The organism is Paenirhizobium cremeum, from assembly GCF_022884085.1.
Classification (GTDB): domain Bacteria; phylum Pseudomonadota; class Alphaproteobacteria; order Rhizobiales; family Rhizobiaceae; genus Allorhizobium; species Allorhizobium cremeum.
On record NZ_JAGGCS010000010.1, the window covers coordinates 1 to 55,644 of the forward strand.

Genomic DNA, 55,644 nt, shown 5'->3' on the forward strand with positions numbered 1-55,644 from the left:
TTGGTCTGGAAGGCGATCTCGTCGATCACGCCGATGATCTTCGAAATCTCCGAGGAGGAGTGTTCGATGCCGCTCATGGCGGAAATCGCCTGGGCGACGACCGCGTCCGAGCGGGACGCTTCGGTCGAGACCGCATTGACGCGCTTTGCCGCTTCCTGGGCGCCCTCGGCAGTCTGGCGAACCGCGACCGTCAGCTCGTCGAGTGCTGCCGAGGTTTCCTCGAGGTTTGCCGCCTGCCGTTCGGTGCGCTGGGAAAGCTCGTTGGAGGCGCGCCGGATCTCCTCCTTGGAGCCCCCGATGTCCACGCCCTTGGCGTTGACCTTGGCCATGGCTGCCTCGAGATGCGAGAGCGCCTCGTTGAAATTGTCCCGCAGGCCGGAATATTTCACGCCGAGATCGCCGCAGCGGACGGTGAGATCCCCCTGCGCAAGCTGTTCCAGCGCCTGGCCGATGGTCGAGACGACACGGGCCTGCTGCTCGGCTTCGGAACGCTGCATGTCGGCATTCTGCTGGCGTTCGCTGTCGAGCTGCATCTGCTGCTCTTCCTGGCGGGCGGAAAGCGCATGCCGCTCGCGCACCTTTTCCTGCAGTTCCTCGGTGGCCTTGGCCATCATGCCGACTTCATTGCCCATGTCGGTATGCGGAATGGCGATATCGACATTCTCGTTGGCGACTTCCTCCAGCGCGTTGTGGATCGCCTTCAGCGGCAGCGTGATGCCGCGGATGACGAACCATGCAGCCGCAAGGCCGATCACTGCGACGCTGCCGCCGATCATCAGGGCCTTCCAGATCATCGCATTGATCTTGACCTGGAGGTCATCGATATAGACGCCCGTTCCGATCACGATCTTCCAGGGTTCGAAGGCGCGGCTGTAGGCGGCCTTCAAGTGAACCTCGCCGCTGGTGTCTCCTGGCTTCTCCCAGTAATATTCGGTAACGCCGCCGCCCTTGCGGGCTTTGTCGATCATTTCTTCCCGGAAGAGGTTGCCCATCTTGTCGGGCTGGCCGGCCTGCCTCAGGCCAACCTGCTTCTGCACGGGGTGAAAGACCATGGTCACGTCATAGTCGAGACCGAAAAGATAGCCGTTCGGCTCGTACTTGATCGCGGTCAGCGTTCTGAAAGCCTGGGCCTTGGCCTCGTCCTGGGTCATCTCGCCGGCTTTGGCGCGGTCTTCATAAGCCTGCAAGATAGCAAGCCCGGATTCGACCTGCGTGCGCAGCATGTCGGTGCGCTCGGCATAGATTGCGTCCGCTGCCGAACTGATCTGGAAATAGGTCGCGATGCCGAATGCAATCATCAGGGCGCCGATCAACCCAAGCAACTGGCGGGAAATCTTCAGATTTTTCATAGGTCCTCACTCAATGAAAAGGGTCCGGCGGCGTCCTGCCAATCTCGCGAGGTTCCTCTGCACTCGCCAGTGCACATGCATCATGCGGCTTCCGGGTTATGGAGCGAAGATGCGGGGAGGTGTGTAAAATTTGAATTATATCGGGCCGGCAACAAATAAACCCCAAAAAATAGGAGGGTTTTAGTCGCGGACGATACTATTGTGCAGTATAGTCTAACTATCGGGATTTAATGAATAAATTCGACTTTTCTCATATGCCTTGCGGCGCCTGCCTTGGCATGGCGTCACCGACGGACTTAGGGCCGGTTTTTTGTTCCGAAGCAGCAAAACGCCCCGGTTGGGCCGGGGCGCTTGCGCCGCATTGACGAGGCAGGCCCGATCAGCCCGGATCGTGAGGCTGGGTGGGGCAGGGAAGGCCTGCGGCTTCAGTTCAGCCGCAACTGGAAATTCGTCAGGTCGAGGGGTCGGGAGGCGCCCTGGCCGGTCACATCGGCCGGAATGGCGTTGCCATCGGCCTTGACCGGCAGGGCGGCGGTCGTGGCCTGGGTGTCGATGCCGTCGCTCTGCGGCGCTGCCGCGGCGATCCTGGAGCCGTCGGTCGTCCAGCCCTCGGCCGTGCTCATGAAAACCACCGGCGAGCCACCCATCCAGGATTCGACCCGCTTCAGTTTCTTTTCGCCGTTGATTTCGACGATCTCGGCCGCCTGCTCACCCGGTGCGACCTGCGGCACGACATAGGTTTTCTTTTCCTGCCGGAGCGGGACCGGGCAGTCGGCGCACGAGATGACGACGATGCTGTTGCCCTTCACCGCATCGGCGCCGACCACCTCGATCGAGGACGCGAAGGCCGGTGCGGCGGCAAGAGCCACGATGGACGTCAGAACGAGATTGCGCATGGCGAGTTCCCCGGATGTCTTTCAAGGGGAAAATAGCCACCTTTCGTTGCTATCCGGTCAGATGCATCGCTACAATTTTACCGATGTGTCGTTTTTTGACGGCACTGCGGGCCTTTCAGCCCTTTTCCCGACCGATGGCGCGCCAGCCGATATCACGGCGGCAGAAGCCGTTCTCCCAGGAGACCTGGTCGACAAGGCCGTAGGCGCGATCCTTGGCCGCAGCGACGCTCGCGCCGAGTGCCGTGGCGTTCAGAACGCGCCCGCCGGTGGCGACGAGCCGCCCGTCCTTCAACGCCGTGCCGGCATGGAAAACCTTGGCGTCACCTTCGGCTTCGGGCAGGGCGTCGATGGGCGTGTTCTTCTCGTAGGAGCCGGGATAGCCCCTGGAAGCCATGACGACAGTGAGCGCCGCCTCGTCCCGCCACTCGGCGGAAACCTCGTGCAGCCGGCCCGTGGCCGCGGCGTGAAGCAGCGGCAGGAGATCGCTCTTCAGCCGCATCATCAGCACCTGGCATTCCGGATCGCCGAAGCGGACATTGTATTCAATGAGTTCGGGGCCCTTTGCGGTAATCATCAGGCCGGCGAAGAACACGCCGGAGAACGGCATGCCCATGTCCGCCATGCCGCGCATGGTCGGCTCGATGATCTCGCGCATGGTGCGCTCCACCAGTTCCGGCGTCATCACCGGAGCGGGCGAATAGGCGCCCATGCCGCCGGTGTTCGGGCCGGTATCGCCGTCGCCGACACGCTTGTGATCCTGTGCGGTTGCGAGCGGCAGAAGCGTCTTGCCGTCGCAGAGGCAGAAGAAGCTCGCCTCCTCGCCGTCGAGGAAGGCTTCGACCACGACTTCCGCACCGGCTTCGCCGAACGCACCCTCGAAGCAGTCATCCACCGCCGCCAGCGCTTCCTCGACGGTCATGGCGACCGTCACGCCCTTGCCGGCGGCCAGTCCGTCGGCCTTGATGACGATGGGCGCGCCCTGCGCGCGGATATAGGCCTTGGCCTTTGGAGCGTTGTTGAAACGCTGATAGGCGCCGGTCGGGATGTCGTAACGGGCGCACAGATCCTTGGTGAAACCCTTGGAGCCCTCGAGCTGGGCCGCGGCGGCGGAGGGGCCGAAGACGGCGAAGCCTTCGGCGCGCAGCTTGTCTGAAAGGCCCGCGACCAGCGGCGCTTCCGGCCCGACGACGACGAAGTCGATCTCGTGGCCGCGGCAGAAGGCGAGGATCTCTTCCTGGTCGTCCGCGGAAATCGGCACGAGGGTGGCGTGCTCTCCGATACCCGGATTGCCGGGCAGAGCATAGAATGCCTCCATCAGCGGCGATTGCGCCAGTTTCCAGGCGAGCGCATGCTCGCGTCCGCCAGACCCGATCAACAGAACTTTCATCGCCTGCCCTCCGAATGCCATGATCCCGGCGGTTAAGGGCAGGGGACCGAAAGGTCAAGGCGAAAAGCGTCATTTGGGATACCGGTGCTTTCCTGTGGAACCCCGGGCGCCCGCGTTGCCTTCATCGCCGCTGCCGCTATGGTCGCGGCTCGCAAATTTGGAGAAGACCGGATCACCATGGCCGACGACATCAAATCCATCGCCGCGATCATCGCTTCCGAGATCAAGGCTCGCCCCGATCAGGTGGCATCCGCCGTGCAGTTGCTGGACGAAGGCGCCACCGTTCCCTTCATCGCCCGCTACCGCAAGGAAGTGACGGGCGGCCTCGACGATACGCAGTTGCGCGATCTCTCGGAACGGCTCACCTATCTGCGCGAGCTTGCCGCGCGCCGCAAGGCAATCGTCGAATCGATCACCTCCCAGGGCAAGATGACCGACGAACTGATGGTGAAGATCTTCCAGGTCGCCACCAAGGCGGAGCTCGAGGACATCTATCTCCCCTACAAGCCGAAGCGCCGCACCCGCGCGGAGATAGCCCGCGAGAGGGGCCTGCAGCCGCTCGCCGATGCCATATGGGCCAACCGCGCTGCCGATCCCGCAACGCTGGCCGAGGCCTATATCACCGCCGACGTTGCGGATGTGAAGGCGGCACTCGAAGGTGCGCGCGACATCGTCGCCGAGGCGATCTCGGAAAATGCCGACCTGATCGGCCGGTTGCGCAACGACATGAAGGAGCGCGCCGTCCTCTATTCGAAGGTGGTCGAAGGCAAGGAGAATGCCGGCGAGAAATTCGCCGACTACTTCGATCATTCCGAACGCTGGGCAACCGTGCCTGGCCATCGCGCGCTCGCCATGCTGCGCGGCTGGAACGAGGAAATGCTGACGCTTTCGATCGAGGTCGACAAGGACGATCCGTCGCCGGTCAAGCCGGCCCAGCGCACTATCGCCGCAGCCTATGAGATCCGTCAGGCCGGTCCCGCCGACCAGTGGCTGATGGAGGTCGCCGGCTGGACCTGGCGGGTGAAACTCTCCGTTTCGCTGTCGCTCGATCTGATGCGCGAACTGCGCGAGCGCGCCGAGGAAGAGGCGATCCATGTGTTTGCCCGCAACCTCAAGGACCTGCTGCTGGCCGCCCCCGCCGGCTCGCGCGCCACCATGGGTCTCGATCCGGGCATCCGTACCGGCGTCAAGGTCGCCGTCGTTGACGGCACCGGCAAGCTGCTGGAAACGACGACCGTCTATCCCTTCCCGCCGAAGAACGATGTGCGCGGTGCGCAGGCGGAACTCGCCGGCCTCATCCGCAAGCACAAGGTGGAATTGATCGCCATCGGCAACGGCACCGGCAGCCGCGAGACCGAAAAACTGGTGGCCGACATGCTGTCGCAGTTTCCGTCGACCGCCGCGAAGCCGACGAAAGTCATCGTTTCGGAAGCCGGCGCTTCCGTTTATTCGGCGTCGGAATCGGCCGCCCGCGAATTCCCGGGGCTCGATGTATCGCTGCGCGGCGCCGTTTCCATTGCCCGCCGCCTGCAGGACCCGCTGGCCGAACTGGTGAAGATCGAGCCGAAGTCGATCGGCGTCGGCCAGTACCAGCACGACGTCGATCAGGGCAAACTCGGCCGCTCGCTCGATGCGGTCGTGGAAGACGCGGTGAACGCCGTCGGCGTGGACCTCAATACGGCCTCGGTGCCGCTGCTTGCCCGCGTGTCCGGTCTCGGCAGCTCGATTGCCGAAGCCATCGTCGCTTATCGCGATCAGGCCGGAGCTTTCGAAAGCCGCAAGGACCTGCTGAAGGTGCCGCGTCTCGGCGCCCGCACATTTGAGCAATGCGCCGGCTTCCTGCGCATCCCGAATGGCATCGAGCCGCTCGATGCATCCTCCGTGCATCCGGAAGCCTATCGCGTGGCGAAGAAGATCGTGGCCGCCTGCGGTCGGGACCTGCGCAGCCTGATGGGCGACAGCGCCCTGCTGAAGAGCCTCGATCCGAGGAAGTTCATCGACGAGCAGTTCGGCCTGCCGACGGTCAAGGACATCATCGCCGAACTGGACAAGCCGGGCCGCGACCCGCGCCCGAGCTTCAAGACGGCGACCTTTGCCGAGGGCGTCGACGAGATCACCGATCTCAAGCCCGGCATGCTGCTGGAAGGCACCGTCACCAATGTCGCAGCCTTCGGCGCTTTCGTCGATATCGGCGTCCACCAGGACGGGCTGGTGCATGTTTCACAGCTCGCCGACCGTTTCGTCAAGGACCCCCATGAGGTGGTCAAGGCGGGCGACGTCGTGAAGGTTCGCGTGGTCGAGGTGGACGTGAAGCGCAAGCGCATCGCCCTCACCATGCGCAAGGACGGCGGGGAGGCTCCCCCGCCTTCAACCCGTGACAATCGTGGTCAGGGCAACATGCGCAACGCCGGGGCCAAGCCGGGCGGAAAGGCGGAAACGCCTGCCATCGGCGGGCTTGGCGCAGCGCTTGCGGAGGCCATGCGCCGGAAATAACACGGCAAAATTCCGCGGAAATATGAATGCCGAAGGCCTGGTTCACAGGCCTTCGGTTCCCTATGCCTCAAAAAATATGAAGCTTCGATAACAATCGCGCGCTTGCCTCGCCCCGCGGACGCGATAGATTTTAGACGTTTGTATAATGGCATAATGGGGGCATGAATGACCTCAAGGCTTGAGGACTTACTGACAAGGATCATCCGAAAAGGAAATTTCCGCGTAACCTTCGCGGATGGCCGGACGAAGACCATCGGAGACGGCAGCGGCCAACCGGTAGCCCTGCGCTTCACCGACGAAAAGGCGGAAAACGAGCTGGTCGCCGATCCCCAGCTCAAGCTCGGTGAAATCTACATGGACGGCCGGATGATCGTCGAGGAAGGCGACATCTACGAACTTCTGGCTCTGGTGAAATCGAATACACTGGCCGAGGATCTGAGCTTCGGCATGGTCTGGCGCGGGCTTATGCGCTTCTGCCTGACCCGGATCTGCGGTCTTTTCCCGGTCAACCACAACCGCCGCAACGTCGCGCATCACTACGATCTCTCGGCCAAGCTCTTCGACCTCTTCCTCGATCAGGACTGGCAGTATTCCTGCGCCTATTTCCATCCCGAAGGCATTTCCCTCGACGAGGCGCAGATCGCCAAGAAGCGGCACATTGCCGCCAAGCTGCTGCTGGAACCGAAGCAGCGGGTGCTGGAAATCGGTTCGGGCTGGGGCGGCATGGCCATGTATCTCGCCGAGATGGCCGGTGTTGAGGTCAACGGTATCACGCTCTCCACCGAACAATTGCGCGTTTCGCGCGGCCGGGCCGAAAAGCGCGGTCTTTCCGACCGGGTTCGTTTCGACCTTCAGGACTATCGTACCATGCGGTCCGCGCCCTTCGACCGCATCGTCTCGGTCGGCATGTTCGAACATGTCGGCCGCCACAACTACCGCCACTTCTTCTCCAAGGTTGCGGAGCTTCTGAAGGAAGGCGGCGTGATGGTGCTGCATTCCATCGGCCAGCCCTATCCGTCGCTTTTCAACAACCCCTTCTTCGAAAAGTACATCTTTCCTGGAGGTTACATCCCGTCCGTCGCGGAGGTCCTGCCTGCGGTGGAGAAGTCAGGCCTGCTCGTCCGCGATATCGAGATCCTGCCGCATCACTATGCGCGCACGTTGCGCCACTGGCGCCAACGCTTTCTTGCCCGCAAGGCCGAGGTGGTGTCGCTTTATGACGAGCGTTTCTTCCGCATGTGGGAGTTTTATCTCGCCGGTTCCGAAATGGCCTTCAGCCACGAGAACTTCTTCATCTTCCAGATGCAGCTCACCAGGAGCCAGTTCGTCGTGCCCGACAACCGCAGCTATATCGCCGAGGCGGAGGAAAGGCTGAAGGTGATGGAAGGGGCAAGGACGCCGCTGGAAAAGGTTGAGTTCTAGAACCGCCGGCGGCCGTATCGCGGACGGAAATGCGCCCGCCGGATTGTTTCTTTGACAGTTTCATCCCTAGCGTCATGCCGCATGATGTTATCATGAAGGCTGCAATAAGAGCTCAATGGCATTTCGATCTGGGCAAGACCCTTCGTGGTTAATGCTCCGGTAATGCATTCGTGCGAATTTGATGCATCCTCTCTGCCTGTGAGCAGAATTTCAGTATTGCGTTTGTAGGATCGACCCATGCGAAAGCCGGCGCTTGCCCTCGTTTCCGTGAGCTTTTTCAGCATTTTTGCCACCGAAGGCCATGCAGGTGAACATTTCTGGTCCGGTGACTGGTATCTGACGCTTGGCGGTGCCGGTATTTCCGGCCCGAAGTTCGAAGGCGCCGACAGCCGGAAACTGTCGTTCTCGCCGATCATTTCGCTTGGCCGCCAGGGAAGCGGCTCGCGCTTTTCTTCGCGCAATGACAGCGCTTCCTTTGCCATTGTCGACACGGACATGTTCCGCGCCGGTGTCGCCGGCAAGATCGTTCCGGGGCGCGATTCCGACGACTACAGGGACCTGAAGGGGCTCTCCGACGTCAAGTGGGGTGCCGAACTCGGCGGCTTCGTCGACGTCTATCCGACCGATTTCGTTCGCCTCCGTGGCGAACTGCGCCAGGGCATCCGCAGCCATGACGGCCTTGTCGCCGATCTTTCGGCCGACGTCTTCACCGACATCGCCCCCGATATCCAGATTTCCGGCGGTCCGCGCGCCCGCTATGCCACCAGCGGCTATTCTAAGGCCTATTTCGGCGTGAATGCCGAGGAATCGGCCGCGTCGGGCCTTGGCCAGTACGATCCCGATGGCGGCTGGCAGTCGGTCGGCGTCGGCACCGCGGTGACCTGGAGGGCGACGGAACAACTCTCGACCAGCGCCTTCGCGGAATATTCGCGGCTGGTCGGCCCCGCCGGCGACAGCACGCTCGTCGACGAACGGGGCTCGAAGAACCAGTTCATGTTCGGCGTTTCCGCCAGCTACAAGTTCGGCTTCAGCCTCGACTGAACGGCAGGCGCCTATAGCTTGTCCGGGTTGATCGACACGACGACATAGGAGTATTCCGTGGTGCCGTCGCGGCGTCCTTCGCCGCCAAACCCTCCGCCATTGCCGATCACCTTGGTCTTGCCGTCGCTGGACGTGATCGTGCCGCCGACACTCAAGCCAGCCGATCCGCCGAGATACTGGTTGGTGACATCGGTCAGCTTGTCGGCGCGCCAGGCATTGAGGACGAGAATGACATTGCTGCCCGCGGCCTTCCGTTCGGCAATAACTGCGCGGCATTCGTCGCCGATCTTCTCCATGACGAGCTTGGCGCCGGCTTCCGTCAAGGTCAGTTCCCGCACGTTTTCCATCGTGTAGATACGCGAGCCCTTGGCACTGGCGTCGGCGGAGATCACGCCGAGTTTGGCAAGCTTGTCGATGGAAAGGCCCGCGCTTGACGTCCTGCTGGCATTCTCCGTCTTCTTGTCGACCCGAACCTTGTCCTCGACGACGACCTGGGCCTCGAGATCCTTCAGTGCGCCGGTCTTCAGGAAGTCGTCGTAGCACAAGGCATTGTAGACGGTGCCATCGGCGGTCATGAACTTCGGCCTCTTTCCCTTGCCGGAGAAGTAGAGGTGACCGACCTCGATCCCGCTCGTGGGCGCCACGGTCGCATAGCCGGGGGGGTGTATGCTCTCCAGCGTCGGCGGCGAGGGAGGTTTGGTGACTGCGGTGCAGCCGGCGAGTGTCACGGATGCCGCGATGAAGAGCATATGATTGCGCATCGATTCCCCCAAAGATTGTACATTCAACAAATACAATCATTGATGATCGGTTCAGGCAATGTGAAATCCCTCAAAAGATGTGAATGTCGATGAATACACCTTTTAGGAGTATTTGATTGCGGGCCCGTGGCTCCGATCGTGCTTGACCCGGCTCCGGCGCCGCCTTTAGATGGCGCCATGCAACAGACAGGTGATTTTGCGGGCCGCGTCGCCGACGCGCCTTCCGACAATTGGGTTTACCGGACCTTGCCGCGCGGCCTCTGGCCTTATGCGCAGCTCGCGCGCTGGGACCGGCCGATCGGCTGGCAGCTCCTGATGTGGCCGTGCTTCTGGTCGTCGGCCATGGCCGCCAATGCGCTGGCCGCGGAAGGGCGCCTGTCCTTTTCGCTTTTCCTTTTCCATCTCGTCCTGTTCTTCGTCGGTTCGGTTGCCATGCGTGGCGCCGGCTGCACCTATAACGACATCGTCGACCACGACATCGACATGCAGGTCGCGCGCACCCGTTCCAGGCCTTTGCCGTCCGGCCGGGTCAGCCGCAACGAGGCGAAGCTCTTCATGGTGGCGCAGGCACTGGTGGGGCTTGTCGTCCTCCTTTGCTTCAACGGTTTTTCCATTCTGCTGGGCATCTTGTCGCTGGCGGTCGTCGCAATCTATCCCTTTGCCAAGCGCTTTACCGACTGGCCGCAATTCTTCCTGGGTCTCGCCTTTTCCTGGGGCGGGCTGATGGGATGGGCCGGGTTGCAGGGCTCGCTGTCGCTCTCCGCCGTGCTGCTTTACTTTGCGGCGGTGGCCTGGACGATCGGTTACGACACGATCTATGCCCATCAGGACAAGGAGGACGACGCACTCGTCGGCGTCCGTTCCACCGCGCGGTTGTTCGGCGATGATACGCGCTACTGGCTGATCGCCCTTTACGGCATTACCTTCCTGCTGATCCTTGCGGCCTTCATCGCCGCGGGCGTGGGCATCTTCGCCTATCTCGGCCTGTTTGTCGCGCTCGGCATGCTGGTCTGGCAGATCGTCGTTATCGATATCGACAATGCAGACCAGTGCCTTGCCCTGTTCAAGTCAAACAACCGCGTTGGTGTGATCCTGTTTGCCGGCCTGCTGCTGGCCATTCCCTTCGCCTGATTTTTCCGATCTCATGAAGGCCTGATCGATCGCCCGGCAATGCCGGGAGATATGCTTTTGCGTTTCGTTGGAAAATAGGGTACCCCCCTATAGTATGAGTCATACTATAAAGCATCAAGCGAAGCTGCTTGCCCGCGTCAGACGGATGAAGGGGCAGATGGAAGCCATTGAAACCGCGCTGCTGGCGGAAGCGCCCTGCGGCGATATTCTCAACATGGTCGCTTCGGTCCGTGGCGCGATGACCGGCCTGACTGCGGAACTGATCGAGGATCACATTCGCGAACACGTGGTCAATCCCGACCGCGAGGAGGACCCCGAGCGCGCCAAGGGGGCCGCTGAACTGATCGATGTCATCAGGAGCTATCTGAAATGACGCACGGCCACGACGATCACCATCACGATCATCCCCATCCCCATCCGCATGCCCATGCCAATCCGCATGCCGATGCCCATGCGGAAGGTCAGCCCCGCCTCGCCGCCCGGCATCATCATATGTTCCTCGGTGCCGATCACCAGCGCAACGCGCGCAAGACATGGGCCGTCATTGCCATTACCTCGGCGATGATGGTGGGGGAGATCGCGGCCGGGACCCTCTTCGGGTCCATGGCCTTGCTGGCGGACGGCTGGCACATGGCAACCCATGCCGGCGCCATCCTCATTTCGGCGCTCGCCTACCGCTATGCGCTGCAGAATGTCGGCAATGCGCGCTTCACCTTCGGCACCGGCAAGTTCGGGGATCTCGCGGCCTTTTCGAGCGCTATCGTACTGGCCATGGTGGCGCTTCTGATCGGCTGGGAAAGCCTGATGCGCTTCCGTAATCCGGTGTCCATTGATTTCAACGAGGCTATCGCGGTCGCCATCCTCGGCCTGGTGGTCAATCTCGTCTGCGCCTGGCTGCTCTGGGACGATCATGACCATCACGGTGCCGGCCAGGGTCATCATCATGGCCACCATCACGATCACGCCGGCAGCCACGCCCATGCGGGCAGCCATGCGCATGGCGGCGGAGATACCAATCTGCGCGCCGCCTATGTCCATGTGATCGCCGATGCGCTGACCTCGGTTCTGGCCATTGCCGGCCTTTTCGCCGGCCGTTTTTACGGCTGGCTCTGGCTCGATCCGGTCATCGGCCTTGTCGGCACGGTGATTATCGGCCGCTGGGCCTATGGCCTCATGCGCGAGGCGGGCGGCGTCCTCCTCGATTATGTTCCGCGTAGCGAAGGTCTGCCGGATGAGATCCGCGCGATCATCGAGCCGGAAGGGGCGGAGATCGCCGATCTGCATGTCTGGCAGCTTGGTCCGGGCCATCACGGCGCCATCGTCTCGCTGACGGCCGCCGAGCCGCGCGCGCCGTCCTATTATCGCGAAAAACTCGCCCGCATTCCCGATCTGTCCCACGTCACCGTCGAGGTCGAGCGGGCCGAGGCGGCCTGAGCTTGTACCGTTCTGAAACGATGAAAGGGTCCGGACGGTGTCCAGACCCTTTCGATTGTAACTTGTCCCTGAAGGATCAACTGCGGGCGATGATTTCCTTGCCGGAAATTTTCATCGTGACGCCGAGCTTGCCGGTGGTGCGGCGAACGAGAAAACGCGGCCGGCGGTCGGCGAAATAGGAATGGCGGCGGCGCGGCTGGGTTTCGCGGGCGCGAACCTCGCCGAGATGATCCTCGAGCGGCCGGGCAATGCCGTCAGCCTCGACCATCAGCATGGGGATGCGGAAGGCATCCGACCAGTTGCGCCAGTCGGCGGCGATATCGCAGAGATCATGGGCGACCAGAAGCGGAATGCAGAGTTCCGGATCGTCGTGGTGCAGTTCGAGTGTCACGGTAACCTCCCCGTCGCCATGGTCGATCGCGCGGGCCGCGACCCCCTTGAAGGCGCGGGCCGGCAGCGCGAACGAGAGCGGCAATCCGCTGGCTGGCAGGATCTTTCGCAGAACGGCGCCCCGTTCGTCAATCGTAATGGTGACATCGCCGGACGTTCCGCGCAATGCGTAGGTGACCTGTTGCGGAAAACGGGAAGGATCCAGCCGCAATGTCGCTCCTGCCCATGCGGGCTTCATAACCGTGTTCGTCATCTTCATGCTACCCTTGTTTTACCCGAGAGCGCTTCATGCGTTTCTCTGATCGGGACTTTTTCGTCCTCTGTAGCCTGACCATACCGGCGCCCTGTTCCGGACAGCTTAAAAATTGCGGTTAAAAAAACTTTGCCACGTCAAATGGTTAGCATTTTCGGACGAGGCAGGGTTTCGGAAACGTGAATAACGGGCTGCATGTGTCGGCCAATGGGACGGATGCTCGCGCCGGCCCGCGGGCCGCAAAAGCCTTGCCGCCGGCGCCGGTTCTTATGTCTGCGGACGATCCGGCGCGGCGCATATTTGCGGTTCTTCCGTCGATCCCTCCCTTGTCGCCGCATTGCTTTTTCGCTATCGATATATCCATTGAGATATATCGATAGATCGAGAGGCCTTTCATGCACATTTCGTTCCGTTCCTTCCGCAATCTTGCCCGGGCCGCGGTCGTTGCCGCCGCCGTCCTCGCCCAGCCGGTATCAGCCGCGTTCGCCGCCGAGCCGGTTACCGTTTTCGCCGCCGCCAGCCTGAAGGAAGTGCTGGGTGATATCTCCGCCGCCTGGAAAGCCGAAACCGGCAAGGAAACGAGCGTGTCGCTGGCGGCAAGCTCTGCGCTTGCCAAGCAGATCCAGGAAGGTGCGCCGGCCGACATCTTCTTCTCCGCCGACCTGAAATGGATGGACTACCTCGACAAGGCCGGCCTGATCGCCGCCGACACGCGCATCAACCTGCTCGGCAACCGCATCGTCCTCGTCGCCCCGAAGGACTCGAGCGTGGCCACGACGATTGCCGAAGGCTTCCCGCTGAAGGATCTTCTCGCCGGCGGCAAGCTCGCCATGGGCAACACGGAATCGGTGCCGGCCGGGCTCTATGGCAAGGCTGCGCTGGAAAAGCTCGGCGTGTGGGATAGCGTCAAGAGCGACGTCGCCCAGGCGGACAGCGTGCGCGCGGCTCTTCTCCTCGTCTCCCGCGCCGAAGCGCCGCTCGGTATCGTCTATGAAACGGATGCCAAGGTGGAAAAGGAAGTGAAGGTCGTGGACCGTTTTCCCGAATCGAGCCACCCTGCGATCATCTATCCGGCCGCCCTGCTGAAGGACACCCAGAATGCCGACGCCAAAGCCTTCCTCGAATATCTCCAGGGAGCCAAGGCGCGGGAAATCTTCACGGCAGCCGGCTTCACGGTGCTTGCCAAGACCAACTGATATCCGGCCACGTCCTGACATGTTCCTGACCGAGAGGCGGTCCGCTGCGTGACGCTGACCGCCGAAGAAACCACAGCCATGCTGCTCAGCCTGAAGGTCGCGGGAACCGCCGTGGCCTTCTCGCTGCCGTTCGGCGTCTTGATCGCATGGCTGCTGTCCCGCCGGGAATTTTACGGCAAGACGCTTCTGAACGGCCTGGTGCATCTGCCGCTCATCATGCCGCCGGTCGTCACGGGCTACCTGCTGCTGATTACCTTCGGCCGGCGCGGCGCGGTCGGCGCCTTTCTCGACCAGTGGTTCGGGCTTGTCTTCTCCTTCCGCTGGACCGGTGCGGCGCTGGCGGCGGGTGTCATGGGCTTCCCTCTTCTGGTGCGCTCCATCCGGCTGTCGCTGGATGCGGTCGACCGCAAGCTGGAGGCCGCCGCCTCGACGCTCGGCGCGTCGCCCGCATGGGTATTCGTGACCGTGACGCTGCCGTTGATCCTGCCGGGCATCGCGGCGGGAACTGTTCTCGCCTTCGCCAAGGCGATGGGCGAATTCGGCGCGACCATCACCTTCGTCTCCAATATTCCCGGCGAAACCCAGACGCTGGCCTCGGCCATCTATACCTATACCCAGGTGCCGGGCGGCGATCTCCAGGCCATGCGCCTGACCCTCATCTCGATTGCCGTTTCGCTGGTGGCGCTGGTGGCGTCCGAAATCCTGTCGCGCCGGTTGGCGATGCGGATGGGGAGCGCCTGATGCTGACCATCGACATCGTGCATCATCAGGGAAGTTTCGATCTCGTCGCCGATCTTTCGGTCGGGCAGGGGCTGACCGTCTTCTTCGGCCCGTCCGGTTCCGGCAAGACCACGCTCATCAATCTCGTCGCCGGACTGGTGCGGCCGATGAAGGGCCGCATCGTTTTCAACGGCGATGTCTGGAGCGACGGCGAGACCGGCCGTTTCGTGCCGCCGCACCGCCGGCGCATCGGTTATGTCTTCCAGGAAGGCCGGCTTTTTCCGCATCTGACCGTGCGCCAGAACATGCTCTACGGAACCCGCTTTGCCCCGGCTGCCGAACGCCGCGAAAGCCTGGACCGCGTGGCGGATCTGCTGGGTATATCCGGATTGCTCGCGCGCCGCCCTTCCGGCCTTTCCGGCGGCGAAAAGCAGCGTGTGGCGCTTGGCCGTGCCCTGATGTCGAACCCGCGTCTTCTCCTGATGGACGAGCCGCTGTCGGCGCTCGATGTCGAGCTGAAGGCCGCGATCCTTCCCGATATCGAGCGCATCCGCGACGAGGTCGGCATCCCGATCCTTTATGTCAGCCATTCTCTTGAGGAGGTCGCCCGTCTGGCGACCCGCGTGGTGGCACTTTCCCATGGCCGGGCCACCGCGATCGGTGCGCCGGATGAGGTTCTCGAGGTGCTTGCGCCCGGGGCAGGCGTCCAGCCGGGTAATTTCCTGCATGCCACCGTCACGGGCCAGAGCGTGGAGGACGGCATAACTCTTGCGGAAAGCCGGGCCGGACCGCTTTTCCTCAGGAAGACCGACGTAGCGATGGGAACCCATATCCGCGTCTTCGTACCGGTCAGCGAGATCGTCGTTGCGACCGGCCTTCCGGAAGGCATTTCCACGCTCAACAGGCTCTCCGGTGTCGTCACCGGCCTGCGCGAGGAGGGAAGCTCGGTCATGGTCTCCGTCGATTGCGGCGGCGAAGCGATGATCTGCGAGGTCACGCGACGCTCGGCGGCCGCCCTCGGCCTTTTCGTCGGTTCGTCGGTGCATCTGCTGTTCAAGACCGTGTCGCTCGCCTCCGAAGCCATTTTCCGGCAGTCGGCGCGGTAAGATAGATTAAAGCGAGTGGACTTGCTGGAGCTGCCACGGCGGTGTTCCGGGTGCCCCCTCTGGCCTGCCGGCCATCTCCCCCACAAGGGGGGAGAGCGCAGAGCGGCTGCCCACTGTGCCTACCCATCTTGTCGGAGAGGGAACTGGCGGGTTCCCCTATCCGGTCTCCCCCCTTGTGGGGGAGATGGCCGGCAGGCCAGAGGGGGTAATCACAAGCTCGTAGCTTGTCGTTCAGTTCCCAAAGGATCAATCCTCGTGCACATCCTTCGCAGCTCCACCCGCAGGCTGAAAATCGGGCGCTGTCATGTCCTCGAGCCACGAAAGATCGTCGGTAAGAAGCTTGCGACTTTCCGCCTCCATCTTCCGGCAACGCTCGAGCAGGCTTTCCCCGAACGGCGTCAATCCTGCGCCGCCGCCGCTTTTCCCCCCGTGGCGGGTGAAGATCGACGGCTCCTTGAACATGCGGTTGATTTCGTCGGCGAGCAGCCAAGCCCGGCGGTAGGACATGCCCATGGTCGCGCCCGCCGCCCGGATCGAGCCGTGTTCGGCGATGCCGGCAAGCAGCGATATTTTGCCCGGACCGAGGCGGACGCCGTTCGGCAGGTCGAGCCTCAGTGTCAGCCTGATTTTGTCTCCGTTCATTCCGTCGTGACCACCTTGCCCGGGTTCATGATGCCGGCCGGATCGAAGGCCCGCTTGATGCGTCTCATCAGCTCCGTCTCGATTGCGGGGCGGATTGCCGCCAGTTCGTCGCGCTTCAATTGGCCGACACCATGTTCCGCCGAGATCGAGCCGCCATGGGCGTGCACCACGGCATGCACGATGGCATTCATCTCCCGCCAGCGGGCGATGAACTCGGCCTTGTCGGCGCCGACCGGCTGGCTGATGTTGTAATGGATATTTCCGTCGCCGAGATGGCCGAAGGAGACGATACGGGCGTCCGGCATGCGGGCGAGCACGGCGGCATCCGCATCCGCAAGGAAGCGCGGCACGCTCGAAACGGGCACCGAGACGTCGTGCTTGATGGAGCCGCCTTCGGGCTTCTGCGCCTCCGACATGCTTTCCCTCAAGTGCCAGAAGGCGTTCTGCTGGGCGAGCGACGCGGCGACGGCCGCATCCTTGACCAGCCCGGTGTCATGGGTCTCCTCCAGCAGGCTGGCGATCATCCTTTCCGCAGTTTCGGCGGAATCCGATGTCGAGATGTCGATCAGCGCATACCACGGGTGGGCCGAGGGCAGGGGATCGCGAACGCCGGCAATATGCTTCGTGGTGAAGTCGATACCGATGCGCGGCATGATCTCGAAACCGGTCAGCGCGCTGCCGCAGAGTGTCGAGGCGCGTTCGAAAAGCGTAAGCGCGTCTTCCGGCGAGGCGAGTCCGACGAAAGCCACCTGCCGGCCGCGGGGCCGTGGAAAGAGCTTAAGCACCGCGCCGGTGATGATGCCGAGCGTGCCTTCCGCGCCGATGAAGAGGTCGCGCAGGTCGTAGCCGCTGTTGTCCTTCTTCAGCCGTCTCAGCCCGTCCCAGATCTCGCCCGTCGGTAACACCACTTCCAGCCCGAGGCAGAGTTGGCGGATGTTGCCATAGGCGAGCACGGCGGTGCCGCCCGCATTGGTCGAGAGATTGCCGCCGATGCGGCAGGAGCCTTCCGAGCCGAGCGACAGCGGAAACAGGCGGTCGTGCGCTTCCGCCGCCTTCTGGATATCGGCGAGGATCGCGCCGCCATCGGCCACGATAACCTCGCCGGCGGTGTCGATCTCGCGGATGCGATTCATGCGTTCCAGCGACAGCACGACGTCGGCAGAACCGTCGCGCGGCACCTGTCCGCCCACATGGCCGGTGCGTCCGCCGGCCGGCACGATGGGTGTGCCTGTCCGGCTGGCGAGAGCCATGATGGCGGAAACCTCCTGCGTCGAGCCGGGCTTCAGCACCAGCGGCGAGGAGCCGTGGTAGAGCCCCCGGCTTTCGACCAGATAGGGGGCGATATCGGCGGGCGCGGTCAGCGCGTTTGCCTCTCCGACAATCGTCACGAAGGACTGCAAGGTTTCGGACAGGGGGCTGCCGTTCACATCGTTCTCCTATGCGCTGCGGGGGGCTGCAGCGCGTTTCAGCCGATCGTTGATCGCTTCGCCCAGTCCTTGCATCGGGATCGGTGTGACGGCAATGCCGGAGGGCTGGGCCTCGTCGGCCTGTTTGATATAGCCGAAGAGGTTTGCCGCAGCTTCGGCAAGATCGCCGCGCTGGCTGAGGTTCAGCACGATCGCAGCATCCTTCTCGCCGGAAACCGGCGTGTCGCCGAAGCGGATCAGTGCCTCGCCCGGCGAGACGGATCGCGCGTCGAGGCGGACGTGGGCGTTCGGCGCGTAATGGGAGGCGAGCATTCCCGGCGCCTCGATGGCCGCCGTGCCGGCGGGTTTCGGCCGTTCGACGGCAAGACCGGTTGCCTCCTCGATCGCCTCGGCGGCGATCCCGCCCGGCCGCAGCAGCCGTATGCGGCCGTCCTCTACCTTGACGATGGTGGATTCCACGCCGACAGGGCAGGGGCCGCCATCCACGATGAGTTCGATCCTGCCGCCGAGATCGGCCTCCACATGCTCCGCCGTGGTCGGGCTGATCTTGCCGGAGGAATTGGCGCTGGGGGCGGCGAGCGGCTTGCCGAAGGCGCGGATCAGGTCGCCGGCAAAGCCCTTCGGCACTCTTATGCCGACGGTGTCGAGCCCGGCGGTTGCCAGCGGATGGATCGCGCTTCCGGCTTTCAGCGGAACGACCAGCGTCAGCGGCCCCGGCCAGAAGCGGTTCGCCAGCGCGCGCGAGACCGGATCGAACGTCGCATAACGTTCCGCCATCGCCAGATCCGCCATGTGGCAGATCAGCGGGTTGAAGCGCGGCCGCCCTTTCGTTTCGTAAATGCCGGTGATCGCCGCCGGATCGGTGGCGTCGGCCGCAAGCCCGTAGACGGTCTCGGTCGGCAGCGCCACGGGCTTCGCCTGCGAAAGAATATCGATCGCCGCGCCGATTGCGCCTTGCCTGTCGCTGTCGATCGGGATCAGCCGAGCCATTTTTCCACGCCTTCCTGCCATGTGTCACGCCGTCCATAGCGCGTCTTGCCGGGCGGGATCAAATGCTGATTTCACAAGGGCTGTCAGGGGTTTTCCACAGATTGCGACATGCATTCGGGATCGCGGTCGACCGATATCTAAAACTTTATCCACCGATGTAACCGAAAGAAAGAAATGTTGCGCCTATAGTCCCGTTCGTTCGATCCTCACGCCTCTTCCCGTCGGAAAAAGAACCATGCAGCCAGTCAAGAATCCCGCCTCAAGCATTGCTCTTCGCGTTGCCACCGCCATGCATCAGATGGGAATTGACGGACTGCCGAGAAATTACGAACTGGTCTACGAGGCCTATGCGGGCAGCAATCCGGAACTGGTGCGCGATTTCATCGCGCTCGGCAAGGTGAAGACGCAGGAAGCCCTCGATGCGCTCGGCCGCAAATACCTGCCCCACCACCATGAGGACGGCCTTCTTGCCCGGCAGAACGGCCAGGTTCGCGCCGAGATGAGCAATTTCATCAATCTGCTGAACGAGGAGAAGGTCTCGCTCAGCGATTACGGCCGCCTCATCGGCGATGCTTCCAAGGTCATCCAGACGGTCGGGGAGGTGGATCATGCAGAACTCGGCCAGTCGATCAAGGCGCTGAAGGTCGCGACCGAAAAACGCGCCCACCAGAACAGCAATGTCGTTCGCGCCGTCGTCGACAAGACAGTGGCGCTGGCCGACATGCAACGGGAGGCCGAGGATGCCGAGGCCGCCAAGTTCGTCGATCCGCTGACCGGGCTTTCGAGCCGCCGCGCCTTCAACAAGGCCGTCGCCAAGGTTTACGCCAATCCGGAAATGCCGGTGCTGTGCGGCATCGCCATCGGCGAGATCGACGATTTCGCCCGCCTTTCCGAACAGATGGGGCCGGCCGTCGCCGACCGCTTCTTGAAGCAGGTGGCGAAGGTCATGAAGGCCGTGGCCGGCGACGGCGATCTCGCCTGCCGCTTCGATGCCGGCCGTTTCGGCATGCTGCTCTATACGTCCGATCAGGAAGAGGTGAGTCGCATCGTCGATCTCGTCCGTTCCAAGCTGAAGGCGACGGCGGTCGTCAATTCCGGCAATGGCCGCGCGCTCGGCCAGGTTCTGATGTCCTTCGGCATCTGCCTGTCGGCACAGGCGCCGAACGCCTTCGATTTTACCAGCTTCGCCGAAAAGGCGCTTGCCTCCTCCCGTGCCGCGGGCGGCAATACGGTCACCATCTACGGTTCGAGCGACTATGTGCCGAAGGATTGGTTGATCTACAAGAAGGCCCCGGTCGGGGGCTTCTGAGAGCGGCGGCTTCCGTCGCCATACCATCATCCTTTCAGGAACGGCGAAACGGCCAGGAAAATGCGATTGGCTTCCGCTCGGACGAGGGGACTCAGAGCCTTGCGATGATCTTGCGAAGGTCCGCGTCGCGAGCGCCGAGCATCAGCACGTTCTTCAGCGCTTCCTTCGGATCGTGGGTGCGGAACAGCAGGCCGTTCTCGCGGATCGAGCGGTCGATTGCCATGGATTTGGTCGACTGGTCCGGCTGGATCGCCACGGCGAAATACATGCGGGAATAATTCGTCCGGATCTGCTCGAAGAACTGCTCGCCTTCGCCCATCTCGGCAAAGAAGTTGGCGATGTAGAAAGCCCATTTCACGTCGGCGTATTTGGCGAAATTCGTCCGCGCCGCCGTAACGTGACAGTAACCGAGATGCGGGCTGTTCTCGAGCGTTCTGTGGAAGATCAGCTTCGGGAACTGGATCGAGCGGTGAAAGCCGTTGATCCGGCTGTGGGTGGCCTCGCCGGCGGCCTCGAGCCGGCGGCCGGTGCGTTCGGCCACTTCCTCATAGGTCAGATACCGCTTTTCCTCCGGCAGCCAGTCTTCCCGTCGGCGCAGGATGCGGCCGGTGCGCAGAAACTCCGTATGCACCGCGCGTGAGGTCACTGGCGGCTTCGGGCCGGTCTTCGGGGCGGCGTAGTATCTCAGCTTCTGCATGGGCGTGGCTCGATCAGGAGGGGCGACCGGGATGATTCTAGAACGGGAGTGATTAACGACAATTTGTCGCAATTCTCCCTTTCGACGGTTTCGCGAGGCTTGCCATGCCGGCAATGAGCCCGATGTCGCGGATCTCTCTTGTCATTTTGCGCCATCGTTTGCCCGGTTTTTCGGCAGTTGTTTTTGTAATGCTATGAAAACATGCGATTTTCCCGGACGTATTCTTGAGTGTCGTCAATTGTGGGTATGTCGCAAACACTTGATGCAGTGTCGTTTCGCAATGCAGCAGGGCCTAAGCAATTGTGATTAGATAATTTCAAGCTCAAGGTGCCGCCCGGCTAGGGAGGGCGGGAAATTGGGAAGCCGGTCGAAATCCGGCGCTGCCCCCGCAACGGTGGTGGAGAACAAGCGAAGGGCAAAAAGCCACTGGGAAAGTCTTCCTGGGAAGGCGCCCCACGCGGTCCGGCTTGCCGGACGTCTCCAGAGCCCGGAAACCAGCCTTGAGAGAAGTGATTGAAGGTCGCGGCGGGCGGCCCGAGACAGGTCCGGTCGGCTTCTTCCCGAAAGCCGCTCCCGTGCGTGTGCTCGTCCCTCGCCATTGCTGTTACGAAACGAGGACGACGATGGATTTGCAGAGCACGGTATTGCGCCAATTGAAGAACCGCCGCGAGGGCTTCAGCCTCGAGCAGCCATTCTATATCGACCAGGATTACTTCAAGCTCGACATGGAGACCATCTGGTATCGCGACTGGCTGTTCATCGGCCATGACTGCGAAATCCCGAAGGCCGGCAATTACTTCACCGTCCAGATCGGCGACTACCCGGTCGTTGTAGTGCGCGGCAAGGACGGCGTGATCCGCGCCTTCCACAACACTTGCCGCCATCGCGGGCACCGCGTCTGCACCAAGGAAAGCGGAGCTTCCGCCAAGCTCGTCTGTCCCTACCACCAGTGGACCTACGACCTCGACGGTTCGCTGGTCTTCGCCCGCCAGATGGGCGAGGATTTCGACAAGGCGCAGTTCGGCATGAAGCACGTCGCCTGCGAAAGCGTCGCCGGCTACATCTTCGTCTGCCTTTCCGAGGAGCCGTCCGATTTCGCCCCCGTCCGCGCGACGATCGAACCCTATATGAAGCCTCATCGCTTGTGGGAGGCCAAGGTCGCCCACAAGAACACGATCATCGAGAAGGGCAACTGGAAGCTCGTCTGGGAAAACAACCGCGAGTGCTACCACTGCGCCGGCAACCATCCGGAACTCTGCCGCACCTATCCGGAAGCGCCGACCGCGACCGGCGTCCAGGGTGCCAAGGACGATCCTTTCATCGCTGAGCACTGGGCCCGCTGCGAGGCCGCCGGCCTGCCGAGCGAGTTCACCATGGACCCGTCCGGCCAGTTCCGTGTCGCCCGCATGCCGCTGATCCAGGATGCCGAAAGCTACACCATGGACGGCAAGCGAGCCGTCAAGCGGCCGCTGTCGGACGACGTTCCGATTTCCCATATCGGCACCATGCTGCTGTTCCACTATCCGACCACCTGGAACCACCTGCTGGGCGATCACGCGATCTCCTTCCGTGTGCTGCCGATCTCGGCCGAGGAAACCGCCGTCACCACCACCTGGCTCGTGCACAAGGATGCCGTCGAAGGCGTCGACTACAATGTCGAGGACCTGACCCACGTCTGGAACATGACCAACGATCAGGACCGCGCCATCGTGGAAGAGAACGCCTTCGGCATCCGTTCGCCGGCCTATGAGCCGGGTCCGTATTCCGCCGACCACGAGGGCGGCGTCATGCAGTTCGTCGAATGGTATGCGAACTTCATGATAAACCGTCTGCAGGGCGACAAGGCTCGCCTGTCCGCGGTCGCCTGAGATGACAGTTGCCGTGACCTATCGCCATGTCGACGAAATGCGCCCCTGGTCGGACAGGGAGCATCGCCTTGAATGCGTGGCCGTGACGCCTGAAGCGCCAGACGTGATGACCTTCACGTTCCGGCCGGACCGGTCCGGTCACTGGTTCCGCTATCTGCCCGGCCAGTTCGTAACGCTGGAAATCCCGGTCGGCCCGGAGCCGGTAATGCGGACCTACACGCTGTCGTCGAGCCCTTCGCGGCCTTACACCGTCGCCGTGACCGTGAAGGCCCAGAAGGATTCGATCGGCACCCGCTGGATGTTCGACAATCTGAAGCCCGGAATGAAGCTGAAGGCGATCGGTCCGCTCGGCGATTTTTCCTATGCGAAGCATCCAGGCAGGAAATACCTCTTCGTCTCCGCCGGGTCCGGCATCACGCCGATGATGTCGATGACCCGCGACATGGGCGACCGTGCGCCGGACAGCGACATCGTGTTCCTCAACTGTGCCCGCTCGCCGGACGACATCATCTTCCGCTGGGAACTGGAGGCCAAGGCGCGCGAGATGCCGCACCTGACGCTCGGCTTCATCGTCGAGCAGATCACCCGCGGCCAGCTCTGGTCCGGTCTCAAGGGGCGGATCGACAAGGCGAAGATCGCGCTTCTCGCCCCCGACTTCCTCGAGCGCACCGTGTTCTGCTGCGGTCCCGAGCCGTTCATGGCGACGGTTCGCGAAGCCTTGTCGGGCGCGGGCTTCGACATGAAGAACTATTACGAGGAAGCCTTCCAGCCGGTCGCGCCGGAACCGCCGGTCGTGGTCGCCGATCATTCCGACGGGGCCGCCCCGACCAGGGTGTCCTTCGCAATGTCGGGCAAGGAAGGTCTCTGCGAACCGGGTCATACCGTTCTGCAGGCCGCGCGGGCCGCGGGCGTGCGCATCGGTGCGGCTTGCGAATCCGGCCTCTGCGGTACCTGCAAGGTGATGAAGCTCGCCGGCGAGGTCGAGATGAACCACAATGGCGGCATTCTCGATGACGAGATCGAAGAGGGTTACATCCTCGCCTGTTGCTCGCGTCCGAAGGGCGACATCGAAATCGAGGCTTGAGACGGCCGGCTTGCCGAACCGGACAGGTATCCGTGAGGGCGGTGGAGCGATCTGCCGCCCTTTTCCGTCAAGGTCGTTTAGGGCGGGTAATGGAACAATTCTGAGTAATTTGCGTTGTCCGGTGTCTGAAGCGAAGTTCGGGGCTGGGCTTCATCATGTTTTTCTACTGACAGTGACAGGCCGCAAGTTCCCTACAGCTTTCTGATGTTAATAGTGGGTTCAGGATGCGCCGGCTAGCTTGCCTTCATGTCTTGGCGATACCGTGATTTGGTCACCCGTCGTTCAAGGCTCGCCTTGTGCATTCTGTCACAGCAGGGAATGGAGAACTGACATGACAAACATGATGAAGCGCTGGGTGGCGATCGCCCTCGCCTCGGTTGTTTCGCTGACGAGCTTCGTGCCGACGCAGGCGATGCCGATCACGCCGCCGATCAAGACTCAGTCCGATGTCACGGTTGTTGACCATTACTACGGTCACTATCGCCGTCCGCCGCCGCGCTATTACCACGGCCATCGCGGCTATCGCGACTACCGTCCGGGCTACCGCCGCCACAATGATGGATGGTGGTATCCGCTTGCCGCCTTCGGCGCCGGTGTCGTCATCGGCGGGGCGATAGCTGCGCCGCCCGCCGCGCCGCGGCGTGCAACGGGCATCAACCCGCGGCACTATGAATGGTGCTATGCCCGGTATCGTTCCTACGATTCCTACAGCAACACCTTCCAGCCGAACTACGGCCCGCGCCGCCAGTGCCTGTCGCCTTATTATTGAGGTCGGACATTTCGTTCTGACCTTCGATGCCCGGCCTCGGCCGGGCATTTTGTTTCAGAGGATGCCGGCCCGCCTGAGGATCAGCCATGCGGCGAGGATCGAGGCGACGATGAAACCGACGGCCCAGAGCGTGCCACCGATCCCCTCGGCAAATGGCAGCGAGGACGTGTTCATCCCGAAAAAGCCCGTCACCAGCGATGGCGGCAGCAGAAAGGCCGTCATCAGCGACAGGATGTAGAGATGGCGGTTCGTTTCCGAGGAAAGCTTGGAATCGATTTCCTCGTGCAGCAACCGCGCCCTTTCCTGCAACGCGTAAACATCGTTGTCTGCCGCCTCCAGCCGGTTTACCAGCCGTTCCGCCACATCCTCGAAGCCGGACGGCAGCTCATCGTCGTCGGTCGCCGCGGCCCGGCGCATCAGCGCCAGCACGGTGCGCAGATGCCTGTGCAGCCTGACCACGACGCGCCGGACCGGGGCAAGCCGCCGGCGCTCGTCGCGCAATTCGCTGTCATAGACGAAATCCTCGATGGCGTTCAGTTCGTCCGTCAATTCCAGCACCATGGAAATGATGCCCCGCTGGAACTCCACCACCAGGGCCTCGAACACCTGGATGGGCTGGCGGAACTTCGCGGCGTTCTTCTCGATTGCGGCCCTCACCGGATCGATCGACCGGATCGGCTGTAGCCGGGTGGTGATGATGAAGCCGTCGGAAAGGGCAAAATGCAGCCAGCCGATATCGCGGGTCGTGGAGTCGAACTCCCGCTGGAAATCGACAAGCGTGCCGTAGAATGCCTGCTCGTCGACAGTCAGCGCTGCATGGGTCTCATGGGTGGTCAGCGCCGCGCGCGCCTGTTCCGTCAGACCGGGGAAGTTTTCGAGAAAGGCGGTGCAGCGGGCGTCCGCAAGATTGAGGTGCAGCCAGACGAAGCAGCCCTCGCCGACATCGATGGCGTGCGGGTCGGTTTCGGGTGAAAAGCGCTCCGCCCGGCCGGATGCGGCATCGATGACATAGCCCCAGACCAGGCCGGGAATTTTCGTGGCGAGAGGATGCATCGGTCTGCTCCGGAAACGGCCCGCCAGCGCTTCTATGCCCGCTTTGTGACAGTTCGATTACAGTCTTTCTGTCACAGAAGCGATCGCAGCACGGAGCAGATGCAGACCAGCAGGAAACTGAGCGGGATGGAGAAGCGGATGTTGGCCCTGATGGTGGCTTCCAGATGCGGATATCGCCGGCGGCCGGGAAAATTGGAGTCGGTCAGCAGCATGGAAACGAGGAGCACCGCCACGAGATAGAAATAACCGAGCGACACCATGAAGGCGACAGGCGAATTCATCGAGATCGCGCCGGGGAAGCTCGATTCGTAGGTGAAACCGAGGGCGGCAAGTGCCAGAAGCGCCGAATAGGTCATCGGCGCCTCGTCGCCCCGCAACCGCGCCGGCGCCCACAGCAGGAAGAGCGATACCGACAGCACGGCGGCGAATGGAACGAAGATCGGCAAGACGTAGTGCTCCCATCTGCGCTCGATCTGCGTCGATGCCTTGATCCGCACGAAGGGCTTGGCGTTCCAGCCATAGAAGCGCTCCATCACGAATTGCAGCGACTGGGCCGTCCAGCTATTGGCCGAAAGCTCGGATGCGACCGAGGCCAGTTCCCGGTCTATGTCGTTCATCACGAAGATCACCTCGTCGGCCGAGTGCCGCGGCGTGACGAGCGAAAGCGTCAGCGTCTGCCGGTCGAACGGAAAGGTCGTCATGTCGACCTCGACCCGGAAATCGGCATCGATCCGCCGGATGCGGGTCACGGTGCCGTCCGCCCGCATCGTCAGGGCGAGCGAGCCGGACCTGGGTTCGCCGATGCGGTTTTCGATCTCGGTTGCCGGCGTCCAGATGGCGGCGAGCTTGGCCTCGGCCTCTGCGCCCACATAATCGAAGCGGGCAAAGCCGGTCGCCTTGGGATCGAAGGCCTGGGTCGGGTCCTTCCAGCGTTCGGTGGTCTCGATCGTCATCGAGGCCTCGCCCGAGGTCTCGTTGAACTTGGAGATGTCGAGCACCCGCATCGAGAAATGGACGGCAAGCGGCAGGTGTATGCCTTGCGGCAGTTGCGGCGTTTCTTGCCCCGCCTCCGGTCCCGCCGTTGCCGCTCCCGCCAAGGCAAGCCAGAGCCAGGCGGCCGCAACGAGGAGGAGGCGCGGAAGGGGCGGCCTCACGCCACACCCCCGTCATGGGACTTGATCTCTCCCTCGGCCTTGCCCGCCGCAAGGTTGTCGATGGCGGTCCTCAATCGCTGAAGATCACCGTGCCCGCTGCCGTCGGGGGCTGGACCGCTTCCGTTACCGGAGGCAATCGCCTCCGCATGGTCGGCGAGGTCGCCGAGCGGGCGAATCAGCATGGCGCGCAATGCGACGGTCAGGATCGAATAGGCGAGAATGCCGCCGACGGCGGCAACGATCGCCGCCAGGGCGATCGCCCGTCGGAAGCCGCTCTCGATGCCGGAAAAATCGCGAACGATGAAGATCGTCCCGATCATCCGGCCGGAATAATCGAGCAATGGCTGCGCAAAGGTTCCGTATCGACGTCCGTCGAGTTCCACCATGGCCGCAACCGGTTCGCGGGAAAGCCCGATGGCGCGATGGTCGTAGAGCTTCTGGAAAAGAGCGGTGTCCGTGGCCGATTCGATGGCAAGCCCGGCGCCGTCGGACTTCACCGCGCTGTCTTTCGGAGCGATGCCGGTCATCGCGGGGCTGAGGAAGAGAGCGTAGTCGGCCCCCGATGCAGACTTCGCAATCTCCAGCAGCGTCTTCAGGTCGACGCCGACTTCCACGGTCCCGACCAGCGTCTCGCCGTCGAGCATTGGCGCCACGGCGCGCAGGCTGAGGCCGGCAAGGCCGACCTCCAGTCCCTTCTGCAGGATGCGGCTGCGGTTGGCCGCAAGGATCATCGGGCGGATGGCGGAGAGATCCTGTCCGAAGTTCTTCGGGTCCTGCACGCGCAGGAAGCTCTTGATGTCGGCTGTGTGGAAATGCAGCATGTTGACGCCGGCTTCGTTCGCCAGCGCGTCGTAGGACGGCTTCAGGAGCGCGGTCAGTCCCTCCCTGTCGCCTTTCGTCATCAGGTCGAGGACCAGCGGGTCCTTGGCGATGCGATCGGCATGGGTTGCCGACAGACTCGCAGATTGTGCCATAGAGGAAGTGAGCAGCAGGGCGGTCGCCTGCATTTCGTCGCTCTTGGCGGCTTCCAGTTGCTGGCGAGTGCCGTCGACGACGAGATAGCCGCCAAGCCCGAGAATGGTGGCGAGCAGGATCGTCGTCACGAGTGCGAGAGATCGGTCGAGCGTCATGAAGGTCCGTCTGGGATAGCTATTATGCCAATGAGGTACGGCAATCCGGGTGGCGCTGTATCGCCCAAGTTTGGGCCCATCGTCGTTGCGGCGGCCTCGTTTTCGGCATTGGCGGTTACCGGTCCCCGAAGCGGAAGCGCAGCAAAAAGATTTGACGTTTACGTAAAAATAAATTAGCCAAAAGACCAGTTGCGGGATCCTTTCCGGGAGTGGAGAAAAGGTCCCATGGCCAACGGCGAAGCAGGAGGACGCTTGCATGTACAAGGCACCGGTAGAGGAAATCGCTTTCACGCTGAAGCACGTGGCGGGCATGGCCGACGCCCTGGAGGAAGGGCAGTTCGGCGACCTCAGCGATGATCTCGTCGATGCCATCCTCGATGAAGCCGGACGCTTCGCCAGCGACGAGGTCGCGCCGCTTGCCGAAATCGGCGACAGGCAGGGTGCGCGCCTCGTGGACGGCAAGGTCGAGGTGCCGGACGGCTGGGCGGATCTTTACCGTCACTGGGCGGAGGGCGGCTGGAATTCGCTCGTCGCTTCGCCGGCCTATGGGGGGCAGGGGCTGCCGCACATGCTGAACGTCGCGGCCCTCGAAATGTGGAATTCCGGCTCCATGGCCTTTGCGCTCGGTCCGACGCTGACCATGGGCGCCGTCGAGGCCCTGACCGCCCACGGCAGTTCGGAACTCAAGGAAAAATACCTGCACAAGATGGTCTCGGGCGAATGGACCGGCACCATGAACCTGACCGAACCCCATGCCGGGTCGGACCTCGGCGTGATGAAGACCCGCGCCGAACGCCGCGACGATGGCACCTACCGCATTTTCGGCCAGAAGATCTTCATCACCTGGGGCGAACACGAAATTACCGACAACATCATTCATCTGGTTCTCGCCCGCCTGCCGGATGCGCCGGCCGGAACGCGCGGCATCTCGCTCTTCCTCGTGCCGAAATTCCTCGTCAACGACGACGGTTCGCTGGGCGCGCGCAACGATCTCCATTGCCATTCGCTGGAACACAAGCTCGGCATCCACGGCTCGCCCACCTGCACGATGATCTATGGCGACGGAAAGTTCGGCGATGAGCCGGGTGCGATCGGCTATCTGGTCGGCGAGGAGAACAAGGGCCTCGCCTGCATGTTCACCATGATGAACAATGCCCGCCTCGCCGTCGGCATGCAGGGCGTGGCGATCTGCGAAGCGGCCACCCAGAAGGCGGTGGCCTATGCGAAGGAGCGGACGCAGGGCAAGGCGCCCGGCTGGAGCGGTTCTTCGATGAGCCCGATCGTCGAGCATCCCGACGTCGCCCGCATGCTGTTGACGATGAAGGCGTTGACGCAAGGGGCGCGCGCCATCTGCTACACCTGCGCCCACGCAACCGACATGGCGCACCACTCCAATGGCGGCAAGGCGGGCCATTGGCAGGAACGCGCGGCCCTGCTCACCCCGATTGCCAAATCCTTCGCCACCGATGCCGGCGTCGATGTCGCGTCCCTCGGCATCCAGGTGCATGGCGGCATGGGTTTCATCGAGGAAACGGGCGCGGCCCGCTATCTGCGCGACGCCCGCATCGCGCCGATCTACGAGGGCACCAACGGCATTCAGGCGGTTGACCTCGTCACCCGCAAGCTGCCGCTGTCGAACGGCGATCATGTCAGGGGCTTCATCACGGAACTCAGGGATATCGTGTCCTCCGTTCGCGGCCTGAACCGCGATGGCTTCGGCGCCACCGCCGACCGCCTGGAAGCGAGCCTTGCCGATCTCGATGAGGCGACCGAATGGTTGCTCGCCCGGCTTGCCGAGGGCAACACCGCCGCAGCCCTTGCAGGCGCCACCCCTTACCAGCGCCTGTTCGGCCTGGCGCTGACCGGCGCCTATCTCGCCAAGGGTGCTCTCGCCGATGCCGACGCCGGCGGTTTCGAACGTATGGCGCTCTGCCGCTTCGCTGCCGAAAACTTGATTGCCGAAACGGCGGCGCTAAAGGATCGCGTCATCAACGGCGAGGCGAGCCTGACGGCGGCGCGTGCGCTGCTCGGTTAAGGACCGTTCGAAGGAACGCGGGTGAGGCATTCTGCCCTCGTCCCGACCCTTTCCCGCAAGCCGGAGAGCGGGCCGGAAAGTCACGGCCGCAACTCCTTCTCCCGCCTGGGGAGAGAAGGGGCCGGCAGGCTGGTGAGGGGCATTTTGGATTTGGCGCCTTCAACGAGGCCACAAAAGAAATCGAGGAAAAACCTGATGACCGACCATATCATGATCGAACGTCCCGAGGCCTGTCCCGGCGTTCTGGTGATCCGCTTCAACCGGCCGGAAAAGAAGAATGCCATCACCAAGGCGATGTACCAGAAGATAACGGCGGGTCTTATCGAGGGCGAGACCGATCCGGCGATCCGCGCCTTCGCGCTGCTCGGAACCGAAGGCTGCTTTTCCGCCGGCAACGATATGGCCGATTTCCTCGCCTATGCCATCTCCGGAACTGTCGATCAGCCGGCGGCCTTCGAGGTGCTGAAGGCGATCTGGAGCGTGTCGAAACCCATCGTCTCCGGCGTCGACGGTCTCGCAATCGGCATCGGCACGACCATCCACATGCATTGCGATATGACGATCGCCTCTGACCGCAGCCTGTTCAGGACGCCCTTCGTCGATCTCGCTCTCGTGCCGGAAGCAGGCTCCAGCCTGCTTGCACCGCGCATGATGGGCCACCAGCGGGCTTTTGCCCTGCTTGCTGCAGGTGAAGCTTTCTCCGCCACCGAGGCGAAGGATGCGGGCCTGATCTGGAAGATCGTCGCTCCCGAGGCTGTCGAGGCCGAGACCCTGAAGCTTGCCGCTTCGCTCGCCGCCAGGCCGCCGGAGGCCATGCGCATCACCCGCGACCTTTTGCGCGGCGACCGCGGCGAACTGCTCGCCCGCATGGAAGAGGAACTCACCCATTTCATCGAACGCCTGAAGAGCGCCGAGGCCATGGCCTCCTTCGAGACCTTCATGAAGGGGCGCGGATAACGCCAGACGGATAACGCGCCGACATGGGTGGCGAGACCATAATCTCGCCTCTTGGTGTTTCTTTAATCACTGCCGGTCTCTTATCGCCGGAGGAAAACGGAGGAGCCGAAGGGTGAAGATATCAGCAGCAGGCCTCGCCCTCGCATGGATCGTGACTGCCGCCGCCGCGCTTGAACCGCTGACGGCAGCCGTGGCTTTCGCCCAGAGCGGCGGGACCATCGTCAACAGCCAGTCCAATCGCCAGAGGCCGCCGCCGGGCATGCGGCCGCAGCGCTATTACTGCGTGATCGATCCGCCGGCGAGCGCGAAATCCGACGGACAATACACCTGCCCGGCCCAGCCGGGCCGTGTCGGCGGCCGCTGCCGCTGCGCCAATGTCACCGGCTCGGGAACGCTTTATACCTACTGAAGCGCCGGAGCCGTAAGCTACGGCCTGCTGAGGGTTGCCACCACTTCGACATGCGGGGACCAGAGGAACTGGTCGATCGGCGTGATCGCGTCGATGCGGTAACCGCCGGCCGTCAGCAGCGAGAGGTCGCGGGCGAGCGACAGCGGATTGCAGCTCACCGCCACGATCTTGCTGACGGCGGACCGCGCCAGTTCCTTGCATTGGGCTTCGGCGCCGGCGCGCGGCGGATCGAACACCACGGCGTCGAAGGCCTTGAGTTCCGATGTCATCAGCGGCCGGCGGAAGAGGTCGCGTTTTTCGATCTTGACGGGCATCAGCCCCTGGGTGTTGCGCGCCGCGTGATCCAGTGCCTTCAGCGCCTTCTCCTCGCTCTCGGCGGCATACACCTGCGCGGTGCGGGCGAGCCGGAGCGCAAACGTGCCGATGCCGGCGAAGAGATCGGCGACGCGCTTGGCCTTGCCGACATGTTGAAGCGTCAACCGCGCCATGGCTTCCTCGGCGGCGACGGTCGCCTGCGTGAAGGCGCCGGGTGGCGGAAAGACCATGACGCCCGAGAAATCGAGAACCGGCTTCTGCGGCTCGATCACCACTTCGCCATTGAACGAGACGCGGGCGATACCGCGCATCGCAAGCACGGTTTCCGTGACGGTGCGGCGTTCCTTGTCTGCAAGCACCTTTACGCCGTCCAGCGCGATGTCGAGGCCGGAAAGCGTCTCGATCACCGTCATCCGGAAGGGATCGGCGTTGGTCGTCGCGGCCCAGCCGATTTTCTTCAATGCGCCCAGCCTCGACAGGATGCCCGCCGAGGCGATGGGACATTCCGTGATGGCGACGATGTGATGGCTTTCTGCCTGGTTGAAGCCGATCAGCAGTTCCTTCTCGGTCCGCCGCGCCGCGAAGACGACGCGCCGGCGCTGGCCGGGCTCGGCCTCGATGATCTCGCCGACCGGTGTTTCGATGCCCTTCGCCTTCAGTGCTGAAATCACCAGCGAGCGCTTGAAGGCGTTATAGGCGGGTTTCGCCATGTGTTGCAGCGAGCAGCCGCCGCAACTGCCGCCCGCCCCGTCGGGGCCGAAGTGCCGGCAGGCCGGCGTGATGCGATCGGGGGAGGTCTCGGCATAGGAGATGATCGTGCCCTGGTTCTTGACGCGTGCGACGGCGAGCTTTTCGCCGGGCAGCGAGAAGGGAACGTAGACCGGCCCGCCGGCGCCGTGGGCGATGCCGTCGCCTTGGGCGCCCAGGCTGTCGATGGTAAGGGTTTCCGTGCTCATTCCTCGTTCTCCGGCTTCCGGCCCGCCAGCAGGAATTCCACATTGCCGTCGCCGCCGGCGATTGGCGAGGGGATGAGGCCGAGGCTTTCCCAGCCCATGTCTTCGGTGAGCCAGCGTTCCAGTTGGGCGGCAACCTGCGGCGCGGTTTCGGGTTCCTTCAGCAGGCCGGCCTTGCTGATCGCATCGCGGCCCGCCTCGAATTGCGGCTTGACGAGCAGCAGGCAGCGGCTGCCCGGTTCGGCCAGATCGAGCGCGGGTGCGAGCGCCAGCTTCAGCGAGATGAAAGAGACGTCCGAGACGATGAAGTCGATGGCCCGGTCGCCGATGTCTTCGGCTTCGAGATAGCGGGCGTTCAGCCCCTCGATATTGGTGACGCGCTCGTCGCTTGCGAGGCGGGGATGGAACTGCCCGTGGCCGACGTCGATCGACGTGACATGTGCCGCTCCCCGCTTCAGCAGAACCTCCGTGAAGCCGCCCGTGGAGGCGCCGACATCGAGACAGTCGCAGCCGGCCGGATCTAGCTTGAAATGGTCGAGGCCGGCGACAAGCTTCAGCGCCGCGCGCGAAACGTAATCCTGTGCCGGATCGTCGATGGTGAAGGTGTGGTCGGCGGAGAAGACGAGGCTCGGCTTGGTAACGACCTTGCCGTCGACCTTGACGGTGCCGCGCTGGATCGCGTCGCGCGCCCGCGAGCGGCTGGCGAAGAGGTCGAGGGCGACCAGAAGCTGGTCGAGGCGCTGGGGTTCGGGCTGTGATGACATTGCCTGTCAATGGCTGCACGGACGCCCGAGCGCAAGTGCTTTGTTGGAATTCGTCCCTCCGATCCGCTCTGCCGCCGTCAGGAAGGCGAATGAAGAACGCGGATCGGTCCGCTCCCAGCCTTGCGGAACGGTCCTCGTCATTGGTGACGACATGATGCCGTCCCGAACGCATGATCGCCCGCTTCGGGCAGATGACGGAGGCGAGACGTATTTTCAGGCGTCTCCTGTGATCCTACCCGATTGACGTTCCGGGCGTTGCCCCGCTAACTCCTCGCGGAGCATAATGCGGCCTTAGCGAGGGAGAGGGACGATGAAACCGGTTCTGTTGGCGGCGGTGGCCGTCATGTCGGCCATGCCGGCGCTTGCCAATGACACCATGGCCGAACTCAGGACCGGCGGTCTCGTCTACGTCCAGACGAGCGAGGTCGAGATGGTCTCGGAGGAGCTTTTCATCTCGCCGGACCGGGTCGACGTCGACTACGTGTTCCACAACGGAACCGATAGGGATATCGTCTCCTATATCGCCTTTCCCATGCCGGATATCGTCGCCGAGCCGGACGTCAACATTGCCATCTCCGATCTGGAGAAGGACAATTTCCTCGGTTTTTCCGTCACGCAGGACGGAGTGCCGATCACGCCCGAACTACAGCAGAGGGTCTATGCCACCGGCATCGACATGACCGACGAGTTGAAGGCGCAGGGCGTGCCGCTTCTGCCCTTCAGCGAGGCCACTGCCGCGGCTCTCGAAAAGCTTCCGGAAGACGTGCTGGCCGACTGGCTGGCGCGCGGCCTCGTCTATGACGATGCCTACGACGCCGGCAACGGCTGGGAGCATCATCCGGCACCGCTCTGGACCCTGAAATCCGCCTATTGGTGGAAAACGACCTTTCCCGCCGGAAAGGAGGTGACGGTGCACCATTCCTACAAGCCGAGCGTCGGCGGCACGGTAGCCATGACCTTCATCGAGGACGGCCAGCCGAGCGACTATGCCTACGAGACCTACAAGACCCGCTATTGCCTCGACGACGACTTCATGCGCACGGCCGCGAAACTCGAAAAGGCGGCCAAGGACGGCAAGGGTCCCTCCTACACGGAGAACTGGATCTCCTACGTGCTGAAAACCGGTGCCAACTGGGGCGGCTCGATCGGGAACTTCAAGCTGACCATCGACAAGGGCAAGCCTACGAACTTCGTGAGCTTCTGCGGAGAGGGCGTGAAAAAGACCGGCCCCACGACCTTCGAAATGAAGGCCGAGGATTTCTTTCCCGAGCGCGACCTCGACATCCTGCTGCTCGTCGCGGGGGAGTAATGCTCGGGGGCCGATTATTGCGGCGACTGAGCCGCCCGCGTGATCGCTGTAAAATTTGTCTATGGTCTATAACGAAAAAATAAGGGCAACCTGCCTATCTTCGGCCGATTGCCTGAAAGCCGCAGTTTCTGGCGCGCCATGATGGACTGCGCCGCGGCCTCGTCGGGAATATCCATGGCTCGCTCGCTGGCGGATCATCGGTATTCCCGATTGAAAGCGCAATCATGCCCGATGCGGCGGCAGCGCTCAGTTCATTGCAACTGTTCTCGCTGATCGCCAGGCGAAAGAGACTGATTGCATGTCCCTGAAGAACCTTTCACTCAACAAGAAGCTGATCCTTACCTTTCTCGGCATCATGGCCAGCTGCTTCATCGCGACGGCCATCGTTTTCGTCGAAGCCTATCGCGCCAAGCTCGCGGCGCAGGAGCAGGGGGAATCCGAACACATCCTCGCGCTGTCCGACATGGCGCTCGAATCCATGTTGGAACAGGCCGTCAACCTGCGCGGCTATCTGCTGTTCCGCAGCGAAGACACCTATAACGGCGTCCTCGCTCATCGCGAGAAGATGCTGACCTACATCGCGGAAGCGAAGCAGGCTGCCGCCGATATGCCTTCGATTGTCGCCTCGCTGGACGCGATGAAGTCCGCGGCCGACATCTTCCACAAGGAGCTTTCCGAGCCGCAGCTTGCGGCCGCCAAGGATAAGGCCAAGCCGGTTTCCGAGATCGTCGAGATCGGCAAAAGCACGTCCATGGGACAGCTCGACGCCTTCCGTGCGGAAGCCGCGAAGATCAAGGCCCTGGTCGGCGAACTTTCCGCCAGCAACCACAAGGCCATGGAAAGCGCCCATTTCAATCTCGAACTCGCATTGATCGTCGGTGGCGGCATCGCGGGCTTCGTTGCCGTCTTCCTCATCTGGCAGCTTTCACGCGCCATCGTCCTGCCGATCGTCGGCATGACGGCCGCCATGACCCGCCTTGCCAACGGCGAGCACGACATCGATGTTCCGGCTCTCGACCGAGGCGATGAAGTGGGCAGCATGGCCAAGGCCGTCGTCGTCTTCAAGGATGCCGCCGTCGAGAAGCTGCGCCTGTCGGGCGAGACCGAGGCCATGCGGCTTCGGGCGGAAGAGGAGCGCCGCCAGGCCGAGGCCGAAAAGGCCCGCGAGGCCGGGGAGATTTCCTTCGCCATGGACCAGCTCGCCACGGGCCTTTCCGCGCTGGCGGACGGCAACGTCGCCTATCGCATCGATACGGCCTTCGCCGCCCGCCTCGACGCCCTGCGGCTGAATTTCAATGCCTCGCTTGAAAAGCTTCAGGCAGCGCTTCGCTCCGTCGGCAACAATGCCGCGGCGATCAATGCCGGCGCCGCCGAAATCCGCGCCTCGGCCGACGACCTTGCCAAGCGCACCGAACAGCAGGCGGCCTCCGTCGAGGAAACCGCGGCGGCGCTCGAACAGGTCACGACGACGGTCAAGGATACGGCAAGGCGCGCCGAGGATGTCGGCGCCCTGGTTGCCCGTACCCGCGCCGGCGCGGAGCGCTCGGGCGAGGTGGTCGGCAATGCCGTCGCAGCCATGACCGAGATCGAGAAATCGTCCGGCGAGATCGGCAAGATCATCAGCGTGATCGAGGATATCGCCTTCCAGACCAACCTTCTGGCGCTTAACGCCGGCGTCGAGGCCGCCCGTGCCGGCGAAGCCGGCAAGGGCTTTGCTGTCGTCGCCCAGGAAGTCCGCGAGCTTGCGCAGCGCTCCGCCAATGCCGCAAAGGAAATCAAGGCGCTGATTTCCACCTCCACCGCTCAGGTCGGCAACGGCGTGGCGCTGGTCGATGAAACCGGTGCCGAACTGAAGAAGATCGTCCATGCGGTGCTGGAAATCAGCGATCATGTGGCGGCTATCGTGACCGCCAGCCGCGAACAGTCGACCGGCCTCCAGGAGATCAACACCGCCGTCAACTCGATGGACCAGGGCACCCAGCAGAATGCCGCCATGGTCGAGCAGCAGACGGCCGCCAGCCATTCGCTGGCGACGGAAGCCGCCTCGCTCAACGCCTTGCTGGCCCAGTTCCAGCTCGGCAACGAGCGCCAGGCCTCAACACCGCGCGTGGCCGGCCGCGATGCGCAGCCGGCGGCCTCACCGGCCCGGGCGCTCGCTGGCCGCATTTCCAGTGCTTTCGGCGGAGGAGCCGCCGCGGCCAAACAGGAATGGTCGGAGTTCTGACCCTTCTGCGGAGTGACAAGGAAAAGCCCGGCGTGATGCCGGGCTTTTTTATGCGCGCTGCGCGGATCTGCGGGGGGCCTTAGCGCCAGTTCCAGTGGCTGTTGTTGCGCGAAGGCTGGCTGGCATTCGCCAGGAAATAGCCGACGAGGCCCCCGATCACGCCAACGGCGAGCAGGGCGGTCGATGTCGCGGCCGGATGTTCGCGCACGACGGAGGCCATGGTTCCTGCCTCGTCACGGGCATAGGTCGCCACGTCCTGTGCCTTGCGGGACGCGCCGTTGAGCGCGCTGGCCGTACGGCCGCGCACCTCGCCGGAAACCCGTTCGCCTTCCTCGGCCAGCAGGTCCTTGAAATGCATGACCTGGGCCTGCAGGCTGCGCAGTTCGTTCATGATGTCGCCGTTATGGGTCGAAGCCATGGTCGATGTCCTTTCCGTCTCGTTGAAACCCTTCGACGGGACAAACGCGGAAGGGACGGGAAGGTTCCGGTCTCGACGCACCGACCGGGCGAGCGTTGAGGGTTAAAACGTCCCTCCGCAATGGGTCAGGCCGGAAATTCCGCGACACGGCCGAGCGCCGTAAACACCGGTGGAGCAAGCGTGCCGCCGGAAGCCATGGTGTCGGGAACCGCGGGATCCGCTCGGAAGGCGGCGAAGGCGGCTTCGCTCGGCCAGTCGATCAGCACGAGGACGCGACCGGGCTCTGCGGCGAATATGCTGGCCGCCCTACTGCCGTGCTTGCTCCGTATCTCGGCGCCGGCGGTCGCGAAGACGGCGACGAACCGGGCGAGATCCTCGATACGGACGTCTGCAAGGGTGGTGTACATGGCAACTTTCCTCAGAGTGGCGCGCGGGTGATCGCCGACAACTCGGCATTGACGCTGAACGAGCGGGAGACGATGTCTGTGACGCCGAAGCTCTCCAGCCGTGCTTTATGCTTGGCCGCATAGCGCGCGGCGTTGGCCTCGTCGGCAAACAGGTAGATGCCGCCGGCGCGGTGCTCGACCTCGTTTTCGGTCCAGATCTTCCATATCAGTCCGTTTTCGGCAGCGATGTCCTCAGCCAGCCCTGAAAGAGCTTCCGTCATCCGTGCGCCCCAGGGGCCACCGAAGGGAAAATCGAATTGCAGCAACGTCGTCATTCCGGCGATCCTCGGCAAGATTGGTGGAGTGGCGCGATTGTATTGGCGGGCGCGCTGCGGCAGAAGCGCGCATCGGGTAAATTGACCCGTCACTGCGGGTAAACGATGGAGGGGGTATGGACACGCTGGAAAGCATGCAGGTCTTCGTGCGGGTGGTGGAACTTGGCAGCTTCGCGGCGGCGGCCAGAAACCTCGATCTCTCGCCCGCTATGGTCAGCAAGCATATCGGCCATCTGGAAAGGCGCACGGGAGCAAGGCTGCTTAACCGCACCACGCGACAGGTGCGTGCCACCGAGGCTGGCGCCACCTATTTCGACCAGTGCACCACCATCCTACGCAATATCGATGCCGCCGAGGCCGAGGCGGGTGCCGCCACGCGCTCGCCGCGCGGCACGCTCAGGATCACGGCGCCGACGGAATTCGGCAATCTGCATCTGCCGGCGATCATGGCGGCCTTCCTCGAGCGCCATCCCGAGATCGATCTCGTCCTCGATCTCACCAACCGTAGCGTCGATATCGTTCAGGAGGGGTATGATCTGGCGATCCGTGTCGCGCGACATCTGGACACCAGCCTCGTCGGCCGGCGCATCGCCGTCTCCCGTTTCCATGTCGTCGCAAGTCCGGGCTATCTCGCAAGGGCAGGGCACCCGCAAAGGCCGGCGGAACTGGCCTGCCGACCCTGCGTCACCTTCGCCGTTCCGCAACCCTGGACCACATGGACCTTTGCTCATGGCGGGGTGTCCGAACAGGTGAAAATCACCCCGCGCATGCTCTCAACCAGCGCCGAGGCGCTGCTTCAGGCCACTTGCGCCGGCGTCGGCATCGGGCTCCTGCCAACCTTCGTCTGCGGCAAGGCGCTGTCGCGCGGCGAACTGGTTTCCCTCTTTCCGGATTGCGAATGCGGCATGCTCGGCGTCTACATCCTGTTTCCCCACCGCAATCTGCTGCCGGCGCGCGTGCGCATCTTCATCGACTTTCTGGTGGAGAGCCTGGGAGGTGGGGCCGACGAGGACCCATGGGATTTCACGCCATGAATGAAAAAACACCCGGCACGTCGCCGTACCGGGTGTCTTTCAATGCCGATGAAACGGCGGCGAGGATTACTTCGCGGCGGCTTCGTAGAGTTCGAGAACGTAGTCCCAGTTGATAAGGCTGTCGACGAAGGCTTCGAGATACTTCGGACGGGCATTGCGGTAGTCGATGTAGTAGGAGTGTTCCCACACGTCGACGCCGAGGATCGGGGTAGCGCCGTGAACCAGCGGGTTCTCGCCGTTCGGGGTCTTGGAGATGGCGAGCTTGCCGTCCTTGACGGAAACCCAGGCCCAGCCGGAGCCGAACTGCGTGGTGCCGGCGGCGATGAAGTCGGCCTTGAACTTGTCGTAGCCGCCGAGATCGCTGTCGATGGCGGCCTGCAGCTTGCCCGGAAGCTTGTTGCCGCCGCCGTCCTTCTTCATCCACTTCCAGAAATGGACGTGGTTGTAGTGCTGGGCGGCGTTGTTGAAGAGGCCCTGGTTGGTGCCGAACGACTTCTTGACGACTTCCTCAAGCGACAGATCGGCGAGGCCGGCTTCAGCCGCCAGCTTGTTGCCGTTGTCGACATAGGCCTTGTGATGCTTGTCGTGGTGATATTCCAGCGTCTCTGCCGACATGAACGGCGCAAGCGAATCGTAGGCGTAGGGAAGTTCGGGCAATTCGAAAGCCATGGTAAAATCTCCTTTTGGCAACAGATTGCGAATTCGGCGGGTGACGGGAACATAGGAGCGGAACCTCCGGGAGGCAACCTGCCAACGGTCAAAATTGTTCCATTCCGGAGAAAGAATTCACTCCCGCCGGGCCACTTCACGCAGCGTTCATTCCAGACCGGTAAAAACAGCCGAAACAGACCCTTGAGGAGCTTTCGATGCGTCGTTTCCTGCCTGCCGCGCTGGCGTTTTTTACCCTTGCCATTCCCGCTTTCGCCTCGTCCGACGGCGCGTGGGAAGAGTTCGCCGCCGACGTGAAGGAGAAATGCCTTGCCGCCGCGAAACCGGTGATCGAAAAGGCCGCGATCGCGGTTGATCCCTTCGGCTCCGAACGCTTCGGTCTCGCCATTCTCAGCGGCACGGCGAGGGGTGCTGCCGCCAGCGTCAGCTATGTCTGCGTCTACGACAAGCAGGCGAAGACCGTCGAACTTGGCAGCGAGCTGACGGCGGATACGGTCGCCGTGACCATTCCCGAGGGGGCGAACTGAGCCGTCCGCGGGCTCGGACAGTCAGCTGAAGTTGCGTTCCGGGTCCGGCAGGCCCGCAAGGCTGAAGCCGAATTCGGCGCGCGCGATCTTGCATTCCTCGTCGCCCGGCATGCAGGTACGGCAGACATGCGGGCGCGCGGCATAGACCGAACAGCCGACATGCTTGCCGACCTCGCCGGTGAGCGCCGCGCAGCGGCCGTTCTCGAACTTCATGCCGCTTTCGTCCTTGGCGATCAGCGCTTCGGGAATGGCGGCGATTTCCTCGTCGCTTTCCAGCGAGAAGCGCGGCCACTCCGCCGAATAGGCGCAGCAGGCGCCGCAGGACTGGCAGTCGAAGATTTCCGGAGGCGAGGTTTCGAGCATCGCTCAGCCCCGATTGCGGGCAGGCCGCCCGGCGAGGCCGAATGCGAAGATGCAGGCGAAGACCAGCATGGCGACGCCGGTCGAGATCGGTCCCGCGTCGAGGAAGAGCCCGTCCATGACAAGGCCGGTTGCACCCGAACCGACGGCGCTGCCGATGGCGTAGGCAAGGCCGTAGGCGGCGGCGCCGGAGACCAGAAGTCCGCCCCGGAAACGGTCGCCGAGCAGCGTGAGCGCGCAGGTATAGAGCGAGAAGCTTGCCGCTCCGAGCGCCGAGACCGTAACCAGCAGGGCGATCTCCGACGTCAGGAAGGGCAATAAAAGGAAGCTCGCGCCGCAGGCGACGGCCGAACCGACGGCGATGATCGGCCGTGAAATGCGGTCGAGCAACCAGCCGACCAGCGGCTGTGCCAGGGCCGTCGGAAGCGCCACCATGGTGACGACGAAGGCGGCGAAATTCTCCGAATAGCCGCGCTCGACGAAATAAAGCGGGATCGTCGAGATAGCCGCGATGTCGGAAAAGCCGAAGGCGACGACCATCAGCGCCAGAACCGGCGCAAGCCGCATGAACTGGATCAGTCCGCCCGCCGTCGAACGTTCCGGCAGGGTCCGGGCAAAACGGCCGAGCATGACCGAGGCAAAGGCGACAAAGGCGACATAGACGGCGATCAGCGCAAAGGCGAAGCCGTCCTCCGTTCCGACGAAGGGAATGGCGAGCGGCCCGGCGGCAAAGCCGGCGCACATGCTCGCGCCATAGATTCCGGAAACCCGCCCCCGCAGGCGGTCCGGGCAGGCGGTGTTCAGCCAGGCCTCGCTGATGGTGAAGATGATGCTGGTCGAAACCCCGAGCAGGAAGCGGGCGACGAACCACACCCAGACGGCATCGAACATCGCAAAGGTGGTGAGCGACATGGACGCGCCGATGAGGCCGGCGACGATCAGCCGGTCGCCCCTGAGGATCGCCGTCAGGCGCCCGATCAGAAGGGTCGCGGTGGCAAGCCCCGCCGCGAAGACTGAGGCGTTGAGCCCGGCAAGGCTCGACGAGACGCCGCGGCCTTCCAGCACCAGCGCGATCAGCGGATAGGTCAGCCCCTGTCCGACGGAAAACGCGGTGACGCCCAGAATGACGACCGCAATCGCCGCCCAGTCGGGCGCGAAGTCTTCGGCAATGGCGGACATCTGCATCACGGCCTCCCTTGGGCGCGGCATGTTTCTATAGTTTCTTGTTGGATTGGGCTCCGGTCTACCGGGGCGCGGGGCGGAAGTCCAGCGGGAGCACCACCGCCCCGATTTCAGGACGACGGAACTGCTGCGATTCTGTCGCCGTTACTCCCCGCGCTTGCGCGTGCAGGCATAGTCCTTCTTGATGCAGGCGATGGATGGCGTCGAGCAAACGGGCTGACTGTCCGTGACCTTGCAGATGCTGCACTGGTCGGTGAATTCGTCGCAATCGGGTTCCGCCTTGAGGAAGGCTTCCATGTTGCGCTGAACCTGTGCCGCGTCCTCGGCGGCAGCAGGACCGATGACGAAGACCGAGGCCAGCGCTATGGCCAAAAGTCCGGCGACGATAGAAGAACGCATGCAGGCCTCCTTCTGTTCGCCGAAAATGCTTACCCGGCCGCGTTGACGCCGATGCCGCTCTGGCCGAGCGCTGCGAAGACGGTCTTCAGGATGCCGGTGCTGTCGAGGCCGGCCTTGGCATACATGGTCTCGGGCTTCGCCTGATCCATCCAGACGTCCGGCAGCACCATCGGCCTCACCTTGAGGCCGCTGTCGAGCAGGCCCTCGGTCGCGAGATAATGCAGAACCTGCGCGCCGAAGCCGCCGACAGCGCCTTCCTCGACCGTAACGAGCACGGCGTGATGGCGGGCAAGCTGGCGGATCAGGTCGTGGTCGAGCGGCTTGGCGAAGCGGGCATCGGCGACAGTGGTGGAAAGGCCCGCGGCCTCGAGGTCTTCCGCCGCCAACAGACAGTCGGCGAGACGGGTGCCGAAGGAAAGAAGCGCCACCTTGCTGCCCTGCCGGATCACGCGACCCTTGCCGATTTCAAGGATTTCGCCACGCTCGGGAAGCTGCACGCCCACACCTTCGCCACGCGGATAGCGGAAGGAGATCGGGCCGGCGTCATAAGCCGCGGCGGTTCGCACCATGTGCTTCAGTTCCGCCTCGTCGGCCGCCGCCATCACCACGAAGCCGGGCAGGCTGGCGAGGAAACCGGTGTCGAATGAACCGGCATGGGTCGGACCGTCGGCGCCGACGAAGCCGGCGCGGTCGATCGGAAAGCGGACCGGCAGGCCCTGGATCGCGACGTCATGGACCACCTGGTCGTAGCCGCGCTGCAGGAAGGTTGAATAGAGCGCGCAGAAGGGCTTGTAGCCTTCCGCCGCAAGCCCGGCGGCAAAGGTGACGGCATGCTGCTCGGCGATGCCGACGTCGAACGTCCGCTTGGGGAAGACGTCCTGCAGCTTGTCGAGGCCGGTGCCGGAGGGCATGGCGGCGGTGATGCCGACGATCTTCTCGTCGAGACGGGCTTCCTGCACCAGCGTCTCGCCGAAGACCGAGGTATAGCTCGGCGCGTTCGGTTTTGCCTTCGCCTGGGCGCCGGTGATGACATCGAACCTGTTGACGCCGTGATACTTGTCGGCGGCGGCCTCCGCCGGCGCGTAGCCCTTGCCCTTCTGGGTCACGACATGGATCAGCACCGGACCCCTGCCGTTGTCGCGCACATTGCGCAGCACGGGCAGGAGATGGTCGAAGGAATGCCCGTCGATCGGGCCGATATGGTAGAAGCCCATTTCCTCGAACATGGTTCCGCCGGTCACGTAGCCGCGGGCATGCTCGACGGCGCGGGTGATGGCGCGGTCGATGTTCTTGCCGAGATAGGCGGTGAGTTTCTTGCCGAATTCGCGGAAGCCCATATAGGTGCGGCCGGAGGCGAGCCGCGCCAGATAGGCGCTCATCGCCCCGGTCGGCGGTGCGATCGACATGTCGTTGTCGTTGAGGATGACGATCAGCCGCGCATCGAGCGCGCCGGCATTGTTCAACGCCTCATAGGCCATGCCGGCCGACATTGCCCCGTCGCCGATGACGGCGATCACCTTGCGGTCGGTGCCGGCAAGATCGGAGGCGACCGCCATGCCGAGGCCGGCCGAAATCGATGTCGAGGAATGGGCCGCGCCGAACGGATCGTATTCGCTCTCGGCCCGCTTGGTGAAGCCGGAAAGCCCGCCTTCCTGGCGGAGCGTCCGGATGCGGTCGCGCCGTCCCGTCAGGATCTTGTGCGGATAGCATTGATGGCCGACGTCGAAGATCAGGCGATCGTCAGGCGTTTCGAACACCTTGTGGATGGCGATGGTAAGTTCCACCACGCCGAGACCGGCACCCAGATGGCCGCCCGTCTTCGATACGGCGTCGATCATTTCCTTGCGGACTTCGGCGGCGAGCTGCGGCAGGTCGCGGTCGTCGAGACCTCTCAGATCGGCGGGAAGCTTGACCTTGTCCAGCAAGGGCGTCTCGGGAAGGGGTGTCACTGGCGCGTAACTCTTGAGCTTGTCTTCACTTTCGGCATGCCATCCGGCTTTACAGGATTTGGCCGGCCGGCAAAAGCGCGATGCCTCACAAACGAGGCGGAAGGACTTATATAACCGTCAAAAGCCCTCGGGCAAAGGAATAAACTCTTGCTCGTCGCCGGGCACGATGTCGAAGCGTCCGCTTCTCCATTCCTCCTTCGCCTGTTCGATCCGCTCCTTGGAGGAGGAGACGAAGTTCCACCAGATATGGCGCTTCGAGCCGAGCGCGGCCCCGCCGAACAGCATCAGGTGACAGCCGGCGGCACCGGCGCGAAGCGTGATCGCATCGCCCGGACGGAAGACCAGCAACTGATCGGCGGCGAAGACGTCGCCGGCGATCTCGACCTCGCCGGAAAGCACATAGGCCGCCCGTTCCTCATGGCTCGCATCGAAGGGGAAGCTGCCGCCGGGAACGAGTGTCAGGTCGACGTAAAGCGTGTCGGAATAGGATTTGACCGGCGATGTCAGTCCGCCGAGGCTGCCGATCACCACCCGTCCGCTCGCACCAGCGGCGTCGAAGGTCGGCATGGCGCTCTTCTCGGTGTGGGCGAAGGCGGGATCGATCTCCTCCTGGTCGTCGGGGAGCGCAAGCCACGTCTGAAGTCCGGAAATCGACAGCGGATTGCCGCGCAGCTTTTCCGGCGTGCGTTCGGAGTGCACGATGCCGCGCCCGGCCGTCATCAGGTTGATGTCTCCGGGTTGGATCACCAGTTCCGTTCCAAGGCTGTCGCGATGCTTGATCTCGCCATCGAAGAGATAGGTGACGGTGGAAAGCCCGATATGCGGATGCGGACGCACGTCCATCGCTTCGCCGGCCTTGAGAAGGGCGGGGCCCATCCGGTCGAAGAAAATGAACGGGCCGACCAGTCGGCGACGCGCCGAAGGCAGCGCCCGCTTCACCGAGAAGCCGCCGAGATCGCTGGTGCGCGGAATAATCAGGTGCTCGATGGCGTCGCAGGCGAAGGCATCGCCGGGAACGGGGTCATTTCCGGGAAAGAACGACATCGGTTTTGGCCTCCACGTTTGCTCTCCTCGGTAATCTAGGGGCGAATTCCGGCAAAAGACAGGGCGGGTTAAAAGAGGTATCCGACACGTCGCTCTTCAGCCATGCTGACGATCCGACTGGATATTCGGTCGGCCTGCGCCTTTGGCCTGGATATTATTCCCGGTCGAGCGGTTCTGTGCCTTGCGCCTTGCCGGCGCGGTCGAGGCGGATTTTCTCGATCCGGTTTTCCGCAGCGTTCAGCAGTGCCTCGCAATGTTTCTTCAGGAGTTCGCCGCGCTCGTAGATCGCAATCGACTCGTCCAGCGCCACGTCGCCACGTTCGAGCCGCGCCACGATGCTTTCCAGTTCGGCAACCGCCTTCTCGAAGGAATAGCCGGAGATGTCGGCGGGAACGGCGCTTTCGGTCATACTCAACCCTTCATCAGTCTCATGATATGCAGGCCCGCCGATTCGGCGAGCCCTTCGAGATCATAGCCGCCTTCGAGAACGCTGACGACCCGGTTATGGGCAAAACGGTCGGCGACTTCCATCAGCCGCCCGGTCGCCCAGTCGAAATCCTCGCCCACGAGGTTGATCTGCGCCAAAGGATCGCGGTGATGGGCGTCGAAGCCGGCCGAAATCAGGATCAGGTCGGGCGAGAAATCGTGCAGCGCCGGCAGGACACGGCTCTTGAACGCCTCGCGGAAATGCTCCGAGCCGACATTGGGCGAAAGCGGCGCATTCACCACATTGTTGCTGATGCCTGTTTCGTCCCTCTTTCCCGTGCCGGGATAGAGCGGCATCTGGTGGGTGGAACAGAAGAGAACCGAGGGATCGTCCCAGAAGATGTCCTGCGTGCCGTTGCCGTGATGCACATCCCAGTCGACGATGGCGACCCGTTCCACGCCATGCGTCTGTTGCGCATGGCGGGCGGCGATCGCCACCGTGTTGAACAGACAGAAGCCCATGGCCTTCGCCTTCTCGGCATGGTGGCCCGGCGGGCGCGAGGCGACGAAAGCGTTGTCGTGATCGCCGCCCATCACATCGTCGACGGCGGCCATCGCCCCGCCGATGGCCGTCAGCGCCGCCTTCAGGCTCTGCGGCGAGGCATAGGTGTCGTTCTCGATGCGGTTGATGCGGTCCTCCTCTTCGGGGATCTGCCGCATGATCGAGAACAGATAGTCCTCCGGATGGGCAAGCGTCACCGCGTCCTCGTTGGCGACGGGCGCTTCCTTCCGGTCTAGCCCGGAAAAGGCGGGATGCTCGAGCGCGATGTTGAGCGAGCGCAGCCTGTCCGCCCGCTCGGGATGTCCGGGCGGTGTGTGGTGTTTGAGGAAAACGGCATGCTCGTAGAGGCGTGTGGTCATCGCGAAAGGTCCTTCGGCTTGCGCGGAAGATAGTGCAGCGCACCGTCATGATCCACCGCCAACGAGGTTTTCCCGGCATTATGAAGCAAGCGCCATGAGGCGGGGACACCGGTTGCATGGTGCGGCAAGGCGGATGAGCGGATATATTGATGCGGTATGTTCAACGGAGTTGCCTGCATTGACCCGCCTTCCCGACCTTGGAGACATTCGATCGCTCGAAGAAGCTCTGCATCGCCCGGAGATAAGGCGTAGCAGGGAGGCAGTCGAAGCCCTGCTGGCAGAAGGCTTTATGGAGTTCGGAGCATCGGGAAGAGTCTATGAACGAGCGACGACCATCGACCTGCTGGCGGAGGAGAGCGATGACGATCAAGGCGATCTCAAGGCGACGAATTACGCTCTCAAGCCCATTTCGAACGATGCTGTCCTTCTGACCTATGAAACGGAGCGCTCATATCGGGATGGCTCCAGGCGACGTGTGCTGCGAAGTTCCATATGGAAGCACAACGGGCTCAAATGGCAGATGCTTCTTCATCAGGGTACGATCAGGGCCTGAACCGCGCCCGGTTAGCGAGGCTCGGGTCTTCAGCGGAATCCTGTCGCGTCTGCTCCGTCAGTTGCTGCTTTCCCCGCGTCGCCTGAGAGTGCCTGTCGGGCGCTACCCTTGTTATGATGGGCCGAATAGTCTTAAATGGCTTAAATGGCTTAAATGGGTTGGGAAACAGGGACTTGGATGCAATGGACGATATCGAGCGGGTGGAGGTCTCCGGGTTTCGCGTACCCTTCCGCGACATCGACATGTATGGCCGAATGCACAATGCCGCCTATATCGTCCATGCGGAGGCTGCCCTTGCCCATTTCTGGCGCTACCGGCCGCCGCTGGAGGGCGAGCCGCATTTCGTCGCAAGCAAGATCGAGTGCCGTTTCCACGATCCGTTGCGGCTCGATGACGAGGTGCGCCTGACGGTCCATATCGACAAGATCGGCGGCAAGTCCGTTGGCTTCAATGTGACCATGGAAGCGGGAAACCGTCTGGCCGCCGAGATCGAAATGCTCTGGACCGCGACCGACCCCGATACGGGCGAACCGGTGCCGTTGCCGGAAGATATCCGCGACTGGCTATACGGCTACCTGCCGTGAAGCGCGGGGCGGCTTGAGCTGAAATCTTGTCGGGCTCTTCGAAGGGCTGCAGGAGGCCAGGCCTCAGGTGAGCATGATGCAATTGCCGCGCCCGTCATGCCTGTGCTTGTCACAGGCATCCAGCCGGCGAGTATCTACGAGCTGAAAAGACTCCCGGATTTATGGAGAGGCTGGAGTCTCCCGCGCGATGGACATCGCGCCGCTGGATTCAGGCTCAAGGCCGGAATGACGGAGAAGATAGCTTGCGCCATGCTCAAACCGGGCTTGAGTGCAGTCCGAGACAGCCACCGCCAGCGAGCGACCGCTCTCCACCGCATCCCGTCGACCCCAGTCAGCGACGCAGGCTGCCGAGGATGCCGCGCACGAGCGCACGGCCGACCGAGGTAGCGACCGAGCGGGCGGCACTCTTCATGGCGGCTTCGATCACCGTCTCGCGCTGATAGCCGGAAGACCGGCGGGTGGTGCCGTTCCTCGAGGTCGAGCGCGGCGCCTCGTCCTCGCCGTCATTGCCGAAGCCGGGCAGCGTCCAACGGCCGGCGGCGCTGTCGTCGCCGGCTCCCTGGCTCGCCTGTTCCTCCGCCGCGCGCTTGGCGGCTTCTGCCTCTGCGGCCTTGCGGGTGCGCTCCGTCAGGATCTCATAGGCGGATTCCCGGTCGAGATCCTTGTCGTAGAGGCCGGCGACCGGGCTGACATTGATGACGGCCTGCCGCTCGCTGTCTGAAAGCGGCCCGACCCGGCCCGACGGCGGGCGCACCAGCGTGCGTTCGACCATGGACGGGATGCCCTTGTCCTGCAGCGTCGAGACCAGCGCCTCGCCGGTGCCGAGCGTGGTGATTGCGGTCGCGCAATCGAAGGCCGGGTTGGGGCGGAAGGTATCGGCGGCGGTCTTCACCGCCTTCTGCTCGCGCGGGGTATAGGCGCGCAGCGCATGCTGCACGCGGTTACCAAGCTGGGCGAGAATGGTTTCCGGCACGTCGAGCGGGTTCTGCGTGACGAAATAGACGCCGACGCCCTTGGAGCGGATCAGGCGCACGACCTGTTCGACCCGCTCGATCAGCACCTTCGGCGCATCGTTGAACAGGAGATGGGCCTCGTCGAAGAAGAAGACGAGCTTCGGCTTGTCCGGATCGCCCACTTCCGGCAATTCCTCGAACAGTTCCGAAAGCAGCCACAAAAGGAAGGTGGCGTAGAGGCGGGGGTTCATCATCAGCTTGTCGGCGGCCAGCACCGAGATTGCGCCGCGCCCGTCATTGGTCGTGCGCATGATGTCGGAGATCTTCAGCGCCGGCTCGCCGAAGAAGTGTTCGGCGCCCTGTTGTTCCAGCACCAGCAACCCGCGTTGCAGAGAGCCGACGGAGGACTTGGAGATCAGGCCGAACTGGGTGGAAAGTTCGGTCGCATGCTCTCCCATATAGTTGAGCAGCGCCTGCAGGTCCTTGAGGTCCATCAGCGGCAGACCGCCCTGGTCGGCGATCTTGAAGGCGATGTTGAGCACGCCTTCCTGCGCTTCAGATGCATCCATCAGGCGCGACAGCAAAAGCGGCCCCATCTCGGCGATGGTGGAGCGCACGCGATGGCCCTTCTCGCCATAGAGATCCCAGAAGATGACCGGGAATTCCTGGAAGGCGAAATCGTTGAAGCCGATCAGTTCGGCACGCTTCGTCACCCAGTCCTTGGCCTCGCCCATTGCCGCGATGCCGGAAAGATCGCCCTTGATATCGGCGCAGAACACCGGCACGCCGGCATTGGAAAAGCTCTCCGCCAGCACCTGTAGCGTCACCGTCTTGCCGGTGCCGGTGGCGCCGGTGACGATGCCGTGGCGGTTGCCGAATTTCAGCTCCAGATATTCAGGCTTGTTGAGGCTGTCGTCCGGATTGCGGCTTGTGCCGATATAGAGCTTTCCGTTTTCGAGCATGCCCGTTCTTCCCCGTTTCCGTGCGCCTGTCGGAGCAACGCCGGCATGCGACAACTTTCATCGATTCATCACCTTGCTCTTATAAGGATAGTGTGAAACATCGACAACAGCGCGTGGAACACAACCGGGCGAGGGAAAACTGCGACAGGTCGCTGTCCAGCGCTTGAGTTCGAGGAACAGTTCAATTACGTTGACGTTAACGTCAAATTTTGCAGGAGGCAGACCATGAACGAACTCGTTACCCGCATCGCCGAAAAGATCGGCATTGAACCCGAGACGGCCGAAAAGGCTGTCGGCATGATGCTGGGCTTCCTGCAGCGGGAAGCCGCTGATGGCCCCGTCGCCAAGATGATCGAAGCCATTCCCGGTGCCATGGACCTCGTCGCCAAGTATAACGGCGAAGGCGAGGGCAAGGGCCTGCTCGGCGGCCTGATGAGCGCCATCGGCGGCGGCGGCATTATGGGGCTTGGCCAGCAGCTCATGGCCCAGGGACTCGGCATGGGCGAGATCACCTCGCTTGCCAAGGAAACCATCGTGGTCGCCCGCGAATATGCTGGCGACGAAGTGGTCGACGAAGTCGTCGCTTCCGTTCCGGGTCTCAGCCAGTTCGTCTGAGCCGAACGGCCTTCATCGAATGAAAAAAGCCGCCGGGTGAAAGCCCGGCGGCTCTTTTTTTACAGAGCCTGGTGTCGAGCAGCGAGGTCTCCATCTCCGTCATGCCGGACTTGTTCCGGCATTGAGTGGCGCGATGTCCGTCGCGCAAAAGACTCTTTTGCGATCAAGGACTTGATCGCGCCGGATTCCGGCTCGAGGCGGGAACGACGATAGTGGAGGCAGCAGAGTCAGAGCACGAGATGTACAGCAAGGGCTGTCGGCAGTCGGAAGCTTCCGGTCGAAAGGCCGGCGACGTTGCCCGTCGCCGGTTTTTGCGTCAGCCCTGTTCCACCTGCGGCTCGCCGGCCGCAGCCTGGGTCTTCTGCCTGCGGGTGCGCCAGTCGCCCAGGAAGAGCAGGATGGGCGCCGCGATGAAGACCGAGGACGAGGCGGCGATGAAGATGCCGAAGATCATCGGAACGGCGAAGCTTTCGACCGCGCTGCCGCCCCAGATCGCCATGGGCAGCATGGCGAGGAAGGCGGTGGCCGAGGTGTAGAGGCTTCGGGCCAGCGTTTCGTTGATCGACAGGTTTATCAGGTCGCGGAAGGGCATGGACTTGTAGAGGCGCATGTTCTCGCGCATGCGGTCGTAGACCACGACCTTGTCGTTGACCGAATAGCCGACCAGCGTCAGCAGTGCCGCGATTGCGGTCAGGTTGAAGTCCAGCCCCGTCAGCGCGAAGAAGCCGATCGTCTTCGTCACGTCGAGGACGAGCGTCGCGATGGCGCCGACGGCAAACGGCCAGTCGAAGCGGACCCAGATGTAGGCGAGCATCGCAAGACTGGCGAGCACGACCGAGAGGATACCGGCGGTTGCCAGTTCGCCGCTGACCTTCGGGCCGACGACTTCCGTGCGCTCGATCTTGGCGCCGGGATTGATCTCGGCGATCTTGGCGCGAACCTTCTCGACGGCTTCGGTCTGGGCCGTTTCCGGGCCGTGCTGTCGTTCGAGACGCAGCAGCATGTGGTTGCGGTCGCCGAATTCCTGAAGCGCGACTTCCCCGAGGCCGAGGCTCTCGATACCGGAACGATAGATGCCGAGATCGGCCGGCTCCTGCGTCGATACTTCGATCTGGATGCCGCCCTTGAAGTCGACGCCGTAGTTTAGGCCCGGCGAGATGAAGAGCGCGATGGAGGTGATCGACAGCACGGCGGAAATGCCGATGCCGACGAGGCGGGCCTTCATGAAGTCGATCCGCGTGCCGTCCTTGATGAGCTTGACCGGCAGCAGCGGACGAATGTTGATCGTCTTCATCTTGTAACGGTTGGCAATCGCCACCATGGCGACACGGACGACGGAGACCGCCGTGAACATCGAGATCGCGATGCCGAGGCCCATGGTCACGGCGAAGCCGCGAACCGGGCCGGAGCCGAACCAGAACAGGAGAACGGTTGCGATGAGCGCGGTGACGTTGCTGTCGATGATGGTCGAATAGGCCTTGTCGAAGCCGAGGTCGATGGCGGCAAAGGCGCCTCTGCCCTTGCGGCATTCTTCCCGGATGCGCTCGTTGATGAGAACGTTGGCGTCCACGGCTAGACCGATGCCGAGCACGATGCCGGCGATGCCGGGAAGCGTCAGCGTCGCGCCGAAGAACGTCAGGCCGGCGAATGTCAGGATGACGTTGAGGGTCAGTGCGATGACTGCCAGCAGACCCCAACTGCCGTAAAGCGCGATGATGAAGCCGACGACCAGCGCAAAGCCCACGAGGCCGGACATGATACCCATCTCGATGGCGTCGCTGCCGAGGTCGGCGCCGACGGTGCGCTCCTCGATGACGGTCAGCTTGGCCGGCAGCGCGCCGGCGCGCAGGAGGGCGGCGAGCGTCGTTGCGTCGGAAACCGTGAAGGCGCCGGAGATCTGCCCCGAACCGCCGGTGATCGGCTCGCGGATGACGGGGGCGGAGAGCACCTTGTCGTCGAGCACGATGGCGAATGGCTTGCCGACGTTTTCGCGGGTGATCTGGGCGAACCGGGTGGCGCCCGCCTGGTCGAAGCGGAAGCTGACGACCGGCTGGTTGTTCTGCTGGTCGAAGGCGACGCGCGCATCCGTCAGGCGGTCGCCCGAGAGCAGGACGCGCTCCTGGACGGGATAGGTCTGGCCGTGTTCGTCCTCGAGCATGCGCACCCCGCGCTCACCCTGGTTGCCCAAGAGGTGGAAGCTCATCTTGGCGGTCGAGCCGAGCAGCGCGCGCAGATTGGTCGGGTCCTGCTCGCCCGGAAGCTGGACGAGAACCCGGTCGCCGCCGACGCGCTGGATGGTCGGTTCCGCGACGCCGACCTGATCGACACGCTGGCGGATGATTTCAAGGCTCTGGTCGACGGCGCTCGACATGCGGTGGGCGATGCCGTTGTCCGATGGCTTGACGGTAATGCCGTTGTCGACGGAATCGGCGATGTCGAGGTCGAGGCCGGTGCGCACGCCGACCGTCACCTGGTTGCCGAGCTTTGCCAGCTCCTGCTTGGCCACGTCGCGCTTCGATGGATCGGCAAGCGTGACGAGAATGGCATTGCCCTGGCGCTGGATGGAGCGTGTATCGATCTTGGCATCGCGCAGATTGACCCTGGCCTCCTGCGTCAGGTTCTGCAGCCACTCGTTTTCAAGCGACGGACGGTCGACTTCCAGAACCAGGTGCGACCCGCCGCGAAGATCGAGCCCGAGCGAAACCTTCTCGTGCGGCAGCCAGCTTGGCCAGCCGGCAAGCGTCTTCTCGGAGAGAATATTGGGAAGCGCGACAAGCACTCCGATGAGGATGATGAGCGCGTAGCTCACCACCTTCCATGGTGAATTTCTCAATTTTATGCATCCATTTGTGCGACCCGTCGGACAGACATGGCTGTCCGGCCGCGTTGACGATGTGCCGATATGATGTCGGGTGAGGGATCAGGCGGCGAGCAGCGGAGGCGCGCGCGGATCGAAGGCGCCGGGCGGCGCGATATGATCGGGGCTTCGATCCCGTTCGACGATTTGCAAAGCCCATGCAGGCAAGGGCAGTTCGATGCCGGGAACATCTGGCGACGCATCGGGGCCATCGGATGTCCGCGCTTTGCTGCCCTGCCGCTGATCTGCGGTAAGGACGCTTCGGGCGGGCTCCCGCTTCCCAGCGAGCGCGGGCTTGGCGGCGGCCATCGCGTCCATGGATTGGGCCCGTATGGAACCCGTTTCCTGCCACGGGCCCGAGCCCGACACCGCGAACAGGGCGGCAAAAAGCATGCACATCAACCCCGACATGGCGGCAGCCATGGCGCTGAGATGCGATTTTGCCTGTTCTGTCGATGCGGTTCTTATGGCTCGATATCCTCGTGTCATCGATAACATGACACAAAAACGCGCCGAAGGCCATTCGACGACGCCGATCTCTCCGTTCTCCATGCCTCGTGACGGAGCGAGAGGGCGGGTCTATTCCTCCACGACCACCAGTTCCGGCACGCCTTCGATCTCGAAACGGATGTGGCCGCGTTCGGCGCGGCCGAGCCGGATCGGCCCGCCTTTTTCCTCGAGCCGCCGGCGAAGCAGGATGAGACGGGTCTCCAGATTGTCCTTGTAGTCAGGGAGCTGCAGGCTCCGGTCGCGGCGGATTTCGCGGTTGAGGAAATCCTGCCGGCCGTTCTTCGCATATTCCTCGATGAAATGCCTCAGCAGCCGGCCGGGCACGCCACGGATGAGGTAGTCGTTGTCGATGAAGATCGACCCGTCGCGGGGATAGAAGCGGATGCGCAACGGTCCGGCGGCCGGATGGATGGTATCGGCGGGCACCGGTTTCTCCGCCTCGGCCTCGCTCTCTGGGCGCTCGCGTTCCTGCGAGGCCAGCGTCATCGAGAGGGCAAGGTGCCCGGCGAGGATGCAAAGCGCCTCTTCGTCGCGATGGCGGAAGGCGAAGGACTGCTCGGCCTCCACGAACAGCACGCCGGCGAGCCGTCCCTGCGCCACCATCGGCACGGCGAGCTGGCTGAGCGGCGAGGCAAGCGCCGGAAGCGGCAGCGGGTCCGCCCCGGTGATTCCGCTTGCCGAGCCGACAGCGTTGACGTAGCGCCGGCTACGGCGAAAATCGCTGATGCGCACCGGCCGGCATGTCGCTGCCGCCATGCCGATGACGCCGGCGCCGAACGCGACTTCCGAACCGAAGCCGAAGCGGTCATAGCCACGGCTGGCAATGGTCGAAAGCAGCCTCCGTTCGTCGTCCGGCACCAGCACCATGGAATGCTGGAAGCCGAACATCGTCTCCAGCCCCTCCAGCGCCTTGTCCAGCAGATGCTCGGTATCCGTTTCCGCCGCAAGCTGCACGGCGAGCCGGCGGGTGAGATCCAGATGGTCGCGCCGATCCTCCGCCTCCGGTGAGGGCTCCTCCAGAGGATGGGCCGGGGGCACGAGCCGACAGTCCTCCACCCGGTAGATGTCGACCGCCCTGAGCTTCATGATCCCGCCCATGCCCTGTTCGACGCTCATCACCTCGAGATGCGCGCTGACGGTTTCGAACACCGGGCCTTCCGTCATCGAGGTCTCGTAGACGAGGTCGAGGATGTATTGCAGGCCGAGATGCCCGTCGACCACCATGACGGTGGCGAGGCCGTTCACCGCTACGTTCTCCGCCGTCTTGGAGAAGAACTGGTTGGAAAGCGCCACATGGTGGTCGTCGATATAATAGACATGGGACAGGTAGGAGGCATTCGGCATGCCGTCGCGGTCGGTGGTCGCGATGACGGAGGGTATCACGCCCTCGAAGGCATCCCGGATGGTGCTGAGCCGGATCATGACGCTCCGTTTCCGGTTTCGCCGAGCCGGCGTCCCGCCTCCGGTCCGGGTGTCTGGACGAACAGGTCGCGCGGAAAGAAGGTGATGCGCACGAGGTTGCGGTCGCTGAGCGTGCTGGAAAGCTGCAGCCGGCTTACCCCGAGCGCGCCCATTTCGGCGAGCATGTCGGCGACATACCGGCTGCCGCGGGCCTGGTCGATGCTGTCGGCTTCGCGCACCTCGATGATCGGTCCCTTGATCTGGTAGGCCTTGTAGTTGTCCGGCTTGACGAAGGTGGCCGAGATCGGAGTCTCAGGCACGGCATGCGCCACGGCGTCAGGCCACTGGCTGGCCGAGACCAGCAGGGAAATCCGTCCATTGCCGGAATCGAAGCGTGCGCCCGTCGCCCGTCCGATCATTGGGCGGTGCGCGTCGTTGCGCGTGGCGATGAGGATCATCACCCGCCCCTCGATGAAACTTGCGACCCCCGCCTCGATCACCGATTTCCCCCTGTTTGAGCGCGATCTTATGAAGATAGGAAAATTTTAGCAACGCATGGCCGGCGTTAGGAAGCATTTAGGAAGCGGGTCGAGGCGGGGTGTCCTAAGAGCCTGCCCATCGCACCGGCGGGCTGTTCCGTCCGGGCTGAAGACAAGGAGGAAAATCCCATGACCCATCACGTTTCCCATAGCGTCTCGATGACAGCCATTCCCGATCTCTCCGGCCGTTACGATCTCTACGGCGCCATTCACAAGGGCCTGCGCAAGGCCGGCTGTGACATGCTCAACCGCATCGGCACCGCCGATTTCGAAAATCCCGAGGAGACCGAAACCGTGCTCGGCAATCTGCGCAGTTTCATCGTCTTCGCCGCCTCCCACGTAATGCACGAGG

54 protein-coding genes and 1 riboswitch (1 of these 55 only partly in view) are annotated in these 55,644 nt (G+C 63.2%); of the genes, 24 read left to right on the forward strand and 30 right to left on the reverse strand.

Going from position 1 to position 55,644, the window contains the following annotated elements; translation table 11 throughout:
• From J5N58_RS17470 to purD, 3 genes are all read right to left on the reverse strand, one after another.
• A partial coding sequence (locus J5N58_RS17470; RefSeq protein WP_244711978.1) for a cache domain-containing protein occupies window positions 1-1,349 on the reverse strand: 1,349 nt, incomplete at its 3' end.
• 425 nt (window positions 1,350-1,774) lie between these two features.
• On the reverse strand, window positions 1,775-2,245 hold the full coding sequence (locus J5N58_RS17475) for a plant virulence effector HPE1-like domain-containing protein (RefSeq protein ID WP_113426208.1): 471 nt from the start codon (window positions 2,243-2,245) through the stop codon (window positions 1,775-1,777).
• A 115-nt stretch (window positions 2,246-2,360) separates the two neighbouring features.
• Window positions 2,361-3,632 carry a phosphoribosylamine--glycine ligase gene (gene purD / locus J5N58_RS17480; RefSeq protein ID WP_244711980.1) on the reverse strand — a complete coding sequence of 424 codons (1,272 nt, stop codon included), beginning with the start codon at window positions 3,630-3,632 and terminating at the stop codon, window positions 2,361-2,363.
• A gap of 177 nt (window positions 3,633-3,809) precedes the next feature.
• Between purD and J5N58_RS17485 the strand changes: the two genes are divergently transcribed.
• The 3 genes from J5N58_RS17485 to J5N58_RS17495 all read left to right on the forward strand — a co-directional run bounded on the left by J5N58_RS17485 (window position 3,810) and on the right by J5N58_RS17495 (window position 8,588).
• The gene (locus J5N58_RS17485) at window positions 3,810-6,125 is read left to right on the forward strand and encodes a Tex family protein (RefSeq protein WP_244711983.1); all 2,316 of its coding nucleotides are present in this window, start codon (window positions 3,810-3,812) and stop codon (window positions 6,123-6,125) included.
• 165 nt (window positions 6,126-6,290) lie between these two features.
• The gene (locus J5N58_RS17490) at window positions 6,291-7,547 is read left to right on the forward strand and encodes a cyclopropane fatty acid synthase (protein WP_244711986.1); all 1,257 of its coding nucleotides are present in this window, start codon (window positions 6,291-6,293) and stop codon (window positions 7,545-7,547) included.
• Window positions 7,548-7,784: 237 nt separating this feature from the next.
• The gene (locus J5N58_RS17495; protein WP_113466821.1) at window positions 7,785-8,588 is read left to right on the forward strand and encodes a MipA/OmpV family protein; all 804 of its coding nucleotides are present in this window, start codon (window positions 7,785-7,787) and stop codon (window positions 8,586-8,588) included.
• Window positions 8,589-8,599: 11 nt separating this feature from the next.
• Here J5N58_RS17495 and J5N58_RS17500 read toward each other — a convergent pair whose 3' ends face one another.
• Entirely contained in the window at window positions 8,600-9,349 is a 750-nt protein-coding gene (locus J5N58_RS17500) for a hypothetical protein (protein WP_244711988.1), read from the reverse strand.
• A gap of 177 nt (window positions 9,350-9,526) precedes the next feature.
• On the opposite strand from J5N58_RS17500, the gene ubiA reads away from it, so the two are divergent.
• The 3 genes from ubiA (at window position 9,527) to dmeF (ending at window position 11,914) form a co-directional block, all read left to right on the forward strand.
• Entirely contained in the window at window positions 9,527-10,480 is a 954-nt protein-coding gene (gene ubiA, locus J5N58_RS17505; protein ID WP_244711990.1) for a 4-hydroxybenzoate octaprenyltransferase, read from the forward strand.
• 94 nt (window positions 10,481-10,574) lie between these two features.
• Window positions 10,575-10,853, forward strand: a complete 279-nt coding sequence (locus J5N58_RS17510) for a metal/formaldehyde-sensitive transcriptional repressor (protein ID WP_112828992.1) — start codon at window positions 10,575-10,577, stop codon at window positions 10,851-10,853.
• A 119-nt stretch (window positions 10,854-10,972) separates the two neighbouring features.
• On the forward strand, window positions 10,973-11,914 hold the full coding sequence (gene dmeF / locus J5N58_RS17515) for a CDF family Co(II)/Ni(II) efflux transporter DmeF (RefSeq protein WP_244712158.1): 942 nt from the start codon (window positions 10,973-10,975) through the stop codon (window positions 11,912-11,914).
• Window positions 11,915-11,990: 76 nt separating this feature from the next.
• On the opposite strand, the gene J5N58_RS17520 is transcribed toward dmeF, so the two are convergent.
• Window positions 11,991-12,557, reverse strand: coding sequence for a DUF6101 family protein (locus tag J5N58_RS17520; RefSeq protein WP_112829144.1), 567 nt, complete (start codon window positions 12,555-12,557; stop codon window positions 11,991-11,993).
• Window positions 12,558-12,952: 395 nt separating this feature from the next.
• Here J5N58_RS17520 and modA point away from each other — a divergent pair, with 395 nt between their 5' ends.
• From modA to modC, 3 genes are read left to right on the forward strand one after another with little or no spacing between them, the layout of a single operon-like run.
• Window positions 12,953-13,753 carry a molybdate ABC transporter substrate-binding protein gene (modA, locus tag J5N58_RS17525; protein ID WP_244711992.1) on the forward strand — a complete coding sequence of 267 codons (801 nt, stop codon included), beginning with the start codon at window positions 12,953-12,955 and terminating at the stop codon, window positions 13,751-13,753.
• 48 nt (window positions 13,754-13,801) lie between these two features.
• The gene (gene modB, locus J5N58_RS17530; RefSeq protein ID WP_112828995.1) at window positions 13,802-14,494 is read left to right on the forward strand and encodes a molybdate ABC transporter permease subunit; all 693 of its coding nucleotides are present in this window, start codon (window positions 13,802-13,804) and stop codon (window positions 14,492-14,494) included.
• Window positions 14,494-15,579 (forward strand): molybdenum ABC transporter ATP-binding protein, encoded by a 1,086-nt coding sequence (modC, locus tag J5N58_RS17535; RefSeq protein ID WP_244711995.1) that lies wholly within the window; start codon window positions 14,494-14,496, stop codon window positions 15,577-15,579. The genes modB and modC overlap by 1 nt, the downstream gene beginning before the upstream one ends.
• A 246-nt stretch (window positions 15,580-15,825) precedes the next feature.
• Here modC and J5N58_RS17540 read toward each other — a convergent pair whose 3' ends face one another.
• The 3 genes from J5N58_RS17540 to J5N58_RS17550 are packed head-to-tail and all read right to left on the reverse strand — an operon-like array spanning window position 15,826 to window position 18,638.
• Entirely contained in the window at window positions 15,826-16,221 is a 396-nt protein-coding gene (locus J5N58_RS17540) for a winged helix-turn-helix domain-containing protein (RefSeq protein WP_113466827.1), read from the reverse strand.
• Window positions 16,218-17,648, reverse strand: coding sequence for an FAD-binding oxidoreductase (locus tag J5N58_RS17545; protein ID WP_244711997.1), 1,431 nt, complete (start codon window positions 17,646-17,648; stop codon window positions 16,218-16,220). The genes J5N58_RS17540 and J5N58_RS17545 overlap by 4 nt, the downstream gene beginning before the upstream one ends.
• A gap of 9 nt (window positions 17,649-17,657) precedes the next feature.
• Window positions 17,658-18,638, reverse strand: a complete 981-nt coding sequence (locus tag J5N58_RS17550) for an L-threonylcarbamoyladenylate synthase (protein ID WP_244711999.1) — start codon at window positions 18,636-18,638, stop codon at window positions 17,658-17,660.
• Window positions 18,639-18,873: 235 nt separating this feature from the next.
• Between J5N58_RS17550 and J5N58_RS17555 the strand changes: the two genes are divergently transcribed.
• The gene (locus tag J5N58_RS17555) at window positions 18,874-19,947 is read left to right on the forward strand and encodes a GGDEF domain-containing protein (protein WP_112829000.1); all 1,074 of its coding nucleotides are present in this window, start codon (window positions 18,874-18,876) and stop codon (window positions 19,945-19,947) included.
• 91 nt (window positions 19,948-20,038) lie between these two features.
• Here the strand turns inward: J5N58_RS17555 and J5N58_RS17560 are convergent, their stop codons facing one another.
• Window positions 20,039-20,644 (reverse strand): DUF6656 family protein, encoded by a 606-nt coding sequence (locus tag J5N58_RS17560; RefSeq protein ID WP_112829001.1) that lies wholly within the window; start codon window positions 20,642-20,644, stop codon window positions 20,039-20,041.
• Between the two features lie 308 nt (window positions 20,645-20,952).
• Window positions 20,953-21,161, forward strand: a riboswitch (cobalamin riboswitch).
• 106 nt (window positions 21,162-21,267) lie between these two features.
• Here J5N58_RS17560 and J5N58_RS17565 point away from each other — a divergent pair.
• The 3 genes from J5N58_RS17565 (at window position 21,268) to J5N58_RS17575 (ending at window position 24,365) form a co-directional block, all read left to right on the forward strand.
• Window positions 21,268-22,512 (forward strand): aromatic ring-hydroxylating oxygenase subunit alpha, encoded by a 1,245-nt coding sequence (locus tag J5N58_RS17565; protein ID WP_244712162.1) that lies wholly within the window; start codon window positions 21,268-21,270, stop codon window positions 22,510-22,512.
• 1 nt (window position 22,513) lies between these two features.
• A complete protein-coding gene (locus J5N58_RS17570; RefSeq protein ID WP_113340307.1) occupies window positions 22,514-23,596 on the forward strand; it encodes an FAD-binding oxidoreductase in 1,083 nt (360 codons plus the stop codon).
• Window positions 23,597-23,927: 331 nt separating this feature from the next.
• Window positions 23,928-24,365, forward strand: a complete 438-nt coding sequence (locus J5N58_RS17575) for a BA14K family protein (RefSeq protein ID WP_414900568.1) — start codon at window positions 23,928-23,930, stop codon at window positions 24,363-24,365.
• A gap of 54 nt (window positions 24,366-24,419) precedes the next feature.
• Here the strand turns inward: J5N58_RS17575 and J5N58_RS17580 are convergent, their stop codons facing one another.
• The 3 genes from J5N58_RS17580 to J5N58_RS17590 form a co-directional block, all read right to left on the reverse strand.
• Window positions 24,420-25,418, reverse strand: coding sequence for a transporter (locus tag J5N58_RS17580; protein ID WP_112829004.1), 999 nt, complete (start codon window positions 25,416-25,418; stop codon window positions 24,420-24,422).
• Window positions 25,419-25,489: 71 nt separating this feature from the next.
• On the reverse strand, window positions 25,490-26,572 hold the full coding sequence (locus J5N58_RS17585) for a ligand-gated ion channel (protein WP_113443629.1): 1,083 nt from the start codon (window positions 26,570-26,572) through the stop codon (window positions 25,490-25,492).
• Window positions 26,569-27,702: a cache domain-containing protein gene (locus J5N58_RS17590; protein WP_162757431.1), complete on the reverse strand. Its 1,134-nt coding sequence runs from the start codon at window positions 27,700-27,702 to the stop codon at window positions 26,569-26,571. The genes J5N58_RS17585 and J5N58_RS17590 overlap by 4 nt, the downstream gene beginning before the upstream one ends.
• A 256-nt stretch (window positions 27,703-27,958) precedes the next feature.
• Between J5N58_RS17590 and J5N58_RS17595 the strand changes: the two genes are divergently transcribed.
• From J5N58_RS17595 to J5N58_RS17605, 3 genes are all read left to right on the forward strand, one after another.
• Window positions 27,959-29,737: an acyl-CoA dehydrogenase family protein gene (locus tag J5N58_RS17595; protein WP_112829006.1), complete on the forward strand. Its 1,779-nt coding sequence runs from the start codon at window positions 27,959-27,961 to the stop codon at window positions 29,735-29,737.
• 195 nt (window positions 29,738-29,932) lie between these two features.
• Window positions 29,933-30,694 carry a crotonase/enoyl-CoA hydratase family protein gene (locus J5N58_RS17600; RefSeq protein WP_244712001.1) on the forward strand — a complete coding sequence of 254 codons (762 nt, stop codon included), beginning with the start codon at window positions 29,933-29,935 and terminating at the stop codon, window positions 30,692-30,694.
• Window positions 30,695-30,806: 112 nt separating this feature from the next.
• Window positions 30,807-31,103 (forward strand): hypothetical protein, encoded by a 297-nt coding sequence (locus tag J5N58_RS17605; RefSeq protein WP_113443630.1) that lies wholly within the window; start codon window positions 30,807-30,809, stop codon window positions 31,101-31,103.
• A 17-nt stretch (window positions 31,104-31,120) separates the two neighbouring features.
• On the opposite strand, the gene J5N58_RS17610 is transcribed toward J5N58_RS17605, so the two are convergent.
• Window positions 31,121-32,374, reverse strand: a complete 1,254-nt coding sequence (locus tag J5N58_RS17610) for a class I SAM-dependent RNA methyltransferase (RefSeq protein ID WP_244712003.1) — start codon at window positions 32,372-32,374, stop codon at window positions 31,121-31,123.
• Window positions 32,371-33,135, reverse strand: coding sequence for a TlyA family RNA methyltransferase (locus tag J5N58_RS17615; protein WP_113437404.1), 765 nt, complete (start codon window positions 33,133-33,135; stop codon window positions 32,371-32,373). The genes J5N58_RS17610 and J5N58_RS17615 overlap by 4 nt, the downstream gene beginning before the upstream one ends.
• A 310-nt stretch (window positions 33,136-33,445) precedes the next feature.
• Here J5N58_RS17615 and J5N58_RS17620 point away from each other — a divergent pair, with 310 nt between their 5' ends.
• Both J5N58_RS17620 and J5N58_RS17625 read left to right on the forward strand, forming a co-directional pair.
• Window positions 33,446-34,444: a DUF4424 domain-containing protein gene (locus J5N58_RS17620; RefSeq protein WP_112829012.1), complete on the forward strand. Its 999-nt coding sequence runs from the start codon at window positions 33,446-33,448 to the stop codon at window positions 34,442-34,444.
• A 298-nt stretch (window positions 34,445-34,742) separates the two neighbouring features.
• A complete protein-coding gene (locus J5N58_RS17625) occupies window positions 34,743-36,668 on the forward strand; it encodes a methyl-accepting chemotaxis protein (protein ID WP_113466836.1) in 1,926 nt (641 codons plus the stop codon).
• A 79-nt stretch (window positions 36,669-36,747) separates the two neighbouring features.
• Here the strand turns inward: J5N58_RS17625 and J5N58_RS17630 are convergent, their stop codons facing one another.
• The 3 genes from J5N58_RS17630 to J5N58_RS17640 all read right to left on the reverse strand — a co-directional run bounded on the left by J5N58_RS17630 (window position 36,748) and on the right by J5N58_RS17640 (window position 37,807).
• Window positions 36,748-37,086, reverse strand: coding sequence for a hypothetical protein (locus J5N58_RS17630; RefSeq protein WP_112829014.1), 339 nt, complete (start codon window positions 37,084-37,086; stop codon window positions 36,748-36,750).
• A 125-nt stretch (window positions 37,087-37,211) separates the two neighbouring features.
• Entirely contained in the window at window positions 37,212-37,493 is a 282-nt protein-coding gene (locus J5N58_RS17635) for an NIPSNAP family protein (protein ID WP_113426190.1), read from the reverse strand.
• A gap of 11 nt (window positions 37,494-37,504) precedes the next feature.
• Window positions 37,505-37,807 (reverse strand): monooxygenase, encoded by a 303-nt coding sequence (locus tag J5N58_RS17640; protein WP_113443230.1) that lies wholly within the window; start codon window positions 37,805-37,807, stop codon window positions 37,505-37,507.
• A 116-nt stretch (window positions 37,808-37,923) separates the two neighbouring features.
• Between J5N58_RS17640 and J5N58_RS17645 the strand changes: the two genes are divergently transcribed.
• Window positions 37,924-38,841, forward strand: a complete 918-nt coding sequence (locus J5N58_RS17645; RefSeq protein WP_112829017.1) for a LysR family transcriptional regulator — start codon at window positions 37,924-37,926, stop codon at window positions 38,839-38,841.
• A gap of 66 nt (window positions 38,842-38,907) precedes the next feature.
• Here the strand turns inward: J5N58_RS17645 and J5N58_RS17650 are convergent, their stop codons facing one another.
• A complete protein-coding gene (locus J5N58_RS17650) occupies window positions 38,908-39,510 on the reverse strand; it encodes a superoxide dismutase (RefSeq protein ID WP_113426187.1) in 603 nt (200 codons plus the stop codon).
• A gap of 197 nt (window positions 39,511-39,707) precedes the next feature.
• Here J5N58_RS17650 and J5N58_RS17655 point away from each other — a divergent pair, with 197 nt between their 5' ends.
• Entirely contained in the window at window positions 39,708-40,037 is a 330-nt protein-coding gene (locus J5N58_RS17655) for a hypothetical protein (protein ID WP_113426186.1), read from the forward strand.
• Window positions 40,038-40,058: 21 nt separating this feature from the next.
• On the opposite strand, the gene J5N58_RS17660 is transcribed toward J5N58_RS17655, so the two are convergent.
• The 7 genes from J5N58_RS17660 to J5N58_RS17690 form a co-directional block, all read right to left on the reverse strand.
• The gene (locus tag J5N58_RS17660; RefSeq protein ID WP_113443231.1) at window positions 40,059-40,400 is read right to left on the reverse strand and encodes a YkgJ family cysteine cluster protein; all 342 of its coding nucleotides are present in this window, start codon (window positions 40,398-40,400) and stop codon (window positions 40,059-40,061) included.
• A 3-nt stretch (window positions 40,401-40,403) separates the two neighbouring features.
• On the reverse strand, window positions 40,404-41,582 hold the full coding sequence (locus J5N58_RS17665) for an MFS transporter (protein ID WP_162757400.1): 1,179 nt from the start codon (window positions 41,580-41,582) through the stop codon (window positions 40,404-40,406).
• A 141-nt stretch (window positions 41,583-41,723) separates the two neighbouring features.
• Entirely contained in the window at window positions 41,724-41,978 is a 255-nt protein-coding gene (locus J5N58_RS17670) for a hypothetical protein (protein WP_113426183.1), read from the reverse strand.
• 29 nt (window positions 41,979-42,007) lie between these two features.
• Window positions 42,008-43,927 (reverse strand): 1-deoxy-D-xylulose-5-phosphate synthase, encoded by a 1,920-nt coding sequence (gene dxs / locus J5N58_RS17675; protein ID WP_113426182.1) that lies wholly within the window; start codon window positions 43,925-43,927, stop codon window positions 42,008-42,010.
• A gap of 117 nt (window positions 43,928-44,044) precedes the next feature.
• Window positions 44,045-44,971: a pirin family protein gene (locus J5N58_RS17680; protein ID WP_112829024.1), complete on the reverse strand. Its 927-nt coding sequence runs from the start codon at window positions 44,969-44,971 to the stop codon at window positions 44,045-44,047.
• 154 nt (window positions 44,972-45,125) lie between these two features.
• Window positions 45,126-45,380 (reverse strand): exodeoxyribonuclease VII small subunit, encoded by a 255-nt coding sequence (locus J5N58_RS17685; protein ID WP_112829025.1) that lies wholly within the window; start codon window positions 45,378-45,380, stop codon window positions 45,126-45,128.
• 2 nt (window positions 45,381-45,382) lie between these two features.
• A complete protein-coding gene (locus tag J5N58_RS17690) occupies window positions 45,383-46,318 on the reverse strand; it encodes a histone deacetylase family protein (protein ID WP_244712006.1) in 936 nt (311 codons plus the stop codon).
• Window positions 46,319-46,451: 133 nt separating this feature from the next.
• Between J5N58_RS17690 and J5N58_RS17695 the strand changes: the two genes are divergently transcribed.
• Window positions 46,452-46,871, forward strand: coding sequence for a nuclear transport factor 2 family protein (locus tag J5N58_RS17695; protein ID WP_244712008.1), 420 nt, complete (start codon window positions 46,452-46,454; stop codon window positions 46,869-46,871).
• Window positions 46,872-47,053: 182 nt separating this feature from the next.
• Window positions 47,054-47,455 carry an acyl-CoA thioesterase gene (locus J5N58_RS17700; protein ID WP_112829028.1) on the forward strand — a complete coding sequence of 134 codons (402 nt, stop codon included), beginning with the start codon at window positions 47,054-47,056 and terminating at the stop codon, window positions 47,453-47,455.
• Window positions 47,456-47,786: 331 nt separating this feature from the next.
• On the opposite strand, the gene J5N58_RS17705 is transcribed toward J5N58_RS17700, so the two are convergent.
• Window positions 47,787-49,370 carry a helicase HerA-like C-terminal domain-containing protein gene (locus tag J5N58_RS17705; protein ID WP_113340324.1) on the reverse strand — a complete coding sequence of 528 codons (1,584 nt, stop codon included), beginning with the start codon at window positions 49,368-49,370 and terminating at the stop codon, window positions 47,787-47,789.
• Window positions 49,371-49,595: 225 nt separating this feature from the next.
• Here J5N58_RS17705 and J5N58_RS17710 point away from each other — a divergent pair, with 225 nt between their 5' ends.
• Entirely contained in the window at window positions 49,596-49,985 is a 390-nt protein-coding gene (locus tag J5N58_RS17710; protein ID WP_112829030.1) for a hypothetical protein, read from the forward strand.
• Window positions 49,986-50,301: 316 nt separating this feature from the next.
• Here J5N58_RS17710 and secD read toward each other — a convergent pair whose 3' ends face one another.
• The 4 genes from secD to J5N58_RS17730 form a co-directional block, all read right to left on the reverse strand.
• Window positions 50,302-52,818: a protein translocase subunit SecD gene (gene secD / locus J5N58_RS17715; protein ID WP_244712011.1), complete on the reverse strand. Its 2,517-nt coding sequence runs from the start codon at window positions 52,816-52,818 to the stop codon at window positions 50,302-50,304.
• Between the two features lie 87 nt (window positions 52,819-52,905).
• The gene (locus J5N58_RS17720; RefSeq protein ID WP_112829086.1) at window positions 52,906-53,394 is read right to left on the reverse strand and encodes a hypothetical protein; all 489 of its coding nucleotides are present in this window, start codon (window positions 53,392-53,394) and stop codon (window positions 52,906-52,908) included.
• Between the two features lie 27 nt (window positions 53,395-53,421).
• Window positions 53,422-54,774: a GAF domain-containing protein gene (locus J5N58_RS17725; protein ID WP_112829087.1), complete on the reverse strand. Its 1,353-nt coding sequence runs from the start codon at window positions 54,772-54,774 to the stop codon at window positions 53,422-53,424.
• Window positions 54,771-55,253, reverse strand: coding sequence for a hypothetical protein (locus J5N58_RS17730; protein ID WP_112829088.1), 483 nt, complete (start codon window positions 55,251-55,253; stop codon window positions 54,771-54,773). Before J5N58_RS17730 ends, J5N58_RS17725 begins: the two co-directional genes overlap by 4 nt.
• A gap of 168 nt (window positions 55,254-55,421) precedes the next feature.
• Here J5N58_RS17730 and J5N58_RS17735 point away from each other — a divergent pair, with 168 nt between their 5' ends.
• A protein-coding gene (locus tag J5N58_RS17735) for a hemerythrin domain-containing protein (protein ID WP_113426177.1) crosses the window boundary here: on the forward strand, window positions 55,422-55,644 show its start. The gene runs 497 nt beyond the window's last position; only the first 223 of its 720 coding nucleotides appear in the window; it begins with the start codon at window positions 55,422-55,424; the stop codon falls past the right edge of the window.

Bases quoted from the DNA above. Each gene is read 5' to 3' on its own strand.
- J5N58_RS17475 (WP_113426208.1), bottom strand. From the start codon at position 2,245: ATGCGCAATCTCGTTCTGACGTCCATCGTGGCTCTTGCCGCCGCACCG.
- purD (WP_244711980.1), bottom strand. From the start codon at position 3,632: ATGAAAGTTCTGTTGATCGGGTCTGGCGGACGCGAGCATGCGCTCGCC.
- J5N58_RS17485 (WP_244711983.1), top strand. From the start codon at position 3,810: ATGGCCGACGACATCAAATCCATCGCCGCGATCATCGCTTCCGAGATC.
- J5N58_RS17490 (WP_244711986.1), top strand. From the start codon at position 6,291: ATGACCTCAAGGCTTGAGGACTTACTGACAAGGATCATCCGAAAAGGA.
- J5N58_RS17495 (WP_113466821.1), top strand. From the start codon at position 7,785: ATGCGAAAGCCGGCGCTTGCCCTCGTTTCCGTGAGCTTTTTCAGCATT.
- J5N58_RS17500 (WP_244711988.1), bottom strand. From the start codon at position 9,349: ATGCGCAATCATATGCTCTTCATCGCGGCATCCGTGACACTCGCCGGC.
- ubiA (WP_244711990.1), top strand. From the start codon at position 9,527: ATGCAACAGACAGGTGATTTTGCGGGCCGCGTCGCCGACGCGCCTTCC.
- J5N58_RS17510 (WP_112828992.1), top strand. From the start codon at position 10,575: ATGAGTCATACTATAAAGCATCAAGCGAAGCTGCTTGCCCGCGTCAGA.
- dmeF (WP_244712158.1), top strand. From the start codon at position 10,973: ATGTTCCTCGGTGCCGATCACCAGCGCAACGCGCGCAAGACATGGGCC.
- J5N58_RS17520 (WP_112829144.1), bottom strand. From the start codon at position 12,557: ATGACGAACACGGTTATGAAGCCCGCATGGGCAGGAGCGACATTGCGG.
- modA (WP_244711992.1), top strand. From the start codon at position 12,953: ATGCACATTTCGTTCCGTTCCTTCCGCAATCTTGCCCGGGCCGCGGTC.
- modC (WP_244711995.1), top strand. From the start codon at position 14,494: ATGCTGACCATCGACATCGTGCATCATCAGGGAAGTTTCGATCTCGTC.
- J5N58_RS17540 (WP_113466827.1), bottom strand. From the start codon at position 16,221: ATGAACGGAGACAAAATCAGGCTGACACTGAGGCTCGACCTGCCGAAC.
- J5N58_RS17550 (WP_244711999.1), bottom strand. From the start codon at position 18,638: ATGGCTCGGCTGATCCCGATCGACAGCGACAGGCAAGGCGCAATCGGC.
- J5N58_RS17555 (WP_112829000.1), top strand. From the start codon at position 18,874: ATGCAGCCAGTCAAGAATCCCGCCTCAAGCATTGCTCTTCGCGTTGCC.
- J5N58_RS17560 (WP_112829001.1), bottom strand. From the start codon at position 20,644: ATGCAGAAGCTGAGATACTACGCCGCCCCGAAGACCGGCCCGAAGCCG.
- J5N58_RS17565 (WP_244712162.1), top strand. From the start codon at position 21,268: ATGGATTTGCAGAGCACGGTATTGCGCCAATTGAAGAACCGCCGCGAG.
- J5N58_RS17570 (WP_113340307.1), top strand. From the start codon at position 22,514: ATGACAGTTGCCGTGACCTATCGCCATGTCGACGAAATGCGCCCCTGG.
- J5N58_RS17575 (WP_414900568.1), top strand. From the start codon at position 23,928: ATGACAAACATGATGAAGCGCTGGGTGGCGATCGCCCTCGCCTCGGTT.
- J5N58_RS17580 (WP_112829004.1), bottom strand. From the start codon at position 25,418: ATGCATCCTCTCGCCACGAAAATTCCCGGCCTGGTCTGGGGCTATGTC.
- J5N58_RS17590 (WP_162757431.1), bottom strand. From the start codon at position 27,702: ATGACGCTCGACCGATCTCTCGCACTCGTGACGACGATCCTGCTCGCC.
- J5N58_RS17595 (WP_112829006.1), top strand. From the start codon at position 27,959: ATGTACAAGGCACCGGTAGAGGAAATCGCTTTCACGCTGAAGCACGTG.
- J5N58_RS17600 (WP_244712001.1), top strand. From the start codon at position 29,933: ATGACCGACCATATCATGATCGAACGTCCCGAGGCCTGTCCCGGCGTT.
- J5N58_RS17610 (WP_244712003.1), bottom strand. From the start codon at position 32,374: ATGAGCACGGAAACCCTTACCATCGACAGCCTGGGCGCCCAAGGCGAC.
- J5N58_RS17615 (WP_113437404.1), bottom strand. From the start codon at position 33,135: ATGTCATCACAGCCCGAACCCCAGCGCCTCGACCAGCTTCTGGTCGCC.
- J5N58_RS17620 (WP_112829012.1), top strand. From the start codon at position 33,446: ATGAAACCGGTTCTGTTGGCGGCGGTGGCCGTCATGTCGGCCATGCCG.
- J5N58_RS17625 (WP_113466836.1), top strand. From the start codon at position 34,743: ATGTCCCTGAAGAACCTTTCACTCAACAAGAAGCTGATCCTTACCTTT.
- J5N58_RS17630 (WP_112829014.1), bottom strand. From the start codon at position 37,086: ATGGCTTCGACCCATAACGGCGACATCATGAACGAACTGCGCAGCCTG.
- J5N58_RS17635 (WP_113426190.1), bottom strand. From the start codon at position 37,493: ATGTACACCACCCTTGCAGACGTCCGTATCGAGGATCTCGCCCGGTTC.
- J5N58_RS17640 (WP_113443230.1), bottom strand. From the start codon at position 37,807: ATGACGACGTTGCTGCAATTCGATTTTCCCTTCGGTGGCCCCTGGGGC.
- J5N58_RS17645 (WP_112829017.1), top strand. From the start codon at position 37,924: ATGGACACGCTGGAAAGCATGCAGGTCTTCGTGCGGGTGGTGGAACTT.
- J5N58_RS17650 (WP_113426187.1), bottom strand. From the start codon at position 39,510: ATGGCTTTCGAATTGCCCGAACTTCCCTACGCCTACGATTCGCTTGCG.
- J5N58_RS17655 (WP_113426186.1), top strand. From the start codon at position 39,708: ATGCGTCGTTTCCTGCCTGCCGCGCTGGCGTTTTTTACCCTTGCCATT.
- J5N58_RS17660 (WP_113443231.1), bottom strand. From the start codon at position 40,400: ATGCTCGAAACCTCGCCTCCGGAAATCTTCGACTGCCAGTCCTGCGGC.
- J5N58_RS17665 (WP_162757400.1), bottom strand. From the start codon at position 41,582: ATGCAGATGTCCGCCATTGCCGAAGACTTCGCGCCCGACTGGGCGGCG.
- J5N58_RS17670 (WP_113426183.1), bottom strand. From the start codon at position 41,978: ATGCGTTCTTCTATCGTCGCCGGACTTTTGGCCATAGCGCTGGCCTCG.
- J5N58_RS17680 (WP_112829024.1), bottom strand. From the start codon at position 44,971: ATGTCGTTCTTTCCCGGAAATGACCCCGTTCCCGGCGATGCCTTCGCC.
- J5N58_RS17685 (WP_112829025.1), bottom strand. From the start codon at position 45,380: ATGACCGAAAGCGCCGTTCCCGCCGACATCTCCGGCTATTCCTTCGAG.
- J5N58_RS17690 (WP_244712006.1), bottom strand. From the start codon at position 46,318: ATGACCACACGCCTCTACGAGCATGCCGTTTTCCTCAAACACCACACA.
- J5N58_RS17695 (WP_244712008.1), top strand. From the start codon at position 46,452: ATGAGCGGATATATTGATGCGGTATGTTCAACGGAGTTGCCTGCATTG.
- J5N58_RS17700 (WP_112829028.1), top strand. From the start codon at position 47,054: ATGGACGATATCGAGCGGGTGGAGGTCTCCGGGTTTCGCGTACCCTTC.
- J5N58_RS17705 (WP_113340324.1), bottom strand. From the start codon at position 49,370: ATGCTCGAAAACGGAAAGCTCTATATCGGCACAAGCCGCAATCCGGAC.
- J5N58_RS17710 (WP_112829030.1), top strand. From the start codon at position 49,596: ATGAACGAACTCGTTACCCGCATCGCCGAAAAGATCGGCATTGAACCC.
- J5N58_RS17720 (WP_112829086.1), bottom strand. From the start codon at position 53,394: ATGGAGAACGGAGAGATCGGCGTCGTCGAATGGCCTTCGGCGCGTTTT.
- J5N58_RS17725 (WP_112829087.1), bottom strand. From the start codon at position 54,774: ATGATCCGGCTCAGCACCATCCGGGATGCCTTCGAGGGCGTGATACCC.